This is a genomic window from bacterium (assembly GCA_028820935.1).
Lineage (GTDB): Bacteria > Actinomycetota > Acidimicrobiia > Spongiisociales > Spongiisociaceae > Spongiisocius.
The window spans coordinates 1-57671 of record JAPPHZ010000051.1 but is presented as its reverse complement, the minus strand read 5'-3'; the positions used below and the strand labels follow the sequence as shown (position 1 = coordinate 57671).

The window sequence follows — 57671 nt, the reverse complement described above, 5'->3', positions numbered from 1 at the left end:
AGTGACGTGCGAGGCTCGACCTTCTCGGGCATTTTCGACAGCCTGTCCACGATGGTGATCGGAGGCAACCTCCTCAAGACGATCGTCTGGTTCGACACGGGCTGGGGCTACTCGGCCCGCATCGTCGAGTTGCTCCGCCGGTACCACTCCGAGGGGGCGTGACATGACCACGAGGGTCGCCATAAACGGCTTCGGTCGGATCGGGCGAGCGGTCCTGAGGATCATCCTCGACCGCCCCTCCTCCCCCATCGAGGTGGTGGCCATCAACGATCTGGCCGACCATGAGGTCCTCGCCTACCTGCTCCGGCGCGACTCGGTGATGGGCACGCTGGAAAAGAGGGTGACGGTACGGGACGGCAGGATGACCGTGGGCGGTCACCACATCCTGATGGTTCGGGAGTCCTCGCCGTCAGCCCTGCCCTGGCGCGAGCTCGGCGTGGACCTGGTGATCGAATCCACCGGGGCCTTCCGTACCCGGGATCTGCTCGAACAGCACCTGGCAGCCGGCGCCGGAAGGGTCCTGCTCACGGTGCCCGCCAAGGACGGCATCGATTCCACCGTCGTGCTCGGGGTCAACGAGGGCGATGTCGAGGCCACGGACCGGATCATCTCGAACGCCTCCTGCACCACCAACTGCCTGGCCCCGGTGGCCAAGGTGCTCGATGACGCCTTCGGCATCGTGCGGGGCGTGATGACCACCGTCCACGCCTACACGAACGACCAGCGGCTGGCCGACGTGCCCCACAAGGATCTCCGCCGTTCGAGGGCCGCGACCGAGAACATCATCCCGACCTCCACCGGCGCCGCCCGGGCGGTCGGGACGGTGCTGCCGGCCCTCGCCGGAAGGCTGGACGGGATGGCCATGCGGGTACCGGTGCCCGACGGGTCCCTCGTGGAACTGGTAGCGGAGCTGTCCACCGACGTAACCGCCGAGGCCGTGAACGGAGCGCTGCGGAGCGCGGCGCGGGGGCCGATGAGAAACGTGCTGCAGTACTCGGAGGAGCCGCTGGTGTCATCCGACATCATCGGGAACGACCATTCCAGCATCTTCGACGCCGGCGGGACCGAGGTGCTGGGTGACCGGCTCGTCAAGGTGGTGGCGTGGTACGACAACGAGTGGGGATACTCCAGCCGGGTGGTGGACCTGATCGAACTCCTGGGCTCGATGCCCCCGCCGGCCTGGTAGGCCCGTGTCCACCGCCTCTGCAACGGAAACAAACGGGGCACGACGCTTTGCCAAGGACGGACCATTGGCGATAATGGGCTGAACGGTTCCTCCGGGCGCCGCCGCGGTTCAGGAGAAGAGCCCTATGACCCTGAAGGACCTCACCGGTCCATCGACACAGCCTCCTTCCCGACCTGCGGTCAGGGGACGGGAAGACCTCCGGCCCGCGGAGCCGATCGCGATCGTGGGTATGGCGTGCCGGTTCCCCGGCGCCGACAACCTGGAGTCCTTCTGGCAGGTCCTGGCCGAGGGCCGCAACACCGTGACCGAGGGCATCCCCGGCTCGGGTGGAGAACGCCTGGCCGACCTGTTCGACAACGCCGAGCAGCAGAACGAGGCATGCCGCTTCGGCGCCTTCGTCGAGGGGATCGACCGCTTCGACGCCGCCTTCTTCCGCATCTCTCCGGTCGAGGCGGAACTTCTGGACCCGCAGCAGCGCATGATGCTGGAGGTGAGCTGGCAGGCGCTCGAGGACGCCGGCATGGACCCGGGCCGCCTCAGCGGAACCCGCACCGGTGTCTACACCGGGATCAGCAACGACGAGTACCGGATGATGGTCGTGGACTCGCTCAAGCCAAGCGAGGCGGCCGGATGCCTCTACGCCCTCAGCGGCACCAACCTGAACGGCGCCAGCGGGCGGGTCTCCTACGTCCTGGGACTGATGGGGCCGGCCAAGGCGGTGGACGCGGCCTGCGCGTCGTCCCTGGTGGCGGCGCACGACGCCGTGGCGGACCTCCAGCAGGGCAAGGCGGATCTGGCCATCGTGGGCGGCGTCCAGGCCATCCTCAACACCCGGATCTACGAACTGAGGGCGGACGCGATGATGCTGTCCCCCGACGGGCAGTGCAAGACGTTCGACGCCTCCGCCAACGGGTACGTGCGGGGCGAGGGCTGCGGCGTCGTCGTCCTGAAGCGGCTGAGCGAGGCGGTGGCCGACGGCGACAGGGTTTGGGCGGTCATCCGGGGGGCCGCGGTCAACCATGGAGGCGCCAGCACCGGCCTCACGGTCCCCCACACGCCCGCACTGGAACAGGTGATGGAGACCGCCCTATCGGATGCGGGCGTCCGTTCGTCGGAGATCGACTACCTGGAGGCGCACGGCACCGGGACCGCGGTGGGCGATCCGATCGAGATCGATGCCGTGGCCAACGTCTTCGCAGCGGAACGCCGGCCCGGCCGGCCCCTGCTCATCGGTTCTGTCAAGACCAACATCGGCCATCTCGAGTCGGCCGCGGGCATCGCCGGATTGATCAAGGCGGCGCTGGTGGTGACCCGGGGCGTGATCCCCAAGCACCTGCACTTCCACGATCCCACCCCTAGCGTCGACTGGGATCGGCTACCCCTCAAGGTCACCTCCTCCCGGATGGACTGGCCGAGCGATTACCCGGGACCACGGCTTGCCGGGGTGAACTCCTTCGGGATATCCGGGACGAACGCCCACCTCGTGGTGGAGGAGCATGGCGACCCGGATGGCGAGCGCGGCCGGGAGCACCGGGCGGCGGGCGCCGCGCAGGTCGTGCCGGTGTCGCTGCCGCCGCCGGTGGCCGGTATCCCGTTGCCGGCGGAAAGCCTCGGTGATCGCCGGACCCGCCTCCTGCCGCTGTCGGCCAAGTCAGGGATTGCACTCGGCGAGCTGGCGGGGCGGTACCTGGCCTGGCTCGATGATCGCAGCACGGATTCGAGCCTGGCGGACATGGCCTGGACGGCGGGCATCGGCCGCAGCCACTTCGACCACCGGGCCGGCCTCGCCTTCAAGGACGCCGACTCGTTACGGGCCGGGCTGGCCGCCCTGGCGGAGGACGGCGAGGGCTCGGCTCCCCGGGCCGCCACCCGGGTGGCCTTCGTCTATACCGGGCAGGGGAGCCAGTGGACCGGCATGGGCCGGGACCTGTACGAGAGAGAGCCGGTGGCGAGGGCGGTGCTGGACCGCTGCGAGGACGTATTCCGCGAGGCGAGGGGAGCCTCGCTGCTCGACGTGATGTTCGGGCCGACCGTCAGCGGAGGGGGACCTGGGCGACACGGCGTGGGAGCAGCCCGCCCTCTACGCGCTGGAGTGCGCCCTGACCGCGCTCTGGGCCTGCGCCGGCGTCCGCCCGAGCGTGGTGATGGGGCATAGCGTGGGGGAGCTGGCCGCAGCACAGGCAGCCGGAGTGTTCACCCTGGAGGACGGGATGAGGTTCGCCGCGGCGCGAGGTGCCCTGCTGTCCGGGACCCGACCGGGCGCCATGGCCGCGGTCTTCGCCCCGGCCGAACGGGTCGAGTCGGTGGTCGGAAGCCTGGACGGGTCGCCGAACGGCGCCGGCGTGACCGTCTCGGCCTACAACGGCGCCCACCAGGTGATCAGCGGTCCTGTCTCTGGCATCGATGTCCTCCTGGGCCGTCTCGAAACGGAGGGAATCAGGGCCAGACGGCTGAACACCACCAGGGCATTCCACAGTGCGCTCGTGGAGCCGGCTCTTGACGATCTGGAAGCCGCGTTGGATGGCGTGGCGATACAGTCGCCGGCCGTCACGGTGATCAGCAACCTGACGGGGGCACCGGTCGAGACCGGAACAGCGCTTGACGGTTCCTACTGGAGGCGCCATGCGCGCGAGGCGGTGGCGTTCGCCGGGGGCGTCCGGGCCCTGGGGGATCTCGACGTGGACCTGGTGGTGGAGGTAGGACCGCACGCGGTGCTGGGTCCGATGGCGACGCTGGCATGGCCCGACCGGGCGGGTAAGCGGAACGCCCCGGGGGCCCCGGTGGTGCTGGCCAGCATGCGGCGGCCGCGCCGAAAGGGTTCATCGTCCGAGCCTGCCACCGGCTTCGTGGATGCGGTGGCGGACGCCTACGCAGCCGGGCTGGAGATCTCTTTCGAGGGGTTGTTCGCCGGCGAGACGCGGCGCCGGATCTCCCTACCGGGTTACCCCTTCCAGCGCGAACGCTACTGGCTGGATCCGGCCAAGCGGAGGCGCACGGAGGCCGGTCACCCCCTGCTTGGCGTCCGGTACGAGTCGGCGCGGGGCGAGGTCACCTTCGAGACGGAAGTGTTCCCGTCGGACCCGGCCTGGCTGGAGGACCACCGGGTGTTCGGCCGCCTCGTGGCGCCGGGCGCGCTGTACGGCGCCATGGCTGCGACCGCATCCCTCACCGGAGGTAGCGGCTCGGTGGTCATGGAGGACATGCAGCTGCACAACCCGCTGGTGTTTCCGGAGCCGGACTCCGGGAACGGCGCCGGCGAAGTAGGCCGCACGATGCAGGTCGTCCTCGACGATCCCGACCAGTCCGCGTCGCGCCGTGTCCAGATCTACAGCAGGGGAACCGAGCAGGAGTGGACGCTACATGTCGAGTGTCGGGTGTCGGCAGGCGCCCCCATGCCGGAGGCGGGCGAGAGGATCGATCTGGACGAGGTGGCAGCCCGCCTGGCGCCCGCTGACGTCCCTGCCTACTACCGCGCCAAGTCCGATACCGGGATCGATCTGGGTCCGTCGTTCCGGACGCTGGGGAGGGTCTGGTCGGGTCCGGGCGAGGCGGTCGGTGAGGTGCTCCTGCCGGAGGCACTGGGCCGCAACCGCCTGGACGTGCACCCGCTGGTGCTGGACGGCTGCTTCCAGGTGGTGGGCATAGCCCGCAACATGGTCGGCGGCCCGGAGGAGGCGACCTACCTGCCGTTCGGATGGGACGGGCTGTGGCTGGCCGGGGGACTTCCCGACCGGGTGTTCTGCCACGTACGCATGAACGAGGCCTCGCCGGGTACCGAGACGGAGTCGGGCAGGCAGCCGGAGGTCCTCAGCGGGGAGATGGGCATCTACGACCCGAGCGGCGTTCTCATCGGTAGGTTCGACGGTTACACCGTGAAGCGCGCCACCAAGGCCGCTTTGCTGTCGGCGTTCGAGGGCGTGGAGGACCTGCTCTACGAGGTCGTCTGGCGCGATCGCTCGCTCGAGTCGGGATTGCAGCCGGCCGACTTCTTCCCGACCCCTGCCGATGTGGCGGCCGGCACCGCGCTGTTCCCCGAGTACCTGTCGGCGGCCGGAGTGGATCCCGAGGGCAGGAACGGCCTGCTGGCGGACCTGGAACGGTGGTCGCGTGCCTACGCGCTCTTCAACCTGGAGAAGCTGGGTTGGCGCCGGACACCGGGTGAGGTGGTCGACCCCGACGAGCTGCGGCAGCGCCTGGAGGTGATCCCCGAACACCGGCGCCTCTTCCTCAGGATGCTCGAGATGCTGGCCAAGTCCGGGATCCTGGCCGAGACCGACGGCGGGTTCGAGGTGGTGCTGGGACCCGACGATCCGATGCCCGAGGAACTACCCCCCGATCCCGAGGGGTTCGCCGAACACATGGCGGGGCTGTACTCCCACGGCCAGACCGAGGTCGGGCTGTTCCGCCGGTCGGGTGGCGCTCTGGCAGATGCGCTGCGCGGTCAGGCAGATCCGCTGACCCTCCTCTTCAGCAGCGGGGAACCCACCGCGGCCGACCTCTACCTCAAGGCGCCGGTGGCCCGCGCCGCCAATGCCCTGCTGCGGGACGCGGTCCGGGCGCTCCTGGCCCGGCTCCCGGAGGAAAGGAGGCTGCGGGTGATCGAGGTCGGGGCGGGAACCGGATCGGCCACCGCGTCGGTGTTGCCGGAGCTTCCCGCCGGGCGGTTCGACTACGCGTACACGGACATCTCGGCCGGGTTCTTCGCCGAGGCGGAGGAGAGGTTCGGCGACGGAGACGGTTGCATCGAATACCGGCCTCTCGACATCGAGAGGGATCCGGTCGCCCAGGGTTTCGCCTCCCACGGCTACGACCTGATCATCGCCTCCAACGTGCTGCACGCCACCCGTTTCCTAGAGGAGACGCTGGGGCACTGCCGGACCCTTCTCGCCCCGTCGGGCCAGTTGGTGGCGCTCGAAAACCTGCGCGGCCTGGGCTGGATGGATCTCACGTTCGGCCAGCTGGACGGCTGGTGGCGGTTCGCCGACGAGCACTACCGCCCCCACCACGCCCTGGCCACCCCCGACGTGTGGCGCCGCGCCCTCGGCGATGCCGGCTTCGAGGGGGTCGAGGTCCTCGGGGTCGACGACTCCTTCTCGTTCGAGATGCTCGACAAGGGCGTGATCGTCGCGCAGGGCCCGGCGCAGGTGGAGGAGCCTCCGGGAGTCTGGGTACTGACGTCCGGCGGCAACGGCGCCGCAGCGAAGCTCGCGCAGGAGTTGGCGGCGCGGAACCAGACGGTCGTCCTGGCGGGCGGCCGGATTCAGGAGAGCGAGGAGTCGGCCGGTCAGGGCTCGGCCATCAGGAAGGACCTGGATGCCGAGTGCCGGGAGTCGTGGCGATCGCTGATCGAGGATTTGCCCGCGGATGTGCCCTTCGCCGGGGTGGTCCACCTGCAGGGCCTGGCAGGGCGCGGGCCGGAGGCGACCACCTCCGAGATGGCGGAGGACGTGCGGCAGGCCGGGGCGAGCGCGCTGGCACTGGTGCAGGGCCTGGCCGACTCCGATACGACCCCGGCCAACGGTGTGTGGTTCGTCACCCGCGGGGCGCAGGTGCTGGAGCGGGAGCGGCTCGGGGAGCTGTCCGGCTCGATCCTGTGGGGTCTGGGCAAGGTGGTGACCCTGGAAGCCGCCCATCTGCAACCGCGCATGATCGACCTGGATCCCGACCGCACGGATCCGATGTCAGAACTCGTCGACGAACTGCTGTATCCCGACCACGAGAACCACATCGCCCACCGCGCGGGAGGCCGCCTGGCGGCACGCCTGGTCCGACCCGACGCCGTGGCCGGGCGGCTGGCCCTGCCCGAGGAGCCGAACTGGGTGCTGGAGCCGGACCGGGACGGCGTGTTCGACAGACCGCAGATCAAAGTGTTGCCCGCCCGCTCCCTGGCGCCCAGGGAGGTCCGGGTGGCGGTCGAGGCCTCCGGCCTCAACTTCTGGGACGTGTTCCGTTCGCTCGGCTTCATCGAGGAGGGAGACCTGGGCCGGGAGCTGTGCGGCTACGTGGTCGACACCGGCTCCGACGTCTCCAATGTCAGTGTCGGCGACCACGTGGTGGGGCTCGGGTTCGGCGCCTTCGCCCCCGAGATGGTCACCCACGAGGAGCTGGTGGCGCCGGCGCCCGAAGGGGTGTCCCCCTCCGCCCTGGCCACCGTTCCCAGCGCCTTCGTGTCGGCCGCCCTCTCGTTCCATTACTCGGGATTGGAGCCCGGGGAACGGGTCCTGATCCACGCCGGGGCGGGCGGGGTAGGAACGGCCGCCATCCAGCTGGCACACGCCGCGGGTGCGGAGGTGTTCGCCACGGCCAGCCTTCCGAAGCATGACTTCGTCCGGTCGCTGGGCGTCGAACACGTATATGACAGCCGTCAGACCGCGTTCGGCGACCAGATCCTGGAGGCCACCGGAGGCGAGGGCGTTCACGTGCTGCTGAACAGCCTCACCAGCGAGGGCTTCATCGAGGCCGGGCTGGCGTGCCTGGCCGAGGGTGGTCGCTTCGTCGAGCTGGCCCGGCGGGACATCCTGACCCACGAAGAGATGGCGGCGGTCCGCCCGGACGTGGGCTACGACATCCTGGAGCTGGACGTGCTCAAGAAGACCGAGCCGGAGTGGGTCGGCGAGGTACTGCGAGAGGTGATGGACCAGCTCTCGGAGGGGGTGCTGGAGCCGCTCATCCACAGCAGGTGGCCGCTGGCCGAGGCCGGACCCGCCCTGGGGTTCATGCGGGCTGCCCGGCACCTCGGCAAGATCGTGGTGACGGCCAATCCCCTCGCCCGGGGTCGGCTGCGGCAGGACCGCACCTACCTGGTCACCGGCGGCCTGGGGGGCATCGGCTGTGCCGTGGCCGAATGGCTGGCGGACCGGGGCGCCGGGACCATCGTCCTCAACGGCCGCCGGGATCCCGATGCCGAGGCCCGGGAAACCATCGAGGCGTTGCGCCGGAAGGGGATCCGGGTCGAGGTCGAGCTGGCCGACGTGACGGACGTCGCGGCGCTCGACGCCATGCTGGCGCGCATGGATGCGGAGCTATGCCCGCTCGGCGGCGTCATCCACAGCGTGGGGGTGCTGTCGGACGCCGCGCTGACCAACCAGACGTGGGAGAGCTTCGAGCGGGTGCTGTGGCCGAAGATCGTCGGGGCCTGGCACCTGCACCGGGCCACGCGCCGGCGCGATCTCGACCTCTTCGTCCTGTTCTCGAGCCGGGTCGGCGTCATGGGCAATCCCGGGCAGGCCAACCATGCCGCGGCCAATGCCTTCCTCGACCAGCTCGCCGGTCACCGCCGTGCCCGCGGCCTCGCCGGACAGGCCATCGCCTGGGGAGCATGGTCGGACATCGGCGAGGCGGCCGAGCAGCGGGAGCGGATCGAGCAGCGGCGGGCGGCCCTCGGCGGTCGCTGGTTCACACCGCAGCAGGGCATCCGGGCGCTTGAGCGGCTGGTACGCCAGGACAGCACGAACTCGGTGGTCATGTCGATGGACTGGTCGGTGTTCGAGGAGGCTGTCGAGGAGCGGCCTTCCCTGCTGGAGGACCTGCTGTCCTCGGATGCCGCCGACGCGGCCGGCGCCTCCACCGCGGCGGAGGACATCATCTCCAGGCTGGGCACCACCCCTGCCGGGGACCGCGCAGACGTCCTGGGCTCCTTCCTGGCGGAGCAGGTCCAGGCGGTGCTCAGGCTGCCGAAGGCGCCGTCGCCCACGGTCGGCTTCTTCGATCTGGGTATGGACTCTCTCATGGCGGTCGAGCTACGCAACCGCCTGAACCGTGCTTTCGACGGTGAGTACGTCGCCTCCAACACCATCGTCTTCGACTATCCGGACATCGAGAGCATGTCGCGCCATCTCGCCGACGAGCTCGGCCAGCTCTCGACGGTCGGCGAGGCTCCCCCAGCGCCCGACATCCCGGAACCGGAACCCCCCGTTCCGGTCCGTAGCGGCGAGGACGGGATCGCGGTGGTCGGCATGGCTTGCCGATTCCCCGGCGCAAGCGACCTGGCGGCGTTCTGGGACCTTCTGGAGGACGGCGTCGATGCGGTAACCGACGGCCGCCAGGACGCCGGGTCATGGAGCGGCGCGGTCGGGGATCCCGATGCGGAGGACATCGCGTACCGGCGAGGCGCCTTCGTCCACGGAATCGACTGGTTCGACTCGCGGTTCTTCCGGATCTCCCCGATAGAGGCGCAACTGATGGATCCCCAGCAACGCATGCTGCTCGAGACCACCTGGCAGGCGCTGGAGGACGCCGGTATGGATCCGGACGGACTCAAGGGCAGCCGCACCGGCGTGTACGCGGGAATCGGCAGCAGCGAGTACCGCGACCTGATCGCGGCCGGCAACAGGGCCGACAGCTACCTCGGGACCACCGGAAGCGTGGCCGTAGGCCGGATCGCCTTCGCCCTGGGTCTCGAAGGGCCGGCGATGCCGGTCGACATGGCCTGCGCCTCGTCGCTGGCCGCGGTCCATCAGGCGGTCGTGGGCCTCCAGCGGGGTGAGGTGGACATGGCGCTGGCGGGTGGCGTGAACGTGGTCCTCTCCCCTCCGATCTCCAGGTTCATGATGGATGTGGGGATGCTGTCTCCCACCGGGCGGTGCAGTCCTTTCGACGCCTCCGCTGACGGCTACGTACGCGGCGAGGGCTGCGGGATGGTGGTCCTGAAGCGTTTGAGCGACGCGGAGGCGGACGGCGACCGGATTTGGGCTGTCATACGAGGGTCGGCGGTCAACCAGAACGGCGCCAGCGCGGGCCTGACGGTGCCGAACGGCCCGGCCCAGGAACGCATCATGAGGGAAGCTCTCACCCAGGCGGGCGTGGCGCCGGCCCGGGTCGACTACCTGGAATCGCACGCCACCGGATCGCAACTCGGCGACCCGATCGAGTTGAACGCGGCGGCGGCGGTCTACGGCGACGGACGCCGCGGCGACCGTCCATTGCTCGTCGGATCCGTGAAGTCCAACATCGGGCACGCCGAGTGGGCGGCCGGGATCGCGGCCTTCATCAAGACGGTTCTCTCGATGAGTCAGGGGGTCATTCCCCCTCTCCTGCATGTGCAGGACCCGAATCCTCACGTCGAATGGGACCGGATACCGGTGCGGGTCGCGACGGAAAAGACGGCGTGGCCGACCGACTCCGGTCACCCGCCTCTGGCAGGTGTCAACGCATTCGGGCTGTCAGGGACCAACGCACATGTCCTCGTCGAGGGCTACGAGTCAGGTCCGGATGCTCTCACGGCGAGCGAGACAACCGACCGGCCGGCCGGGAGCCCGCAAGCGGTACCGGTGAACCTTCCGGAAGCAGTCGCCGGTTTCTCCGTGTCAGAGGCTGGGCAGCGCGGCGCTCGCCTGCTTCCCCTCTCCGGCAGGTCTCCGGGTGCGGTCCGGGATCTGGCGAGGCGTTACGTGTCCTGGCTCGACGGTCGGGAAGGTCCGGCCTCCGATGCCCTGCTCTCCGACCTGGCCTGGACAGCAGGCACGGGCCGGAGTCACTTCGCGCACCGCGCCGGGCTGGTGTTCGCAGATGCCGACCAACTCCGCCAGGGTCTGCGGCGCCTGGCCGGAAGCTACGAGGCGCCGGGCGGTGGAGCACGCGACGGGACAACCAGGGTGGCGTTCGCGTACACGGGCCATGACCGCCGGTGGATGGCGGCGGGAGAGGCTCTCTACCAGACCGAGCCGGTGGCGCGTACGGTGCTGGAGCGTTGCGGCGAGGCGCTGGAGGGAACCCTGGACGTATCGCTGCTCGAAGTGATTGCCGGCCGGCCCGGAGCCAGCCAGCACCTGAACGATCCGGCCCTGGTCCAGCCGCTCTCCTATGCACTCGCCTGTGCGCTGACCGCGCAGTGGGCGAGCATCGGCGTCCGCCCCTCTGCGGTGGTGGGGAATGGTCCGCCAGGCCTGGCGGCGGCGCAGGCAGCCGGCGTGCTCAGCCTGGAGGAGGGTCTGCGGTTGGCGGCGGAGTTGGGCACCCGGCTGCGGCCTGGCCCCGGCTGGGACGCGCAGGCAGCTCTCGATGGTCTGGAGGCAGCGGTCGGCGGTCTCGCCCTCTCGCCGCCGTCCATCTCCCTGGTCGGCGGCGCGGCCGGCCGGGTATTGGGCTCGGTTGACGAACTCGACCTGGCCGGCTGGCTCCGGCAGGCCGGCGGACCGGCCGGCTTGTCCGGCTGCGCCGGCACCTTGGCCGGGATCGGTACGGACGTGGTGGTAGTGATCGGTCCCGACCCGACGCAGGGCCGGACCATCCGTGAGGCCTGGCCGGAGACCGGGGCGGCGCCGACCGTGCTCTCCACCCTGGTGGGTTCGGGGGGCGACGCAGCAGCGGCGGAGACCGACGGCGGGTTCCTGAGCGCGGTGTCGGACGCCTACGAGGCCGGGGTGGACATCTCCTTCGCCGGCCTGTTCGCCGGCGAGGTCCGGCGCCGGATTTCCCTCCCCGGCTACCCGTTCCAGCGCCGGCGGCACTGGATATAGGAGGTAGCGCGATAGGCGGCACGACGATGCGCCCCAACATCCTTCTGGTGATGGCCGACCAGCTGGCGCCGCACTTCACCGGCGCCTACGAGCATCCGCTGGTCCGTACCCCGGCCATGGACAGCCTGGTGGAGCGGGGGGCTCGCTTCGACGCCGCCTACTGCCCGTCGCCGCTGTGCGCCCCTTCCCGGTTCGCGATGATGACAGGACAACCCGTGTCGGCCATCGGCGCCTGGGACAACGGCGCCGAGCTGCCGGCGTCGGTACCGACCCTCGCCCACTACCTCCGGCTGTCCGGCTACCGCACCACGCTGTCGGGGAAGATGCACTTCGTCGGCCCGGACCAGCTGCACGGGTTCGAGCGCCGCCTGACCACCGACATCTACCCGGCGGACTTCGCCTGGACACCCGAATGGGAGTCGTCAGACGACCGGATCGACAAGTGGTTCCACGGGATGGACAGCCTGGCAGAGGCCGGCCGGGCATCGGCGACCTACCAGATCGACTACGACGAGGAGGTGGGCTTCGCCGCCGTCCGGCACCTCTACGACATGGCCCGCGACGCCGACGAGCGGCCCTTCTTCCTGGTCGCCTCCTTCATCCATCCCCACGATCCCTACGTGGCCCGTCCCGAGTGGTGGGACCTCTACGACCACGACCACATCGACCTGCCCGACGTTCCACCCCACGACTCTCTCGACTCGCACACCCGGCGCATCCGCCGGGGCGTCCAGGCCGAGAGCGTCGGCTACGACGAGGCCGGATGCCGCAACGCCCGCCATGCCTACTACGCCAACACGAGCTACTTCGACTCGTGGGTGGGCGCCCTCCTCCAAGCCCTCACCGAGACGGGACAGGTCGACGACACGGTGGTCATCGTGACCAGCGACCACGGCGACATGCTGGGCGACCGCGGCACATGGTTCAAGATGTCGTTCTTCGAGCGCTCGGCGCGGGTTCCGCTCATCGTGGCGGGCCCCGACATCGTCCAGGGCGCCGTCCCCAACGCCTGCTCGTTGCTGGATCTGTTACCCACGTTGCTGGATGTGTCCGGTGGCGGCCGACCGTGGCCTGAGCTGGCCGGAGCACCGGCCGGCCGCAGCCTCTGGGAGAGCGCCGCCGGAGGGCGGGATCTGGTCGACGAGACCACCTGCGAGTACATGGCCGAGATGACTACGCACCCGATGTTCATGATCCGCCGCGGACGCCACAAGTACATCCACTGCGACACCGACCCACCCCTGCTGTACGACATGGAGGCCGACCCGCTCGAGCGGAACAACCTGGCGGAGGATCCCGACCATGCCGACCTCGCCTCGGGCTTCGCCATCGAGGTGACCGAGCGATGGAACAGCGACTCCATCCGGGAGCGGGTGCTGGACTCCCAGCGCACCCGGCAGCTGGTGCACGCCGCCATGGCGACCGGCGACCCGGTCTCCTGGGACTACGCGCCGGCCAGAGACGCCGCCAACGAGTACGTCCGCAACCACATGGACTGGAACGTGGTGGGCCCCCGCTACCACCTCCCGGCGCTCGGCTGATGGCCGGCTCCTCGGCCAAGCCCAACATCCTGCTGGTGATGGCCGACCAGCTGGCGCCGCAGTTCACCGGCGCCTACGAGCATCCGGTGGTCCGCACCCCGGCGATGGACGCCCTGGTGGAGCGGGGGGTCCGCTTCGACACCGCCTACTGCCCCTACCCGCTGTGCGCCCCGTCCAGGTACTCGATGCTGACGGGCCAGCCGGCCACGGCGATCGGCGCGTGGGACAACGGCTCGGAATTGCCGGCGTCGATCCCGACCCTCGCCCACTACCTGAGGCTGGCGGGCTACCGCACCACTCTGTCGGGGAAGATGCACTTCGTGGGGCCCGACCAGCTCCACGGCTTCCACGAACGGCTCACCACCGACGTGTACCCGGCCGACTTCGCCTGGACCGCCAACTGGGACGAGGCCGCCGGCCGGATGGGCAAGTGGTGGCACAACATGACCAGCCTGTCGGAGGCAGGCCAGGCGCTGGCCACCTACCAGATCGACTACGACGAGGAGGTCGGCTCGGCAGCCGTCCGCCATCTCTACGACCTGGCGCGCGACACAGACGAGCGGCCCTTCTTCCTGGTCGCCTCGTTCATCCACCCCCACGATCCCTACGTGGCCCGACCCGAATGGTGGAACCTGTACGACCACGACGAGATCGACCTGCCCGATGTGCCACCGGTCGCGTCGCTGGACCCGCACACGGTCCGCATCCGCCACGGCATCGAGATCGATACGGTCGGCTACACGGAGGACCAGTGCCGGAACGCCCGCCGCGCCTACTACGCCAACACGAGCTACGTCGACTGGTGGCTGGGCACGCTCGTGCGCGTCCTGGAGGAGACGGGACAACTCGACAACACGGTCGTCATCTTCACCAGCGACCACGGCGACATGCTGGGGGACCGAGGGGTGTGGTTCAAGATGTCGTTCTTCGAGCGCTCGGCGCGAGTACCGCTCATCATGGCCGGACCCGACATCACCAACAGCACGGTCCCCAACGCCTGCTCCCTCCTGGACATGCTGCCCACCCTGTCTGACATGGTCACCGGCGCCGGGCCCTGGCCCGAGCCGGCCCGGCCTCCCGCCGGCCGCAGCCTCTGGGAGAGCGCCACCGGAGGCCGCGACCCCGTGGACGAGACCACCTCCGAGTACACGGGGGTCATGACCTCCCACCCGATGTTCATGATCCGCCGCGGGCGGTACAAGTACATCCACTGCGACACCGACCCGGCCCAGCTGTACGACGTGGAGGCGGACCCGCTGGAGCGGAACAACCTGGCGGAGGATCCCGACCATGCCGACCTCGCCTCGGGCTTCGCCGCCGAGGTGGCCGAGCGATGGGACAGCGACGCCATCCGGGAGCAGGTGCTCGCCTCGCAGCGAGCGCGCCGGGTCGTCCACGCCGCCATGGAGGTAGGCGATCTCCACTCGTGGGACTTCTCGCCTTCGACCGACGCCACCCACCAGTACATCCGCAACCACATGGACTGGGCCGGCGCCGGCCCCCGCACCCGCTACCCGCCGGTCGGCTGAACCGGGCAACCCGCCGCGAACCCGGAGCGGAAAATGGCAGAACTCCCTTCCTCCGCCGCCGTAGTGATCATCGGCGGCGGCATCATGGGTGCGTCCGCCGCCTACCACCTGGCCGCCGCAGGGGTGAAGGTGGCGGTGCTGGAGCGGGACACCATCGGCTCCGGCTCCACCGGCAGATCGGCCGGTGGCTTCCGGGCCCAGTTCTCGGACGAGCTGAACATCCGGATGGCCGTCGAGAACATCCGTCGGTTGGAGAGGTTCGAGACGGAGTTCGGGACCGGCATCGACCTCAAGCAGCACGGCTACCTGTTCCTACTGCGCCGATCCGAGGTGGACGCCTTCCAGCGTGCGGTAGCCCTGCAGAGGTCGCTCGGCGTGCCGTCCGAACTGATAACCGCCGAGGCTGCGCTCGACATGGTGCCGGGAATCCGCATCCACGACGTGGCGGCAGCCACCTTCTGCCCATGGGACGGCACGTGCACGCCCGAGTCGGTGGCGCTCGGCTACGCACAGGCCGCCTCCCGCCACGGCGCCGCCATCGTCCAGGGTTGTGAGGTGACGGAAATCAACGTGTCGAACGGACAGGTACGGGGCGTGACCACCACGAACGGGTTCGTCTCGACCCCCGAAGTAGTGCTGGCCGCAGGAGTGTGGAGCCCCCGGCTGGCGGCCCCTTTAGGCGTCCGCATGCCGGTGCGGGCGGTGAAGCGCCACATCTGGCTGACCAGGGGCTCGGACCCCTTCCCGCGCCGGTTGCCGCTGGTGATCGACTTCGCCACCGGCTTCTACTTCCACAGGGAGGCGGAGGGGCTGGCCATGGGCGGGCGGGCGCAGACGATCGAGGACCTGGCGCCGGTCGTCATCAACCGGGCGCCGGCCGTGGCCGAGATGGAGGTGACCCACACCTGGTGGGGCTATTACGCCGTGACCCCCGACAACAACGCCATCATCGGCACCGCTCCGCGACTAGATCGGCTGCATTACGCCACCGGGTTCAGCGGCCACGGATTCCAGCAGGGACCGGTGGTGGGAGAGCACCTTGCCGAGCTGGTCCTCGGTTCGGAACCGACCTTCGACCTGTCCCCCTTCGACATGGCCCGCTTCGAGACCGGGCGCATCCTTCCGGAGACCGCGGTCATCTGATACGACGCGCAGCTCCCAGGGTGTCAGCCGCCGGCGGCGGGGAGGAAGAGGCCGGCGCCTAGGGGATCTTCGCGGTCCAGGACCAGCTCGTTGAAGCCGGTCAGGTAGGCGGAACCGGTGATGGTGGGGACGATCGCCCGGCGTCCGGCGACCTCCGTCTCGGCCTGGATCGTCCCGGTGAACATAGTGTTGAGCACGCTCTCGTGGACGAAGGTGTCCCCGACCGCCATCTCTCCCCTCTCGAAGTGCCAGGCCATGCGGGCGCAGCACCCGGTCCCGCAGGGGGAGCGATCGAAGCCGAGGCCCGTCGAGGTGGCCAGGTTCTGCCCGTGCGCCCCGGCGCTCGTGGGCGGCCCGACGTAGAGCAGTTGATCGACCCTCCCGGGCATTCCGGGCGGCCGGCCGGATCGTTCGCGGAGCGTCCGGTTGAGTTCCAGCCGGATCCGATGGCTGAGCGCCACGAGACCGGGCACGGATTCCACCGCGATCGGCATGCCGGTCTGCTCCACCCGTACCAGGGCGAACCAGATCCCGCCGAACCCGATGTCCACTTCGAAGATCCGCCCGCCGACCTCCACCGCCAGCCCGGTGACCGCTACCCAGGACGGCACTCCCCGGAAGGTCACGGAGTGGACCTTGCCCCCGTCCACCCGCGCCTCGGCTCTGACCAGGCCGCTTAGGGTCTCCACCACCACCGCGGTCATCGGCTCTCGGGCCGGCATCCGATCCGTCTCAAGGAGGGTGGTGACCGTACCGATCAGGGCGTGCCCGCACATGGTGAGCGATCCGAGGGCGGAGACGATCAGGACGGAGAGATCCGCGCCGGCGTGGAGCGGCGCTAGAGGCAGGACGGCATGCCACGGCGCATGGCCCCGCGGCTCCCCGACCAGCAACCTCATCAGGTCGGCGTGGTTAGCGAGAAGGTCCGCCTCCTTCTCCGCCAGGGTGCCGCCGGCCAGTTCCGGGAAGCCTCCGACCACCACCCTGGTGGGCTCCCCGGCCGTGTGGGAGTCGACGACACGAACGCGGCGGGCGAACGTCATCCGGCGGGATCGGGATCGAGGCTTCGCATGCTAGATTTTCGGGGCTCCCCTTCCGGCTATTCGCTCAAAGGAAAATACACCATGGGAAAGATCACCTATGCCACGATGTCGGCGGACGATCCGGCGCTCCATCAAGCCTACGAGGAGGGTCTCGCCGCCGCCACCGCGCAGATCGGGCAGACGCACCCCCTCCTGATCAACGGTGAGAAGCGTTACACCGCCGAGACCTACACGGAAAGTTCCCCGATCGACTCCGATGTGGTGGTGGGTGTCTATTCCCAGGCTTCCGACGACGATGTCGACGAGGCCGTGGCGGCGGCCCGCGCCTTCCAACCCGAGTGGGAGGCAACGCCCTGGCAGGACCGGGTGGCCATCATCCGCCGGGCGGCCGACATCATGGACGAGGAGACCCCCCTCCTGGCCGGCTTCCTGAGCCTGGAGATCGGCAAGAACCGGCTCGAGGCGCTCGGGGACGTCTCGGAGGCGGTGGCCTTCGCCAACTACTACTGCGACCGCCTGGACGAAGCCGGCGGGATGGAAACGGCCATGGGCGCCTACGGGGTGGGCGACACCAACCATTCGGTCCTGCGCCCCTGGGGGGTGTGGGCGATCATCTCCCCCTTCAACTTTCCGATGGCCCTGGTGGCCAGCCCCACATCGGCGGCGTTGCTCACCGGCAACACCGTGGTCCTCAAGCCCTCCAACACCGGCGCCCTGGGATCGCTGCTGCTGGCCGACATATTCTCCCGGGCCGGACTGCCCGCCGGTGCTCTGCACGTCGTGACCGGCGGCGACGGGGCCGGCGACCGGCTCGCCCATCACGACGACGTGGACGGGGTCACCTTCACCGGCTCCTACGACGTCGGCATGTACCTGTACCGGACGGTGGCGGCCGGTCGCCCCAAGCCGGTGGTGTGCGAGATGGGTGGGAAAAACCCGGCGGTGGTCACGGCCAGCGCCGATCTCGATCTGGCCGCCGAAGGGGTGATGAGGGCCGCCTTCGGCCTGTCGGGTCAGAAGTGCTCTGCCAACTCCCGGGTCTACGTGGAAAGGCCCGCCTTCCAGGAGTTCGTCAACCTGCTCGCCGACAAGACCGGCGAGCTCCGGGTCGGCGACCCGCGCAACCGCGACACCTTCGTTGGACCCGTCATCGACCAGGAGGCGGTGGGCCGCTTCCGGTCGGCGGTGGAGGCCGTTCGTGAAGCCGGGGGCGAGATCATCTCCGGGGGCGAGGTGGTCACGGACGGTGACCTGGAGCGGGGCAACTTCGTCCAGCCCACCGTGGTGACCGCGCCGGAGGAGACCTGGATCTGGGAGAAGGAGCTGTTCGTGCCCTTCGTGGCCGTGACTCCGGTGGACTCCCTGGACGAGGGGATCGACAAGGCCAACGACACCATCTTCGGGCTCACCGCCGGGGTCTTCGCCGGCACCGACGGGGAGGTCGACCGGTTCTTCGAGCGCATCCAGGCCGGCGTGGTCTACGCCAACCGCCGGGCCGGGTCCACCACCGGGGCGTGGCCCGACATCCAGCCCTTCGGCGGCTGGAAGGGTTCCGGCACCTCGGGAGCGGGCAGCGGCGGCCCCTGGTACATGCGCTCCTACGTGCGGGAACAGGCCCGGACCATCATCCGGGAGTAGCGTTGCTAGTTGCTAGTTGCTAGTTGCTAGTTGCTAGTTGCTAGTTGCTAGTTGCTAGTTGCCGTTGAATATCGCCGACTACTAAGGCTTGGGTCGTAGCTCGAAGATCATCGAGACCCGGGACGTGACCACCTCGGCGCCCCCGAACACGGGCGTGGGCGCGGCCGCCGACTCCGCAACCACCGCATCGTCCCCTTGCATCCTCTCGACGGCTGCATAGGGATCGAATCCGGCCGGGGTGATCCTGACGATCCGCACGATCTCGTACCCCATGTGCCCTGCGATGGCCCGGGCGGTCGCCTGGGCGTCGTCGATGGCGTCCAGCAGGGCAAGGCGCTCGAACTCGGCACGGCGCGAGACGGTGAAGTCCAACCCGTCGAAGCGGACCTGGTCTCCCCCGCTGGTGATCACCATGTCGACCAGCCCGCCGGCGAACCCGGTGCCGCGGATGGCGATCGACAGCCGGTTCTCGTAGAGGAAGCCGAGCGAGACCCGGCCCTGGTCGGTCCAGTCGAACTCCTCCCGAATGCGGATGCTCACCGTCTGCAGGCCGTTCGGGGAGATACAGGTCGGAGGCGCCGTGTGATCCGCCGTCTCGGGCTCGGTCTTCGTGCAGTTCTCGGCGACCGCGTCGGCGATGGCTTGGACCGACTTGTTCCCGTCCGACACCGCGGTGATTAGCGAGTCGCGCAGCACGCTCACCGTGAACCGGCCGATGGCGCCGTCGTAGCTGACGCTACGGCTGCCGACGCCCTCCACCGCCAGCTCCGTCAGTTTCGGCTCCGCCATCTCGACCTCGCCGGGCATGGTCGATCCGTTCCCTTCCCCCTGTCCGGCTCGCGCCGACGGCAGGAGCACGGTGGCACCGACCACTGCCGCCACGATCAGCGCCACCAGCATCACCCTGAACATCCGGGGTAGGCCCGGAACCCGTATCGCTTCCCTCATCTCGATCCTCCAGATCGTTGCCGGCCGGCGCTCGACCATGTCGATGCCCGATTGCCACGTCCTCGAAACCTAGTGGTCATGGCGGGGTATCCTGGACCGGCACTCAACCCCCAGGTACCCGGAGCGGACTTGCGGCTGATCCGTTCGGTAATAGCTATGGCACTACTGGCCGGCGCGGTCATGTCCTGCGGTGGAGACGCCACCGGTCCTGCCACCACTCAAGCACCCCCCGATCCGGGCACCACCATCGACTCCAGCCCTGCTCCGGAAGAGGCGACCACCACCGTTGCGGACACGGCGGCGACCGTGGCCACTACATCCGAGGCACCCGATACAACCATCGGAACGACCGAGCCGGAACCGATATCCACCACCTCGGCGACGACAACGTCCACGACGACCGCCTCGACCTCCGAGGAAACAGTAAACACCACCGGCCCGTCCACCACCACGACCGCGCCATCCGAAACCACGACCACCGTCGCAGCCGAGACCACGACCACAACCGTCGCGGCCGAGACCACCACGACCACCACCACGGCGGCCGAGACCACGACCACAACCGTCGCGGCCGAGACCACGACCACCACCACGGCGGCCGAGACCACCACGACCACCACGGTGGTCGTCACGACTACGGCGACACCGGCCACTACCACGACGGCGCCGCCCGCCACCGCGATCTCCGATGACGTGCCCGACATCGAGATGTTCGACGCGGCCACCGGAGAGCTGATCAGCCTGCGATCGGTCGTCAAGGGTGAGAAGCCCCTGATGTTCTGGTTCTGGTCCCCCTTCTGAGAGACGTGCCGGGAGGAAGCCCCGGGCATCGAGCAGTTCGCTCGGCAGCACTCCAACCGACTCACCGTCATCGGAATCGGCGGTGTCGGCACTCTCGAGATCGCGCAGGAATTCGTGGTCGAGAAGGGGGTCACGTTCACGGCGCTCTGGAGCGAGGCACGCGACGCCTGGGAGTACTACGGGATGAACAGCACGTCCGACTTCATGCTCCTCGACAGGTTCGGCAACCGCCTGACCGAGCCCGAACCCTACGACGAGCAGCTCGTCATCCGGCTATTGGACGAACTCGCCTGAACCTGTCCGATCCCGACGGACCACTACCAACTAATGATCTAGATCTGGTCCAGGCTTCTCTTCACGAAGGTCCGGTCGAGGGCGAAGGGTGAATCCTCCAGTCGCCCGGTGATCAGGTCGGCCAGGATGCGACCCCCTGCCGGGGAGCACATGATGCCGTGGCCCGAGTAGCCGCTGTTGACCCACAGCCCGCCGATCGGCGCCTGCCCTATCAGGGGGCGGTGGTCGGGACTCATCACGTACTGCCCGGAGTGGACCATCCAGGAGAGCTCTCCCCTCCTCCAAGCCTCGCCCCAGAAGGGACTGATCCGGGCGGCGGCGTCCGGACTGGAGGGATCCAGCACCCGGAACGCCATGCCTGAGCTGGGAGGGATATCCTCCACAGGCGCCCTTCCCGGCCCCCGGGGCGCGGCGTCCAGCAGTGCGGCACCCGCCAGGGCGGGGCGCCAGTGCGTGCCGGTGTCGTCATCGATGGTCATGGGAGCATCGGGCGGGACCCGCGCCAACTCGGGCACCACCACCTTGTGGCGGCGCTTTACCTCCAGCGGTAATTCCACCCCGAGGAGGGCGGCCAGCTTGGCCGTGAAGGGCCCGGCGGCGATCACGACCTGTTCGGCCCGGATGTGACCGGTCTCCGTACCCACGTCAAGTCCTCCAGAGGGGAGTTCCCGGAGGGATACCACCCGGCACGAAAGGTGGAGAGGGGCTTCCGACGCTTGTAGCAGCCCGAGGGTCAGAGCCCTGGGGTCGGCGAAGCCGTCATCCGCCCGGTAGCGGGCGCTGACCACTTCAGGGCTCAGGTAGGGGAACCTGCGCCGGGCCTCGTCTCCGGCCAGCACCTCGATGTCGGCCTGGCCCCAGGAGTGCTGGCGAGCCACCAGCCGGCGCTGCTTCTCAGCCCTGTCCTCGGACGTGGTCGCCCAGAGGTAGCCCGGCTGCTTGACCGCGAGGGGCGCCGCGTCCTGGCCGGTGATCTCGGCGAAGTTCAGGATCAGGTCGACCGTCTCCCGCACCAGCTCGGTCTCCTCCCGGTTGTCGAACTGCAGCCGGAAGGCTCCGGTGGAGGCCGGGGTGGTGAGCGAGGCGGCAACCGGCCGGGCTTCCAGCACCACCGGCGACAGCCCGGCCCGGGCAGCCCAGAACGCCGTGGAGGCACCCACTATCCCGGCGCCGATGATCACCAACTCCGCGCCGGCCGGCAGGCCTAGTTCATCCTTGCACACCATGCCACAAAGCTAGTTGGGCAGAAGGCGAAAGGCACAGGGGTACACCCCATCATGCACCGGTTCCGGCCGCTCGGTCCTACTCCGGTTTGCGGGCGTGGATGAAGTACGCCGGGGTGAAGATGCCGAGCCGGCCCGCCTCGACCAGGGCCACCGCGCAGAGGTTGAGGGTCTCCGACACCCGAACCGATCCCTTGGGCGCGATGCGGAGGGCCTCGAGCAGCCTGAGCGTGGCCTGGGTGACCGAGCGCCCGATCCTCGAACTCCTGAAGGTCGCCAGCGAGATCCCCGAACCGGCCAGAGGCTGGTACCAGGGAACCGACGGACCGGTCGGCACCATTACATCCCTGGTCTCCAGCACCTCGAACCCCACCGCCACCAGCGCTTCGTCGACGGTTCTACGCTCGTCGAGCTCGAGTATGCCGCCGCCCAGCTCGATGTCAGCCTTGATCCTGCGGTGGAGGGGATCCTCGGGGTCGTAGCGGTCGGTCATGCACCACTCGTAGGAAGCGAAGCAGGCCCCCGGTTTCAGCAGGCGGAACGCCTCGCCGTAGATGCTCACCTTGTCCGGGGCGTGGCAGGTCGCCTCTATTGAGAAGACCGCGTCGAACGAGCCGTCGGGAGCGTCCACCTCGAGGAAGTCGCAGTGCATGAACTCGGCCAGATGGGTCAGCTCCGCCTCCTCCGCGTACTTGCGGGCGTGCTCGAGTTGGTAGGCGTTGCTGTTCACACCCACGATCCGGGCTCCGGTGAACTGGGCGATCTCCAGGAGCGGCCCGCCGACGCCGCAGCCGAGGTCGGCCACGACCATCCCGGGCCCCAGCCGGAGCTTGTGGGCCAGGTAGTGCTGGTGCCGTGCCAGCGAGGCGTTGAAGCTCTCCCCCGGGCCGCGAGGAGCGAAGTGAAAGGACCTGCCCCACCCGAACTCGAAGAAGTCCGTGACCACGTCGTAGTAGAGATCGTTGACCTCCTTGTGGTCGAGCGCCGTCCTCGCCCGGTTGCCGCGCCGAGTCGTCCGAAAGCGCTTCTCGTACTCACTGACGGTCCGGGCAATGCCGGTGGTGCTGCGCTTCAGGGCGTTAGAGAGCTTGAACGACAACGGTTCTCTCCAGGGTGGCTTACGACGGACGCCACCCCCGGCACCGTAACGAGGGGTCTGCGCCGCTGTCAACCATCGGCGCAGACCCGTTTACTAGGACGCGCGGCGAGGTCGGCGAACCAGCTCACCGCCGCAGTTCGGACAGACGTGGCTCATCTCGCCGGCACCCACGGGACATAACCTGCCCTCGTACGAGCACATGAACGCCGCTCCATCTCCTGCGAGCGGCGCTTCGCAGCGCTCGCAACGGGCGCGCATCTCGAGCGCCATCCCGGACTCCTCCGATGCCCGGCCTCAGCAGCCGCAGACGATTTCGCGGCCCGACTGGGCGTGGTCGCCCTCGGTGGGGTAGCCGTCGCGCTTCCACCAGTCGAGGCCACCTATCAACTCCTTGACCTCGAAGCCCAGCATCAGCAGCTTCAGGGCGGTCTTGGTGGAGGCGTTGCAGCCGATCCCGTCGCAGTAACAGACGTAGGTCCGGGACCGGTCCAGCGAGGCCGTCGAGTCGGCGTCGATACCCCGGTGCGGCAGGTTCAACGCGCCCGGTATGTGCTCCCGGGCGTAGGCCTCGGCGGACCGGCCGTCGACCACGACCAGGGGCTCTCCGTTGCCCAGCGCCTCGTGGACGTCCCACGAGTCCATCTCGAAGTCGAGCTTGCTCTTGTAATGGTTCAACTGGTCGGTGCTCATCGGTTCCTCGTGCTCACTGAACCAGGCACCATAAACCCCCGCTCGCACCATGCGCAACGCCATGGCCGGACGGCCGGGCCGGCGATCAGCACGGTTAGGGTTACCCGGTCCTTTCGCCCCAGCCACCAACACTCGAGGAGTCCAGCCGTGACCGACGTACCCTGCCCCGCGGCCGACGGGTCCAGTCCCGCCCGCCGCCAGTTCCCCCAGCCGCCCCCGATGTGCATCGACCCCGCCAAGAGCTACACCGCGGTGATGGACACCACGATGGGATCGATCACCATCGCTCTCGACGCCGCCGCCGCTCCGCTCACCGTCAACAACTTCGTGGTGCTGGCCCGCTACCACTACTACGAAGGCGTCATCTTCCACCGCATCATCAAGGGTTTCGTCTGCCAGGGCGGTGATCCCACCGGCTCGGGTCGGGGCGGCCCCGGCTACCGCTTCGCCGACGAACTCCCCCAGCCCGGCAGCTACGAGCTGGGTTCGCTGGCCATGGCCAACGCAGGGCCAAACACCAACGGCAGCCAGTTCTTCATCATCAGCGGCTCAGACGGCACCCGCCTGCCGGCCCACTACTCGCTGTTCGGCAAGGTGACCGACGGCCTGGACGTTGTGGACGCCATGCAGAAGGTCCCGACCGCCCGCAACGACCGCCCGCTCACCCCGGTCACCATCAACTCGGTAACCATCACAGAGTCCGACTGACCTGGGAGACCTGCCCCCCGCCTCGGCTAGAGCCGCGGCGCGGTGAGGCGGCTGGGTACTCAGGCGCCTCAGACCGGATCGTATAGGCGGTCGAGAGCCCGCACCAGCAGCGTGGCCATCTGGCCCCGGGTCACGGGGTCTTCGGGGCAGAACCGCAGCGGATCGGTGGCGCACCCCGCGGTGATGCCGGCCGCGGCCAGGGCATCGATATTGGCCTCGTGGCCGCCCCCGGTATCGGTGAAACCGGCCGACTCGGCGGGATCCAGATCGAATGCCGTCACCAGGAAGGTGGCCATCTGGGCACGGGACACAGCCTGGTCCGGGCAGAACCGCGGCGGATCGGCGCTGCATCCCTTGGTCACCTCGAGCTCGGCGAGACGCTCCACGTAGCTCGCCCACCATTCAGCGGCGTCCACATCTTCGAACCTCGTCCCGGCACCGGAAGGCTCGAAACCCGGGTCGAGGACCCGGACCATCCAGACCGCCATGGTCGAGCGCTGGAGGGGCAGCCCGGGGCAGAAGAGCCGCGCGCCGCACTCGGTGCCGTCCAGGACGCCCGCCGCCGCCAACCGGTCGATCGAAGCCTCGAAGACGCTGCCGTCATCGTCGTCGAAGCTGCCCGGCCCGGCCGGTAGCCCGGGTTCCACCGGGTCGTCGGCCGGTGGAGGGGCTACGCCGTCGATGGCCGTGATGTTGGAGGACTTCAGGCCCAGGGCGGTCCGGAACGCAGCCCCGGCTACGGTGACCGAAACAGTCTGGCCGCCGCGGACCCCGCTGAACTTGACCCGCGCCGGGGAGGACAGGGACTCCCTGTCTACCAGGACCGCCTCGGTGACGTCGTCCCAGCCCAGCCAACTCGACAGCGTGGCCACGCTCACCCGTTCCTCCCAGGAGGCGTTCGGGTTGCCTACGGCCGGGTCCACGTCCCACGGGTCCGCGACCGGTCTCAGGTAGGGCCACTCCGTTCCCGGCGTCCTGCCGTCCCATTCGGTGAAGAACCCGTACACGTTGGTGCGGGTGATCCCGCCGGATGAGGCGGAGAAGAACGTCTGCACGATCCCCGCCTTCGTGTACTTCTCCCAACCGGCGCCGAAGTAGGTGAGCACCCGGTCCCTGGTCGACTCCACGCCGTCGAGCCAGGGCTGCCCGTTCGAACGGGTCTCCTTGGCCCAGCCGATGTAGTTGATGTCCCTCCAGCTGTCGTAGAGATGGCACCAGCAGCTGTCCTTGCGGGCGGCATTGATTCCCGGATCCTCGTCGGGGTTGGCGGGGCGCGGCCCGGTCTCCCACAGGAAGAACTTGTAGGCCGCGTAGGAGCGGGAAGTGACGGCCTGGGCCTCGTTCACCCCCGGCGCCGCCCAGTGGTCCAGCACCTCGGCAACGCCGCGGAGGTAGTCCTCGAGCCCGATCGCCAGGACCACGTGGAACCCGACCTCCACCGGGTCGTCCCGTATCTTCAGCTCCCCGTGCCGGTACTCGCAGATCTCGTTGGTTCGGGAGGCGCACAGCTTGCTCCTGCTCTCACCGTGACGGAGCCGGACCCCGGCCGCGTCGGGCCACGAGATGGACGCCCGGCAGCTACCGGCCGTTCCCTGTAGCGCTCCACCGTGGAAGAAGCCGCATTGGCCGCGGGCGATGCGGCGGAACTCCCACCGCTCCCCCGCCTGGGGATGCTGTGGCTTCGGACACGGACCCGCGCCGTCGTCCGCGAGGCACAGATCCAGGGGACCTCCCACGGCGGTGAACTCCAGGAGGGTGATCTGGGATCCCAGGTTGATCCACAGCGGGTTGTCCAGCGTGTACAGCAGGTCGTTGGGCAGGGCGAGATCCCGCATCGTCGCCGGTGAGGAGCCGTGGAAGTAGTAGGCGGCGATGTCCTCACCCGGCTTGGCCGGATCGGCGAGGGCCTGCCCCAGAGCGCCCCACTGGCCCATGCCCACACCGTGGCCCCATCCCGCACCCTCGAAGTCGAACCCCGGAGTGTGGTGGGCATCGGCGGCGATAGCCGGGGTCAATCCCACCAGAACCGCTGCGAGTATCAGCCTCCGGAACACCCGCCGAGTGTAGGAGTGCTCTGTTAGCAAGAAGTTAAAGGCCCGACCCGGCAATTCGTGTCCAGGCTGGTTCCACCGGCTGGTCCCGGGCGCTCGAGGCGCGGGGCTACCCGGGCTGTGTCACCCTGTCCGGCGGCGGTTCGTTCATCGTTTCGGGTGCCACCAGAGGGTGCTGTGCCGGCCCATGCGCTTACCGACGTAGAGGCGGCCGTCCTCCTCGGTGACCTGCGGTTCCAGGAGGGGCCGCAGTTCATGGCGGCGGGAGACCGGCAGGGTCACCCTCTTCCCGTAGAAGGCGAGTATCTCGTCCCAGCTCTCGAACCACAGCGACGCCGGTCGCTCCCAGCGCTCCACCTCGGGACGGACTCCGACCTCCTCACCGATCACCTCCACCAGGTCGTCGACCGATGGGCCGCCCGGACGGTCGACGCCGTGGACGGCCCGGAACAGCGGCGCGATGGTCACCCGGGGATGCCGTTCGGTCATCTCGATCACCACTCCCCGGCGGGCAGCGCCGTCGAGAGCCGCCACGAACGGACCGATGTCGGCCACGTCGTAGACGACATTGGCCGACACCACGACGTCGGCCTGCGGCACCCGTCCCGCCATTTCCGGCCAGCGTCCCCGCACCAGCCGGGCGGGAACACCGAGCCGGGCCGCCTCCTCCTCGAAACCGTCTGCCATCCCGGCGTCGGGCTCCACCGCGGTGAGGTCATGACCTAGGACCGCCAGGGGCAGCGAGGCCCGCCCCCTGCCGGCACCCACATCGAGCACCGAACCGTGCTCCCCGGCAAGGCGTCTCGTCACCTCGAACGTGACCGGAGGGGGCGCAGAGCGCGCCTCCGCCGACATGCGCTCCCAAACCCACGGCACCCAGCCATAGGGTGACTCGTCAGCCGCATCGAGCAGCCTCTGTGGAATCACCCAGGCCTCCAGCTCGGCCCGCCACCGATCCGCCGCCCTCAACTCACCACCACCTGTCCGGACCGCGCTGGGCACCGGACGTCTCAACCATCGCAGGCCGCCAGACCGGCCGGCTCGATGAAGATGCCGTTGGCGTACTGCAGCTCCCGCACGTAGCAGATGACCTTGTTCAGGTCCTCCGGTGACAGGCCCGGCACCGGCTCCATGTCCCCGAAGTTCCAGTGGTGCTGGGGCGATCCCGTTTCGACGGCACGGACGAAGCTGAAGTCGGCGTGGTGGCCCGGCTCGTAGATCTTGTGGACCAGCGGCGGGCCCTGCGACGATCCACCGGCGGTGGGGCCGTGACACTCCGAACAGTTGGCGGTGAACAGTTCGGCGCCCTCTCGAGCCACGTGCGAGAGGTCGGGCACCTCGACCGACACCGTCTGGGCGCCGGAGGCATCATCAGCCGAGTATTCGTCTTCCTCGCCCCCTGAACAAGCCGCCAGAGACACCACGACCAGGACGGCCACCGGGACCGAGCGGTGTCCCGGGCGCAGCCTGCCACCGACCATCCTTCGGATGCCCGCGCCTCGCCCGACCGACCGGGTGTTCAGGGTCATCGCGTTCCCACTTTCGTTCACACGGCTCCCAGTTCCTTCCTGACGATACATAGAGGATCCGGGCCAGGCGTCCATGGTTGGGAAAGGGGGGAGCGTCGGGAATCCGCAGCAATCCGGCCGGGCCGGGAACCTTGGAGCCGGCCGGCGTCGTCACAAGGAACATGAAGACCACACCTGCCCCCACCCGAACCCTGATAGCGCTGCTGGCGGTCGTCACCCTCCTGGCGGGCGCCTGCAGCTCCGAAAGCTCCGAGAGCGTAGACACGTCCGTCGCAACCACCGTCGTCCCGGTGGAGACAAAGGCGGCGCCGGCCGTCGATCCCGGGCCCGAGCCCTCCGGCGAGGGCACAACCCCATCCGATAACGGAGGGACCGCTCCGACTACCGACGACGGATGGATCGAGGGGGAGCCCGACTGGGACGGAGACGCCGCCGCCGCATCCGTCGAGCTCGAGGCGATGGCGGAAGCCGCGATGGAGGAAGTCGCCATGGCGGCCGACGCCGCCGAGAGGGCCGTCGAGGAAGCTGCCTCCCCCGAACCCACTGCCGCCCCCGCTACCACGGCAGCCGGTGCCACCACGATCGCGACCGAGGGCGACGTCGTCGTCCCCGAGACGGAAGCCGTCGCCCACGAGTCGGAGCTGCGGCAGGCCAGGCTCACGGGCGGGTCGATCGACGACAACAAACGCTTCGAGGACTACCTGGCCTACCGCGCCGACTTCTTCGGCCTCGGCATCCGGGTGCGGGACATCGACCCCAGCGGACGCATCGTGGTGACGGTGACACGCGAGGGCGGCCTCCCGGCGGCCGGCGCCGAGGTCCTGGTGACCGCAGGCCAGCGAGGGGTGGGCCTGAGGACCACCGCCGACGGCACGGTCCGCTTCCACCCGCAGGCCTACGAGTTGGGCGACGGACCGTTCACGGTGTCCGCCGGCGGCGCCAGCGCCCAGGCCGCCCGAGGCGAGAGCGTCGCCCTCGAGACTTCGCTGCCGACCATGGCCGGCGAGACCGTCGCCCTCGACGTCCTGTTCCTGCTCGACTCCACCGGCTCGATGGACGATGAGATCCACCAGCTCAAGATCACCATCGACGAGGTGGCAATGCGCATCCACCGGCTCCCCGGCGACGTGGACGTGCACCTGGGCATGACCCTGTACCGCGACGAGGGCGACGTGTTCCTGACGCGGACGTTCGACCTCACGCCGGACGCAGAGGCCTTCGCCCAGGCCCTCTCGGAGGTGGTGGCGAACGACGGCGGCGACTATCCGGAAGCCCTCGATGAGGCGCTCGCCGACGCTCTGTCCAAGCCGTCGTGGCGGTCTCCCTCCGAGACGGTGCAGCTGATCTTCCTGGTGGCCGACGCTCCCCCTCAGGTGCTGCGGCAGGTCCCGGTGCCCTACACCGACTCGATGCGCGACGCCGCCCGGCGGGGTATCAAGATCTTCCCGGTGTCCTCGTCCGGCACCGACGACCAGGCCGAGTTCGTGTTCCGCCAGCTCGCCCAGTTCACCGGCGCCCGCTACGTGTTCCTCACCTACGGCGCCGAGGGCCGCGCCACCGGCGGCGCCAGCGACATCGACCAGCGCGACTACGAGGAACTGTCCCTGGACGACCTGATAGTGCGCCTAGTCGCCGAGGAGCTGGCAGACCTGCACGGCCCCACGGACGCCGAGCCGTCAGAGACTCCCGAAAACGACCAGTAAGGCAACTGAAGCCACCCGCCGGGCAACCCGGCGGTCCTGCGGCCCTTCCGAGAGGTCGGGCGGCCGTAGAGGGTGACGAGCACCGTATTCTGGTGCAAGGCATCCGCAGACGTCGAGGGCAAGAACCATGGTATCGGAGTATCCCACCCATCCCGGGGTCAGCATCCGGGAGGGATGTCTGGAGGGGGAAATGACCGTGACGGAAGCGGCAAAGATGCTCGGTGTAGCCCGACACACCCTGTCGCGTATCCTCAACGGCCACGCCGGGATCTCCCCGGAAATGGCAATACGGCTCGAGAAGATCGGCTGGTCCAACGCCGAGTTCTGGATGCGCCGCCAGGCTGCGTACGACCTTGCGCAAGCCCGGCTACGCGATGCCGAGATCGTCGTAGGACCTGTCGAACCTCCGGTACCCGCACTCACCAACCCATAGGCCTCGGCCGGGCAGATGGCGGCATCCGGGCCGCCCCGTAGCTGGTTCAGAGTCCGATCAGGTCGGCGACGAGTTCTCGAATCTGTTGCAGCGCGACGGGTCCGATGTTCGTGCCCGTGGCGTCGACAATCCGGTCAACGCTGATGGTGGTCGGTAGGTTGCGCTTGGGCGACACCGAAACCGGCGATGTCAACCTCGCTCAGCCATCCTCGCCTCTTGGTCGTGCAGGGTACGACCACGATCGCGTGTCGCCGGAACTCGAGCACGTCATCGGAAGTGACCACAACGGCCGGGCGGACGAAGCCCGGCTCGCCTCGTGACGGCGTCCCAAGAATCGCAGCGGGACTACGTCACCCTCTCGCATCGGCGACATCGCTCGCAGACGCATCGAGCACGGCCTCATCGTCAGCATCGAGTGGGGCGCTGGCGAGTTGAGCACCGATGATGCGGCGACGCTCTCGTCGCACCAGCTTCGCGATCTGGGCATCGAAGGTGAGCCCCTCACGACGAGCGAGTTCACGGAGAGCATCCCGAGTCCGGACCGAGACCTTGATGGTCGTTTCAGGCATACCTAAACGTATACCATCCGATGGCCGGGACAAGGACAGCCCGATTCTCGGGTCAAAGCCCTACGACACCGAGGGGATCGATCGCTCAGCCAACAACGCGGCTATTACTCTTGAAGGCCGTGGTCTACCAGCGGATCCCGGAGCACCGCCACCATACGCCGGTCGCAGCCGGCCGTTGATGCGCGTCAACGAATACATCCGGTACGAGCCCGACGAACGCTGCTCTGCCCGCCTGACGCTGGGCGTGGCGGTGCAGGGGACCATGATCAGCCTGTCGATCACCGTCATCGTGGTGACGATCTTCGTCCTCGGGGCAGGCGAGGACAGGGCCTATCTCTCCTGGGCGGTGTTCGCTGCCCTGATGATCACCGGACTCGGCACCCTGTTGGTGGCCAGCCGCCTGGGAAAGCTCGGAGCGGGGCACATTCTGATGATGGCATCGGGCGGCCAGTTCATAGGTGTCTGCGTGGTGGCGATGACCGAAGCCGGTCCGGCCACGCTGGCGATGCTGCTGGTCGTCTCGTCCGTGCTCCAGTTCCTGGTGGCCACATGGCTCCCGAAGATGCGCCGGATCATCACACCCGTCGTAGCCGGGACCGCGCACATGCTGATAGCGACGACAGTGATACCGGTAGCCATCGCCAGGTTGGTGGACACACCTGCCGGAACGTCGCCATCCCAGGGCTTGGCGGCCTCCGGGGCGGCGGCCCTCGCCTTCCTGTTCCTCGTTTTGCGAGGCACGAGCATCTGGCGCCTGTGGGCGATACCCATAGGGATCGGCGCCGGCTCGCTGGTCGCCGCGGCGGTGGGGCTGTACGACCTGGGGCCGGTCATGGACACGCCCTGGTTCGATCTGCCGGAAGCGGCCGCATGGCCGGGATTGGACCTGACGCCGGGTCCGGAGTTCTGGGGACTGCTGCCGATGTTCTTGATCGTGAGCCTGGTCGTGGCCGTCAAGTCGAGCAGCGACGGCGCCGTGATCCAGCAGGTCTCACGCCGCCGTCCGCGCGCCACGGACTTCCGCACGGTGCAGGGCACTCTCAATGTCAGCGGAGTGACGATGCTGCTGTCGGGGATGGCCGGGACGGTTCCTCCCATCATGGTCTCGGCAAGCTCCATCTCGTTGATCAACCTCACCGGGGTCGCCTCCCGCCGGGTCGGGCAGGTAATCGGGGGTCTGCTGATCCTGCTGGCGCTGTTCCCCAAGGGCCTCGCCATCCTGCTCGCCACACCGACTTCGGTGATGGGGGCGGTCCTGTTGATGATCATGGGAGTGCTCCTGGTGGAGGGTATGCGGACCATCGTCAAGGACGGTCTCGACCATCGGAAGGGAATGGTGGCGGGAGCATCCCTCGCATTAGGCATCGGCCTGGAGAGCAACAACGTCCTGGAAGATCTCCTGGTCGGAACGTGGGGTGTGGTGTTCGGCAGCGGCTTGGTCGTCGGCGTCCTGGCTGTGGTGGTGCTGACATCCCTGATGGAACTGTCCAGCCCGCGCCGCAAGCGGCTGGAGGTGGGACTCGACATGTCCGACCTTCCCAGGATCAACACGTTCCTCACCAAGCTTGCCGCCCGTGCCGGCTGGAGTGCAGCTTCGACAGAACGCCTGACCGCCGCCGGAGAGGAGACCCTCTCGACCATGTTGCAGCTACGTGAGGACTACGCGGATCAGGCCACGCCGCGCCTGATACTCACGGCCCAGGGCAGTGCTCGGGCAATCGATCTGGAGTTCATGGCTATCTTCGGTGAGGGAAACATCGAGGACCACCTGGCGTACCTGGTTGAACACACCGACACTCCGGACGAGCGTGACATGTCGTTCCGCCTGCTGCGCCACTACGCATCCTCGGTCCGGCACAGCAAGTACTACGGCATAGACATCGTCTCGGTACAGGTGGAGTCCCTACCCGAGTCCTGACAACACCCGACACGAAAGGAGAGGACGAACGATGCGAGGATACGCGATCGTCAACACTGAAATAACCGACCCGGAGGGGTACGCCGAGTTCATAGAGCGCATACCGGACGTCATAGCGACATACGGCGGGAGGTACGTGGTCCGGGGTGGAAGGACCGAGTACCGGTACGGTGACTGGCAGCCGGGCCGCGTGGTGGTGATCGAGTTCGGCAGCTTCGAGCAGGCGCGCACTTTCGCGGACTCCCCCGAGTTCACGGAACTCCGGGAGATCATCGATCGAACCTCGACGGGGCGCATGATCCTGGCAGAAGGCGTCTAACCTCTCTCGCCCTGCCGGAGAAACTGCGCACCGGTCCGGCGAGGCCGCTCGGCGGGATCGGCGGTGACATGTCCCCGAGAGGCCATCTCCCCTGGACGGTTCCGGTGGCACTGATCGAACAGACGAAGGGATTGACCATGAAGAACACGTGCGGTAGGTCCCCCACGGTCTGCGGGCCTGGCTGCCCGGCCGTCCCGGCTGGTCCCTCGCCTCTCTCCGGCTCCGGAGTGCTCTCGTGGTAGAGGTTGATGTAGCCCTCCGGGCGGGCGCGCAGCTCGGTGAGTGCCCGCTCTGGAGTCCCGAGGAGGGAGTGCTCTACTGGGAGGACATCGACGCTCGGTTGGTGCACCGTTACGACCCCGCAACCGGTGAGGACCTGACCCGTGAGCTGCCGGGACGGCCCGGCTCGATGGTTCTCACGTCGGAGCCCGGACGCCTCCTGATAGCGGCGGAGACCGAGCTGGTCTGGTTCGACTGGGCGACCGGGGACACCACTCCCTGGGTGACGCTGGAACCCCCGGGAACCGGAAACCGGATGAACGACGGCCGTACCGACCCGGTGGGCCGCTACTGGGTGGGTTCGATGTACGAGTTCGCTGCCGCCGAGCGCTATACCGGCCGCCTGTACCGCGTCGAGGGCGACGGGTCGTTCACCGTCACCCGAGCCGGGGTGGGAGTACCCAACGCGCTGGCTTTCGACACCGTACGGGACCGGATGTACTGGGCCGACTCCCTGAGCCGTACCGTGCTGTGCTACGACTACGACCTCGAGACGGGAGAGGCCAGGAACGGGAGGGTCTTCGTCGAGTTCGGCGACATCCCGGGACGGCCGGACGGGGCATGCATCGACGTCGAGGGCTGCTACTGGGTCGCGGCGGTCCGCGGATCGGCCGTGCTGCGGTTCACGCCGGACGGCGCTCTCGACCTCAGTATCGACCTGCCCGTGGCCAAACCCTCCATGGTTGCATTCGGCGGATCCGATCTGGGCACGCTGTTCGTGACCTCGATCGGCGGCGGGGGCAGCCATCGGCGGAAAGCCGCCGAACCGCGAGCCGGTGACCTGTTCGCCATCGAACCCGGCGTCGCCGGCCTACCCGACGCCCCGTTCGCCGGCACCTGAGGTCCTGGTACCCGCAGGGCGTCTCGATGCTCCAGTGCTAGCATCCTCCGACCCGCCCAGGAGAGATCCCGCATAGCGCGTATCTGGTTCGAACGTCGGATCATGCCCCTCCTGCGGCCCTACGTTCCGTCGTCCGTCGAGGTGCTGGGGCCCGGCCGCCCGGAGGACACCCACGCCGGCATAGAAACGGCCCAGGGGGCCATCGTCGCCAGGTCCCGGTTCGACGAACGCGTCTTCGACCGGGCGCCGGATCTGGTGGCCATCTGCCGGACCGGGATCGGCTGTGACAGCATCGACCTGGAGGTCGCCACCCGCCGCGGAGTCGCCGTCTGCAACGCTCCGGACGGACCGACAATATCCACCGCCGAGCACACGGTCGCCCTGATGCTGGCAGTCTCCAAGAGCCTGTTGCGAGCCGGGAACCAACTCCGCAACGCGTGCGGCGACGGTGACCACTACGCGTCCCACCTAGGGATCGAGCTGCGCGACAAGACGCTCGGCCTGGTCGGATTCGGAAGGATCGCCCGCCAGGTCGCCGCCATCGGAACCGGCCTGAGCATGCACGTACAGGCGTACGACCCCTACATCGCCGAAGGCGCCTTCCCCTCGACGGTGGTCCGGGCAGGGACCCTGGAGGAGCTGCTGATAGCAAGCGACGTGGTGTCGGTCCACGTGCCCATGACCCCCACCAATGCGCGGATGTTCGACGCCCAGGCGTTCGCCACGATGAAGCCGGGCGCGGTGTTCGTCAACGCGGCGCGCGGCGGCCTCGTCGACCACGATGCCCTGCTGGAGGCGCTGGACAGCGGCCACCTCTTCGGGGCAGGCCTCGACGTGACCGATCCCGAGCCGCTCGACACCTCCCACCCGCTACTGCACCGACCCAACGTGACCGTGACCCCCCATGTCGCCGCCGGCACCGACGAAGCCCGAGTGCGAATGTTCCAGCCCGCCGTCGAGCAGGCGATCATGGTCATCGAGGGACGCAGACCTCCCCACATCGTCAACCCCGAAGCCTGGAAGGGCGTGATCGCCCGCCTGTAGACAACTCCAGCACCCGGCGCACGATCGACGGACGCGCATGGTACGGACCAGGTCAGAAGAGCGCGGCCTGTTTCGCAGGCGAGGTCTGTTCAAGGTCGGATCGGGCGTCACTCAGGATCTGGTCGAGATCCGATGTATCGGTCAGGGGTAAGGCGCCTCTCCGCTCGAGCGGCTCATTGCCGGGGCCCTCTCCGCCACCCCTCCACACGGCCACCCGGCAGTAGTCGCCTCTGATGGCCTCCGTAGCGCCCGACCAGGTTCCGCCCGAGCCGTTGTCAGCGGCGACCGCCACCGTCACGTCCGACAACGCGTATATGAGCTTGTTGCGGCCCATCGCCTTGCCCACCGTGAAGGGGGAGTCCGGAGCGTATGGAGAGCACATCGCCGTCCGCCCCTCGTGGACCGCCCGCCGCACATCGGGAGACCTCAGCGTCCGGACGAGCGAGTGGGCCGGGACTCCGACCACGGTTCCTCCGGCCTGGAATGCCGCGCTCATCGCCAGTTGGTCGACTCCCCGTGCCGCGCCCGAGATGAGAGGAAGCCCAAGCGAGGCGGCCTGCCGTCCCAGCGCCTTGGCGACTTCGGCGCCCTCCCTGCTCACGTTGCGGCTTCCGACGACACCGACACCCGGCTGATCGAGGAGCTCGAGGGCGCCGGCGGCATGGAGGATCGCTGGCCTCTTCGATCCGAGCCTCGCATGCAAGCGCTCCGGATAGCCCTCGTCGAACGGCGTCAAAGTGGACATTCCGGACTGGTCGAGCCGGTCCAACTCGAACGCCATCGCGACACCCCGCGAAAGGAGTCTCACCACCCGGGCCGCCACTTCCGCCCCCAACCCGGAGCCGATCAGATCGTCCTCGGACCTTCCGGGTAGACCACCCGGATCCCCAACCTGATCGACCAGGCGCCAGAACTGCGAAGCATTGAGAGGCGCCACGCCGTCACGCGCCATCCTGCTCACCAGGAGGATGGTCGCCAGCGAGTCGTCGTTCCGCATCAAACCGACCTCCCGCGGCCCCGTCTTCCTCAGTGCTGTTGAGGGTCGCAGCCCGAGTCGGACACCCGCGGTCCCCTCAATCTGCCCACGCACACCTCGCGCATCTCCTCAGGAAACGTAACTACGTGTTGTGACACGAGCAACGCCATATCGCTCAAGCGGCTCGATGTCGGCCCGCGGCACCATCTGACCAGGCCGGGCGTGGGACTTGGTGAGCGGCCGTATGGACAGAGGTCGGGTGGCCGGTCTGCTGTACCGGTACCATACGTGCGGTGATGAGTTCCTCTAGTTCAGCCCGTCCAACTGCCTGGTACCGGCCCGTAGCCGTACCCGACGATGTTGACGCCCCTTGGGTGGTCAAGGCGAGCGGGCGGATCGAGTTGCCGCGCCATGTTCGCTGGAGCGGAGATCGGGTGTACGACCTCGACGATGTAGCGGACCGCATTTCCGTGTACAAGCAGGTGCTGTCCCATGGCGTCGCCGAGGATGTCCGCCGGTTCATCCGGGTTGAGGAACTCGCTCGTTTGTGGCGCCAGATGATCTTGCCCTCGTATGTGAGAGACGTGTGGGGGCCATGGTTACACCAGCGCGGTCTCCTATAGAGCAACGGCATGCTGTCCCCCTTGCAGCGTCGCCTGCGGCAGATCATCGACACCATCCCCGAAGCGGCCGATGTGGCATTGGCCGGAGGGGGTGCTCTGATCGTCCGCGGTGTTGTAGCGCGCGCGACCGCGGACCTGGACTACTTCGCGACATCCTTGAGAGATGTCGATCGGCTTCTCCCAGCCCTCGAAGCCCGCCTCGAACAAGAAGGCCTCCGCACGGGACGGGTCCAGGACCACCCGGGCTTCGCCAGGCTCAGCGTTTCCGATGGGCAAGACACCGCACGCATTGATCTGGCTTGGGACGTCCGGCTGTGGCCGCCGGACATGATCGAAGGGAGTGTTCTCCTCTCCGAGCGGGAGTTGGGAGCTGACAAGCTCCTAGCACTCGCCGATCGAGGCGAGGCCCGCGACTACATCGACGTCGCAGCGCTAGCGGATCGGGTCGGGTTTGCTCGCCTGTACGAATTGGCTCAACGGAAACACCCGAAGCTGCATCCCGGACAGTTGCTACGCTCGCTGGCTGTATTCGAGGCACTGCCGAGGGGAGACTTCGATCTGAGCGATCGCGAGTGGCAGCAGCTACGAACACAGATCAACAGCTGGCGTAACGAGCTGGAGCATCTCAGCGCTAGAGACAGTCGGCCCGACCCGACAAGGTTTCCCGAACTCGGCTGGTGAATACGGCCGTGCGGGGACGATCGCACGATTCCGGCCCCCCGGAAGTTGTTGATCTTCGATTCCTGTGTTGGACTACGCCTCCATCGATACCTAAGCCATATAAGCCGGCGGCTCCAGTAGGGCTCAGCGAAACCGATGCTCCGACGCCGGAGCCCGGCCTCGCCGGGATTGCCTATATGTATAGTTCTAGTTATAATAGAACTATGCTCTGGAAGATCGATGCGCAGTCACCGCAGCCCCTTCACGAACAGTTGGCCGGTCAGATACGGCGTGGCATCGCCGCTCGTGAGCTCGCGGAGGGCGAGAAGCTGCCCCCGGCTCGTGACCTGGCGAAGGGCCTGGGGGTGAACATGCACACGGTCCTCCGGGCGTTCCAGACGCTGCGCGACGAGGGCTTGCTGGAGGTCCGCAGAGGCCGCGGAACATCGGTGGCGCGGGACGCCAAGTCGGCGGCCCGCCACGTCGAGCTCGCCCGCAGCCTGGTCAGCGAAGCGCGCCGCGCTGGGCTGGGCAACCGTGAGATCCTCCGACTGGTAGAGGTGCAACTATGAACGAACGGACACGGAGAGCGGTCCTGGGCGCCGGCATCCCCGCCGCCGTGGTGGGTGCGGGCCTCGGCCCGTACCTTGCCTACCGGTCCGACCTCCCGGATCGGGTGGCAAGTCACTTCGGCATCTCCGGCCGGGCGGACGATTCCATGTCACCGGAGCTGTTCCTCTTCGTTGTCGGAGCGCTGATGGTGATCGGCCTGGGGATGTGCGTGGCCGTCGCCCTGATCCGGGAGAGGCTCCAGCCGATGGTCGGCCTGGGCGCGTCGTTCATCGGAGCGTTCATCGGAGCGCTGGCGGCAGGGATACTCGCCACCACCGCCATCGGCCAGAGAGGGCTGGAACGGTGGCAGGAGGCGACGCTGTCCCCCTGGGTACTGATCCTGTGGATCGGCGGCAGCCTCATCTTCGGCAGCGCGGCAGCCTGGATCGCCTCGGCCCTTCCGACCGCCGACGACCCCGGCATCGACACAGCGCCGCCGGCGATGGACCTCGCTCCGGGCGAGCGGGCCTTCTGGACCGCCACCCTGTCTGCTAGGTGGCCGCTGCTGCTGGGCCTGGTCACCGTTCTCGTAGTCCTGGTCCTCACGCAGTTGGTGGAACCGTGGTTCGCGCTGGTCCTGCTGGCGCCGGCGCTCATCACCACCACCTTCAGCCGCATACGCGTGACCGCCGACCGATCGGGGCTAACCGTCCGTTACGGGTTCCTCGGGTGGCCCGGTACGTTCGTGCCCCTGAGTCGCATCGCCACCGCCCAGGCCATAGACGTCCGCCCCTCCGAATGGGGAGGATGGGGATACCGGGGCAACCTGACCCTCATGAACCGCGCCGCCGTGGTCCTGCGCGCCGGCCCCGGCATCCGCCTCGACCTTCACGACGGGAAGGTGTTCGTGGTGACTGTCGACGATCCCGACATCCCGGCCCGACTGCTGAACGCCGAGGCCTCGCGCCTTACAAGTACCTGAACACGACATACAAGCGAGGGAGACGTGGCCGGCTTGCGGAGTACGGGACTCCCCAAAGGCGAGAATGGTCCGATCTCCCCCGGCAGTCCAACAGGCACCCGCGAGTCCATGCGTCCTGATCGACGCGACGGAAGCCCTGGGCTGAGGATGTAGGCGAGTCCGGCAGCACGGGTAGTAGGTACTTCATGGACGGGTCTCGGCCAGGGGTCAACCGCATCGCCGACCTCGAGCGGCCGGGCCGTGGATCCAGCAGGTCTCCGACGGTGCCGCTCCCGCGGCTCCGGCTACCGTTCCGGTCATGCCAGGTCGACCCCGCCTCCTTTAGACAGCGCGGTCACGGGTATCGACGCCATGGCGCCGGCTGACTCGGAGGACCTCTCCGGCGATGCCGCGGCCCGCTACCGGCGTGCCGGGTGGTGCACCGGCCAGCGACTGGTGGATCGCTTCGAGTCCCACGTGTCCGAGTCCCCTGACGAGCCGGCACTGGTAAGCGCCCGCGAGACCCTGTCACGGGGCGACCTCTGGAACGCGGCGGGCGAAGCAGCCGAACAGATCCGGGCGGCTGTCGGCGACGCAGGGCGGGTCGTGGTGGTACACCTGCCCAACACCACTCCCTGGATGGTGATGTTCCTGGCCGTGCTGCGGGCCGGCCACGTTCCGGCGACCCCTCCCGTGACCACCGAGGCGGGCCACCTGCTTCACATCTTCGAGTTGGTCAAACCCGCTCTCGCCATTTCCGTGAGCCGCCACCGGCGGTCGGCGCCCGCCGAGGCCATCCGGGAGGCCGCCGCCCGGACCGGCGGCGTGGCCGTGGGCCTGGCCGATCACACTGCCCTTGACCTGCATAGCACCGGTAGCGGCCGGGCGGGATCCGGCCGTGTTCCCGGGACCACTGCCCACCTCATGTTCACCTCCAGCACCACCGGACCGCCGAAGGCCGTGAGCCACAGCGAGGACTCCCTGGCGACCCTGAACCGCCAGTTTGCACAGCGTTTCGACCTCAACGCCCGCACGCCCGTCTTCATGCCGTCCCCCCTCGGCCACAGCGTCGGCGCCATCCACGGCGCCCGGCTGTCGATGTTCCTGGGCGCTCCGCTCATCCTCCAGGACCGCTGGGACGCCGCCACCGCCCTTGAGCTCGTGTCACGCCACCGGGCGGCGTTCACCGCCGCGGCGACGCCGTTCCTGCTCGACCTGGCCAACGCCCCGTGGCGAAGCGCCGAACCCAAGCTGGCCCCGCTCCGGAGCTTCCTGTGCGGCGGCGCCCAGGTGCCGCCGGCGCTGATCCGGCGCTGCCGTAGCGAGTTCCCGAACACGTTCGTGACGCCACTCTGGGGCATGACCGAGGGTGGTCTGACCACCTGCGTCGATAGCTCCACCGACCACCAGGTCGAGACGACCGTCGGCATCGGGCTTCCCGGCCTGGATCTTCGAGTTCTCGACTCCGAGACCGGGATGCAGGACTCCGGTGCAGGCGAACTGGTCATGCGCGGGCCCGGAGTGTTCAACGGCTACTTCGGCCAGCCCGAGCTGTACGCCGAGCACCTGGTCGGCAACGGGTTCTTCCGCACCGGCGACCTGGCACGCATCGACGCCGACGGCTACGTCTCGATCACCGGACGGGTCAAGGACCTGATCATCCGCGGAGCGGTCAACATCTCGCCCGTCGCTACCGAGAACACCATTGCCGCCCACCCCGACGTGACCGGCGTGGCCGTGATCGGCTGGCCGGACGAGCGCCTCGGTGAGCGCATCTGCGCCGTCGTCCAGACCACCGCCCCTCTCGACCTCGAACAGGTCGTGGCCTTCTGCGCAGACCGGGGCCTGTCCCGCCGCTTCTGGCCCGAGCGTCTCGAACTGGTCGACCGGTTCCCCCGCACGGCCGCGGGCAAGATCCGCAAGCCCGAACTCCGCAGCGCGCTGGTCGACCGGGCCCGCGGCGCCGCAAGCCGGACCTCCGGGAACGCGGGTCCAGACCATGGGGAGGCACATCGATGACCGAGGTCGAGCTGGGAGACATCGTTGTCAACTACTGCCGGCGCGGTTCGGGCCCGGCCGTCGTGCTGCTCCACGGCCTCGCCGAGGACCACCGCTCGTGGGACTCCGTCGCTCCGTACCTGGGTTCATTCACCACCTACGCAGTAGATCTCCGGGGCCACGGCCGGACGACCGCCGGCCGGGGTGCCGGCACGCTGTCGCAGCTGGGTGACGACCTGATCATGTTCCTGCAGGCCGTCACCGGCCCGGCCGCGGTCGTCGGGTACTCGCTCGGCGGCACCATCGGGCTTCAGGCCGCGACCGCCGCACCGGACCTGATCGGCCACCTCGTCGTGGTCGCCACCTCGTCGGTCGTCGGGAGGGCCGCAGCCGGGTTCTTCGCCGGCCGCATCGCCCAGCTCGAATCCGGAGACAGCACCGGCTTCGCCGCGGGCCTGCGCGACGACACGGCGCTCCAGATCGTCACCGAGGCGGATCTCGACTCCCTTGCCGCTGACCGGGTGGCCGCGGTGGGGGACGGCCACGGCTACATCAACGCCGCCAGAGCCATGATCGGGATCCGGGCCGAACCGCTCAACCCGCTCCTGTCGCGGATCACGGCGCCTCTCGACATCGTCGGAGCGGACCGCGATGTCTTCTGTCCCCGCCGGGCGTCGGATATCATCGCCGACGCCGTGCCCCACAGCCGCTTCCACGAGATCGCCGGCGCAGGTCACCTGCTTTCGGTCGACCGGCCCGAAGCCTACGGCCGGCTGCTCGCCCGGCTCCTGCGCGGATCGGCCACCCGATGACGCACAGTTACGGCATCTCGCTGGGGGTGAGCCCTCGGGAGCCCCTGAGCCGCACGTCCGAGCTTGCCCGGGCCATCGACGAGAGCGGCTTCGACGCCCTCTGGTACATCGATTTCCAGCTCGGGATGAAGGACGTGTACGCGGCCATGAACCTGGCCGCGCTGTCCACCAGCAGAGTGCTCATCGGAGCGGGCGTCACCAACCTGGTGACCCGGCACCCCACCGTCACCGCCAACGCGACGGCCGCGCTCGACGAGCTCTCCGAGGGTCGGGCCGTTCTCGGCCTCGGCGCGGGCTGGTCAGCGGTGCTGGGCGCCGGTGGCAGGCCGTCGAAGCTCGGCGACCTCCGGGCCGGGATCGACGGATTCCGCCGGCTGTTCACCGGCGAGGCATGCGACCTCTACGGCACCCGGGTCCGCCTGGCGGCCGCCACCCGCCAGATCCCCATCTACCTGGCCGCCTCGCAGCCCGCCATGTTGCGCCTCGCCGGCGAGGTCTGCGACGGCGTCGTGCTGATGGGCGCCGCCGACCCCGAGTTCTGCTCGTGGCAGATCGACTTCATCCATGAGGGCCTGGCGGCAGTCGGGCGCGACCGCGAGGAACTGACGATCGACCTGTTCGTCACCATGTCGGTGGGTGACGACGAGGCAGCCGCCATCGCGGACATCCGGGCCTGGGCCACCAGCCAGGCAGCCACGTTCCACCCGTGGAAGCGCATGCCCCCGGCGTGGGAGAGGTTCCGCCCCGAGTTCGCACGGGCTGCCGACGCCTACCATCTCGTCGATCACCTCTCGCTGCAGGCCCGGCACAAGAAGATCGTGTCGGACGACTTCGCCCGGTCGGTGGCGCTGGCGGGCGACCTGGACACCTGCGTCGACCGGCTCCGCCGCCTGTGGCGACTCGACATCGACCGCATCACGTTCGCCCTCCTGTCGGGCGGGCGGCAGCAGCGTCTCGCCCACCTGGCAGGCACCGTGATCCCCGCCGTCGAGACAGCAGGAGAGAGCTGATGGACGACAACCTTCCGGTGGCGCTGGTAACCGCGGCCGCGGGAGCCGGCATCGGAGCGGCGGTGGCGCGCCGGCTCGCCTCGGACGGCTTCGACGTGGTGGTGACCGACGCCCACGAGCGCCGGTGCCGCCAGTTCGCCCGAACCCTGTCCGACCAGCTCGGGCGGGAGGTCCTCTCGTACCCGCTCGACGTGACCGACCACGCGCAGGTGCGCGCCGTCATCGACGACGTGGTGGCCCGCAGGGACCGCCTCGATGTGCTGGTCAACAACGCGGGATGGTCCAAGATCGAGCCGGTGGCCGAGATGTCCCTGGAGACCTGGCAGCGCTGCCTCGACGTGGATCTCACCGGCACGTTCGCATGCATGCGCTACGCGCTCCCCACCATGATCGCCAATGGCGGCGGCTCGATCATCAACATCTCGTCGATCGCGGCCTGGGAGATGTCGGCCGACCACGGCGCGGCCTACTCGGCCGCCAAGGCCGGCGTCCTGGCCCTCACCCGGGTCGCGGCGGCCGAGAACGGGGTCCACGGGGTGCGCGTCAACGCCGTCGCCCCGGGCCTCATCCACAACGACTTCCTCCGCAGGATCTACCCCGAAGAGTTCTTCGACCGCTACCTGTCCGAGAAGGCCTTCCTCGACCGGGTGGGACGGCCCGACGACGTGGCGAGCATGGTCGCCTTCCTGGCCTCGGACGAAGCGAGCTACGTGACGGGCGAGGTGTTCACCGTCTCGGGAGGCGTGTCCGCCCGTGGATGACGGCCCCCTCTGGTGGCCCGTGCCGCGGCTGGTCAAGGCCTACCGCGACGGCTCGCTCTCGCCCGTCGAGGTAGCGGAGTTGGCCCAGGCCCGCATCGCCGAGACCGATCCGATCCTCCATGCGTTCGTCCTGGCCACCCCCGAGCTGGCCAAGCGCCAGGCTACGGCGGCCGAGGCGGCATACAGGAACGGCCGCCAAGGCCCCCTCGCCGGCGTCCCGGTCTCGATCAAGGACGCCTTCCACGTCGAGGGCCAGGTCACCACGCTCGGTTCGCTGGCCCACACGGGCGACGTGGCCCGCCACGACTCAGGCGCCGTGCGCCGCCTGCGTAGGGCCGGAGCCGTGTTCGTCGGCAAGACCAACGTCCCGGAGTTCTGCCAGTCGGCCACCACCGACAACCTGCTCGGTCCCGACACCGCCAACCCCTTCGACCCCGGCCGCACCACGGGAGGGTCCAGCGGCGGCGCCGCGGCCTCGGTCGCCTCGGGGGCTTGCACTCTGGGGCTCGGTTCCGACGGCGGGGGATCGATCCGCATCCCGGCGGCGTTCTGCGGCCTGGTGGGCCTGAAACCCACCTACGGCGCCGTGGACGACGCCGGCGGCTTCCAGGCCTTCAGCCCGTTCGTCTCCGCCGGCCCGCTGGCCCGATCCGTAGACGACGCTCGATACATGCATTCCGTCCTCGCTGCAGCCGGCACCGCAGCCCCGGGCACCGCCGCAGGGACGGGCCGGCGCCGTGTCGCATGGTGCTCCAACCCGGAGGACCGCCCGGTCGACCCCGGTCTCGCTGCCGTCGTCACCTCGGCGGTGGAGAAGCTCGCCGCCTGCGGTCACCACGTCAGTCAGGTCGAACTGGACCTCGGAGGATGGGAGGATTTGTTCGGGACGCTCGTGCTCGCCGAGGAGGGCGAGCGCCGCGGCCACCTGCTCCGCGGTCCCCACCGGCTGACGACGTACCAGGAGCGATCCCTCAGAGCGGCCGAGCAACTGGACCCGGAGACCCTCCACGACGCCCGCTCGGCCCTCGCGCAGTACCGGGCACGGGTGGACCGGTACTTCCGTGACCACGACGTGATCGCCACCCCCGCCACCGCCACCACCGCCTTCGAGCTCGGACGCCGGCCGGGGACCATCGCCGGCCGGCGGGTGGGACGGCTGTGGGGGGCATTCCCGTTCGCGGTGCCCTTCAACGTCTCCGGACATCCCGCCATAGTGCTCCCGGTGGGTTTCGTGGACGGCCTACCGGTCGCTATCCAACTCGTCGGGCGGCACGATGCCGACCTCGACCTGCTCTCCCTCGCCGAGCAACTCGAATCCGGATTGAACCTCCGGCCCTTCGCCCGGCTGCCGTCCCGAATCCCGGCCTCATGAGCGACGTAACCCGAAGGCTCGAGGGCTCCGCTCTCCTTCTGGAGATCAGCCGTCCGGATCGCGCCAACGCTCTGCTGTGCCGCACGATCCGCGAACTCGAAACCGGACTCGATGCAGCCGAAGCGCCCGGATCCGACCCGACCCGGCTCCCCGGCACAGATGTCAGCGGCGTGGTCATCACCGGAGGATCGAGACACTTCAGCGCCGGAGCGGACCTGGCCGCCTTCACCGGATCGCTCGAGGACATCGAGTTCGACAACGAGCTCGAACGGCTCTGCCACCGGATCACCCACAGCCCGTTGCCAGTAGTGGCCGCGGTGGAGGGTGCCTGCTACGGCGGAGCCGTCGACCTGGCTTGGGCCTGCGATGCGGTCGTGGTCTCCGAAGAGGCGCGCCTCGCCGTGCCGTCGACCAGGTTGGGAATCCTTTACAACCCGGCGTCGGTCGCCCGCCTGCATTCCCGGCTCGGCTCGTCGGTCGTGCGCCGTCTCATGGTCCTCCAGCAGGAGTTGGAAGGCCGGGACCTTCCACCCGGGTCGGCGCTAGGCGTGCAGCCGGGGGCGGCGGTCGAGACCGCCGTGCGCCTCGTCCAGGCGGTCTCCGCTGACCGCGACGCCACCCGGGCCACCAAGGCCCTGCTCGCCTCCCTCGACAGCCATGCCGGGTTCGACCCCGCCCGCTGGCGGGCAGAGCGAGAAGCCCTGCTGGCCTCACCGGCCCGCCGGGAAGCCCTCGAGACCCACCGGGCCTTTATCCGAAGGGAGCAGAAGGAATGAACCTGAGGGACCTGGCGGGCCACGACCTCGGCACCCGTACCGTCGACTTCTCAGCCGACGACGCCATCCTCTACGCCCTCGCCGTGGGTGCCTCGGCCTCGCAACTCGACCTGGTCTACGAGCGCGACCTGCGAGTCCTTCCGACGTATGCCTGCGCGCTCGGCGTGTGGGCAGTGGAGGCAGCAGGCCGCCTCGGCGCCTACGATCCCACCCGGTCCCTCCATGTCGGCCAGAGCCTGGTGGTCCACGAGCCGTTGCAGCCCCGGCCAACCCCCATGAGCGGCCGTGTCCACTCCGTGTACGACAAGGGCAGGCTCACCATCGTCCGAGTCGAGGTGACCGCCTCCAGCTTCGAAGCCGGTTACACGATCCTGCTACCCGGGGTCGGAGGCTGGGGCGGCGACCCGCCTCCGCCGACCGACAAGACCACCGGGCTGGCGCCGACCTGGACCGCAACGGCCCAAGTAGCACCGGAGGCAGCGGTGCTCTACCGGCTCACCGGCGACAAGCACCCTGTCCACGTCGATCCATCCGCGGCCGCCGCCATGGGACTGGACCGGCCGATCCTGCACGGGCTGGCCACCATGGGCATCACAGCCAGGGTCGCGGCGGAAGCCGTGAGCGCCCATCCGGCGGACCTGTCCGCAGCCACGGTGCGCTTCTCCAGACCGGTCTACCCCGGGTGCCGGATGCAGGTCGACGCCGAGACCCACCAGACCACCGCACATGTCGAGGCCTCGGTCGACGGCATGACGACCATGTCCGGCGCATTCACCTTCCAATAAGGGCCATCATCACCCGACACGTAGCCGAACGGACACGAACGAGCGGCGTCAAAGGAACCTGACCACACAGCGGCCGAGACTGCGGTGTCGACGCCTCCCGGCGCCATCGATTCCCGGACCGGCTCGTTTGCCCCAGCCGGCCGGGTTGAGAAGATGCCGGCTGCCGGACAGGCGAGCGCCACCAGGGCGATCATCGCCACAGCTGCCAGGAAAGGATTCTCGGTCAGCCGGTCACGCTGAAGAAAACAAAAGACGACGTCGGTTTCAGGCATTACGATCGTCGCAACAGGTTCCATCGAGCGTGCTCTGCCAATGCAAGGGCTTCGCACCAGGCCTGTGGACGGGAAGGCAAGTTGACCAAAGTCGAACTCGCCAATGTCACGAAGATCTTTGGCGCCGAGCCCAGGGGTGAGGCGCTCGATTTGCTGAGGGCCGGCTGCTCGAAAGAGGCGATCCGGGAGCGAACGGGCCATGTCGTGGGCGTGAACAACGCCAGCATCGATGTGGCGGAAGGGGAGATCTTCGTGGTGATGGGCCTGTCCGGCTCGGGCAAGTCCACCCTCCTGCGCTGTGTGAACCGGCTCCATGAACCGACCGCGAGCAGGATCGTCGTCGACGGGACAGACATCACAGGCCTCGGTCCCAAGGAGCTTCAGGCGTTTCGCCGCGAGAGCACCGGCATGGTGTTCCAGCACTTTGCGCTGTTTCCCCACCAGGACATACGGTCCAACGTCTCGTTCGGACTCAGGGTGAAGGGCGTCGATCAGGAGGCGCGCAACGAGGCGGCGGAGCGGGCGCTCGCGCTCGTCGGACTTAGCGGTTACGAGGCCAGCTTCCCCCGGCAACTCAGCGGAGGCATGCAGCAGAGGGTGGGGCTTGCCCGGGCGCTTGCCACCGACCCCGACATCCTGCTCATGGACGAGGCCTTCAGCGCCCTCGATCCGCTGATCCGCCGCCAGATGCAGGACGAGCTGATGGAGATCCAGGACAAGCTCCACAAGACGATCCTGTTCATCACCCACGATCTCAACGAGGCGCTCCGGGTCGGTACCCGGGTGTGCATCATGAAGGACGGAGCCATCCATCAGATCGGCACGCCCGAGGACATCCTCATGCGCCCCGAGACCGAGTACGTGGCGGAGTTCGTCCAGGATGTCGACCAGGGCCGGGTACTGGCCGTCGAGACCGTGCGCGAGGATGCCGCGGCGGTCGCTCCGAGCGCGACTGCCGGCGAGGTGCTGCACGCCATCGACAGCCTCGGGACGGAAGCGGCCCACGTGGTCGATGCCGCAGGGCGGCCCGTCGGGGTGATCACCCGCGAGTCGGCCGAGCGGGCGCGAGCCCGCGGGCACCAGCCGCTGGGGCCTCTGATCGAAGCGGTACCGACCGTCACCGATGACACGGTGCTGGCCAAGGTGTACCAGCTCTTCGAGTCGGGCCTGCCTGTCGCGGTGATCGACGGGGAGGGCAGGCTCATCGGATCGGTCCGCCCCCTCCAAGTCCTGGCCGAGCTGGGGCGGGTCGAGGGCGTCTCTGAACAGTTGAAGCTCACCAATGCCAGGGACGCTCGAGAATGAACCCCGGAACGCTCGCCTCCGGATTCTGGGACAACCGCAACCTCGACGAGTGGGAGATCCCCTTCGGTCTGTGGATCGAGGAGATCGTCTTCTGGCTGACCACCCACATAAAGGGGTTCCTCGAGGCCGTCAAGTGGCCCGTCGACCAGCTGCTGGAGCTCATCATCGACAACCTGCTCCAGGACTGGCTCCCGTGGCCGGTCGTGCTGCTGCTGTTCTTCCTGCTGGGGGTCACAACTAGGAACTTCCTGGTTGGGCTGGGCAGCGCGGCCGGCCTCCTCGTGTGCGGGCTGCTCGGCAACGAGTACTGGGATCTCACCATGGAGACGATCGGGATGATCATCGTTGCTGTGATCATCTGCACGGTGGTCGGCATCCCGCTGGGGATCCTGGCGGCCCGGATCGATGCGTTCTGGAGCAGGCTGCGGCCCGTCCTCGACGGCATGCAGGTGATCCATCCCTTCGTCTACCTGCTGCCCATCATCTTCCTGTTCGGCGTCCGCCGGACCCCCGGCGTGCTCGCCACGCTGGTCTTCGCCCTTCCCCCGATCGTTCGGCTCACCAACCTGGGGATCCGCCAGGTCCCCGCAGACGTGGTGGAGGCGGCCCGTGCGTTCGGAGCGACCGAGACCCGGATCCTGCGCGAGGTCCAGATACCATTGGCCCGGCCCGCGATCATGGCCGGACTCAACCAGACCCTGCTGCTGTCGCTGTCAATGGTGGGAATCGTGGCGATCATCGCCGGCGGAGGTCTCGGCAAACCGATCCTCACCGCCCTCAACACCGCCGACATCCCCATCGGCGCGTCGGCCGGAGCCGGTCTCTACTTCGTGGGGGTGCTCCTCGACCGGATCTCCCAGCCCGAGGGCAGCCGCGACAGGCGCAGCCTCTTCGCGCGCATACGCGTCGCCTGGTCCACACGGGCCGACCCCGCGGTCCCCGCCATGCCCGGTCTGCAAGCCGAGCCGGAGACTCCCGTTGTGGCTGCAGTCCCGGCCGCACCCGAGTTGACCGCCTCCCACCGGCTCGGGGCCGCGGCGGCCCTCACCGGCGGTCTGCTCGCTGCGTTTGCGTCGCTGCTGACCTGGGGCAACGACGCCGGTCTGTTGTCGGGTTACGCCCGATTCGGCGACACCGACCTTCCCGGCGCCCATAGCGGCGTGGGGGCCACCGGTGGCTCGTGGTTCGGGATCGTGCTGGCCCTCGTCGGCCTGACGGTCGCGTTCGGGGGCGCATCGGCGCTCTGGCGTCCCCGTAGCCGAGAGAAGTTCATCGCGAGTGGAGGCGTCTACCTCGCGGCCGGCCTGGTGCTGGCTTCGCTGACCGTCGCCTACTTGACCGTTTCGCCCCGGGGCGAGAACTACAGCCACGGCACAGGTGTGTGGCTGGCGCTCGTCGGCGCTCTGATCGTTCTTGTAGGGGGTGGCTGGACCACTCTCCGCGGGAAGCACGACGACGCTCCAACCCCCGCGGGCGCACGAGAGGTGGCGAGCATGGTCGTGCTGGCACTGTTCCTCGGATTCGCCGGAGCGTCGGGATCCTGGATCCTGGACCAGCGCAGCGACGCCGCCCAGATCGCCGCCGAGCTGGCGGCCGAGGCAGAGGGCGCCGACCAGGGCGGCCTGGCCGCCGAGGTGCTGGCCGAGGCCCTGTCCGAGACCCGCCGCGTCGCCGTCCGTGGCCTGGATACCAACGGGCCGCGGATCGGCTACATCATCCTCGCTCTCACGGTGGCGGCCATGGCGGCTGTGCTCGGCCGGCTCGTACGCCGACATACCGTGCAGCGCTTCCTCGCCCTCATGACATTCGGGCTGGGATGCGCCATCGCTGCGGTCGGCGCGGCCTGGATCGCCACCTTCGTCCGGTTAGCCACCCCGGCCCTCACACCCGGTGCCAGCTCGTTCCTGGTAGTCATCGGCGGCTTGATCATTGCCGCCATGGGCTGGCGTGCCGTTAACCCGCGCTGACCAGGCCATAAGACTGAAAAAAAGAGACGTCGCTATTGCATCCCCTGTATGATCACCGTTGGGAAGAGCGAGACACAAAGGCGCTCCGAGGTTCGAAGCACCGGAGCCCTAGACACTGGAGGGGACCGCATGAACACCGGCCGCAGGCGAGCGTTTCTCGCCGTGCTTACTGCGTTGATGCTGATGGCCGCCGCATGCGGCGACGACAGCTCTACGACCGACACAGCCCCCGCAACCACGGAAGCCCAACCAGCCGAACCCGAGGCGGCACTGCCTGGTGAGGGTGTGACCGTCACGATGGCGCGGGGCAACTGGATCGAGACCAACTTCCAGAACTATGTGGTCCAGCAGCTACTGCAAGAGCTCGGATATGAGGTAACCGACCCCGAAGAGATCGCGCCGGCGACGTTCTTCCCGGCGGTGGCTCAGGGCGACTACGACCTCTGGGCGTCATCGTGGCCGCTCAACCACACTCCCCTCCTCGAAGGAGAGAGCCCCGATGGCGGCACCTTCGGCGACAAGGCGCGCTACATCGGCAAGATGATGGCGTCAGGCGCGCTTCAGGGCCTTCTGGTGGACATTCCCAGCGTCGAACGGTTCGGCTTCACCACGCTCGGAGAGCTGCTCGATAACCCCGAGGCGGTGGCCCACTTCGACAGCGACGGTGACGGCAAGGCCGACATCAACGGCTGCGACGACGGTTGGGGCTGCCAGAAGGTCATAAACGACACCCTCGCCAAGAATGGCTGGGACGACCGGGCGGCGCAGGTGTCGGCTACTCACTCCGCACTGTTCGCGGAGTCGCAGGCAAGCTTCACGGCGGGCGGCCCGGTGCTTCAGTACGTCTGGACGCCTACCGCGTTCGTCGGCAAGCTCGTCCCGGGTAGGGACGTGCTGTGGCTCGCCATCGAGCCCGAACAGGCCCTCGAAGGCCAGGATGGGGTCTCGGCGGTAGGCGATGCCTGCACCAACGATCCCTGCACGACGATGTTCACGCCCTCCGACATCGTGGTGACCGCCAACAAGGACTTCCTGGCCGCCAACCCGGCTGCGGCGTCGTTGCTCGAGAACTTCGAGCTGGATCCGCTCGCGGTGGCCGTCCAGGCCGTCGCCATCGACGCCGGCGCCAACTCCGACGCCGAGATCGCAGCCGCGGCTGCCGAGTGGATCGCAGCCAACCGCGACAAGATCGATCCGTGGATCGAGGCCGCGCTCGCTGCGGCCTGATCGTCAGACGAGCCGCCAGAAGCCGACCGGCGACGCGCTTCGTCGCCAAAGTCACGGCGTCCGCCGGCGCTAATCCCGTGGTCGGGTGCTGTCAGCCTGCGGGGGCATTCCCGTAGAAGCTGCGGTACCAGGCCCTGGTCACGATGCGCGCAACTGTCTCCACATCCACCGGCGCCTCGTTGAGTGCGGCGTGGGCGAACGTCGTGTACGCGGTCTGCTCGACCAGCGAGGCCATAGCCCGGGCCACCGTGGCCGGATCGAGTCCGTCGAGCTCTACGCGTTCGTCGTTCCTGATCGCATGCACGAACCGGGCGACATGGCGCTCGCGCATGGTCCACCAGATCGTGGTGAATCGCTCTTCCACCGTCGTCGCCTCTATGAATGCCCGCAGCACGCCCCTGTTGTCGTGATAGTGCTGGAGGTATCCGAGGTTGGCGTCGAACAGAGCGGCTTCAGGGTCCTCGGCGATGGGCGTCGAAGACCGGCTCCTCCGGAAGAGTTCCTCGTGGAGGTCCCGGATGACGGTCCCGAAGAGGTCCTCCTTGTTGTCGAAGTACCTGTACAGGCCTCCGAGGGAGAGCCCGGCCTGTACCGCGACATCGCTCATGCGGGCATCGACGTAGCCGTCCCTGGTGAAGACCTTCGACGCTGCGTCGAGAATCGTCTGACGCGTCCGTCGGCCTTTAGGGGTGGTCGGCTTGGTGGCCATGGGCGCTGCCATCGTTCGAAAGCGTCTGTGCGGTGCGAGGCACGCGAGTGATCCCCGTGTAGCTGGTCCCTGTGCGGATCGTTCCGGGTCTGGAAGCCCGCGGCGCGCGATCTTACCGCGCTCAGCGAAACCAACCGGTGGGTCGGCCGGGATGGAGTCGGTCTCAGGCCTCGCAGCCGACCAAGTTCAATCACCGGTCCGCGTAGCTGGGCCAGATCCACGGGAAGGCCGGGCGCGGTATCGACGTCGCCAGAACACCAACAGGCCCACCAGGATGAGGAAGCCCCCCACCGAGGTCCCCCACGGCATCGACGCATCCGCCAGCCCGTCTTCGGAGGCTCCGGTTCCGGCCCCCGATGCCGGCGACCAGGCCGGACGGGAGGCACCTTCGGCCAGCAGCCATGATTCCGAACTCGCCATATCTACCACCCAGACCTCGGAGCGGCCGTCACATGTGGTGGAGTAGGCCAGGTGGCTCCCGTCGGGTGACCATGCCAGGGCCCAGCCGAAGTCGTCGCTCACCGGACGGCCACCGGCCCCGTCGGCATCCATCACCATGACACTGTTCCCTACGTAGGCGATGTAGTCCCCATCCGGAGACCACACCGGGCTCGAACCGTCGGCCAGCCGCTGTGGACTGTCGCCGGAGGGATCCGTCACCCAGACCTCGTTGGTGAAGTCGAGAGCCTTCTCGTAGGCGATGCGCCGTCCGTCCGGGGACCACGTAGGCTCCGAACCGTCGATCAGCCGCCGGGGATCGCCGCCGTCGGCGGCCACGATCCAGACCTCGCGACCGGATTCGGCAACCCATCTGTGGTAGATGATGTGGGCGCCGTCCGGGGACCAGCTCAGGTTCAGACCGCCGTAGCTGGAGTTCGGCCGCCAGTCGTCGGTGAGCCGCCGCCCGGTACCGGCATCCATCTCCGCCACCCAGACCGCTCCGCCCTCCCCCGCGTAGGCGACAAGGCGCCCGTCCGGGGACTACGCAGGTTCGGAACCTCTGCGAGCCAGCCGCCGGGTGTCGCTGCCGTCGGCGCCCATCACCCATACTCCGACACCCTCCCCATCCGACCTGGTGTAGGCGATATGGCCGCCGCCCGGAGACCACACCGGCCCCGAACCGTCGGTGATCATCCGGTGCCCGGCGGCATCCGCCACCCATATCTCGGGAACCTGCTCGACCGGTATCGAGTAGGCCAGTTGCCGTCCGTCCGGCGACCACTGCGGGCCCGAGCCGCCGCTGGTCAACTGCCGCTGGTTGCCGCCGTCCGCGTCCACCACCCAGATCCCGGAGAGCTCGCCCCCGTCGGCGAAGGCGATGTGCTTCCCGTTCGGCGACCAGGCCGGGTCGTAACCGCCTACCAGCCACCGCCGATCACCGCCGTCCGCGTCCGCCACCCACACTCCGGAATCCACGCCCGACAGGTAGTAGACGATGCGGCGCCCGTCCGGCGACCATGCGGCATCCGATCCCGCGTCGGCCAGCAACCGGGGGTTGGCGCCGTCCGCGTCCGCCACCCAGATCCCGGCCCGGCTGGCATCCGGTCGCTGCCTGTTGTAGGCGATGGTCCCCGAACCGAAAGCAGTCGTATCCGGCACGGTCGAGAATGTGACCTCGGCGCGTTCCGGCGAGCACGCATCCTTGGCGACCGCGCTACCGGACAGCGCCACCGACCATCCCACCATCACCGCGGTGGCCAGGAACCCTGCGAGCCGTTTGCGGCCGGGCCACGGACCGCATCCCGTCATTCGAGTTCCATTCGTTGCCACCGGGGAGCGCCCCGGTACGTTTCGATACCGACCCTAACGCCGGCCGGGCTGTATTCGACCGGGCCAGCGGTCATGGCTGGCGGATGGGGCGGCGGACGAGGCTGGCCATGCGGCGATCGAAAGCGCCCGCGCCGAGGCTGCAGAGCAGGGTGGGGTCGAGTTCGAGACATTCTTCGACAGCCTCCCGGGGAACCCCGACTGATCCCCGCCTCGCATCGTGACGAACCGGCTCCGGGGGACCTGTCCCCGAACTCGCGCCCATGACAACGTCGAGTGACTGTTAGCAACGCAGATGGAATCGACCCCGACCTGTCCGAGACCACGAGACAGCGTCGAACTTTCCGTAGAACAGATTCCAGCCTGATAGATTGAAATGGCCTTCCGGTGATACTCCGGGAGGAAGTCGCAAACCCCGGAGTGCCGGTCCGAGGATCCGTCAGGGTCGACTAGGACTGGAGCCGGGGTTTACGCACTTCCGGGGGCTTCACTCCGGAGTCACGTATCCGGCCAGGTGGCGTCCGGTCAGGGTCGACCGCTCGGCGACCAGGTCGGCCGGTGTGCCCTCGAAGACCACCCGGCCCCCGTCCTGGCCGGCGCCCGGACCCAGGTCGATGATCCAGTCGGCGTGGGCTATCACCGCCTGGTGGTGCTCGATCACGATCACCGACTTACCCGAGCCCACCAGCCCGTCGAGAAGCGCCAGCAGATGGTCGATGTCGGCCAGGTGGAGCCCGCTGGTCGGCTCGTCGAGCACGTAGATGCCACCCTTCTCGGCCATGTGGATCGCCAGCTTGAGGCGCTGGCGCTCGCCACCGGAGAGAGTGGTCAGCTGCTGGCCGATGGACAGGTAGCCGAGACCGACCCGGGCGAGCCGGTCGAGGATGCGATATGCGGCCGGGACCCTGGAGTCGCCCTCGGCGAAGAAGTCCCTGGCCTCGGTGACCGGCATGGCCAGGACCTCGCTGATGTCCTTCCCGGCCAGCTTGTAGTCGAGGACGGCGCGCTGGAACCGCTTGCCCCCGCACTCCTCGCACATGACGGGGACGGTGGCCATGATCGCCATCTCGAAGTCGATGACGCCCACCCCCTTGCAGTTCGGGCAGGCGCCTTGGGAGTTGGAGCTGAACAGGGCGGGTTTGACGCCGTTGGCCTTGGCGAACGCCTTGCGGATCGGGCCCAGCAGGCCGGTGTAGGTGGCCGGATTGCTCCGCCGTGACCCCCGGATCCGGCTCTGGTCGACGGTCACCACCCCTTCCCGGCCGGAGACCGAGCCGCCGATCAGCGAGCTCTTGCCCGCCCCGGCCACGCCGGTCACCGCCACCAGCACCCCGAGCGGGATGTCCACGTCGACGTCCCTGAGGTTGTGGGTATCGGCCCCGCGCACCTCCAGCACCCCCGAAGGCGCCCGCACCGAGGGCTTCAACGAGGCCCGATGGCCGAAGTATCGCCCGGTGGTGGTGTCGCTGGCCCGCAGGCCCTCCACGGAGCCCTCGAAGGTGACCTCCCCGCCGGCCTTCCCCGCGCCCGGACCGAGATCCACCACATGGTCGGCGACCTCGATCACCTCCGGCTTGTGCTCGATGACCAGCACCGTGTTGGACTTGTCACGCAGGCGCAGCAGCAGGTCGCACAAGCGCTGGACGTCGTGGGGATGCAATCCGGCCGTCGGCTCGTCGAACACGTAGGTCACGTCGGTGAGCAACGACCCGAGGTGGCGGATCATCTTGGTGCGCTGCGCCTCGCCGCCCGACAGCGTCCCGGACGGCCGGTCGAGTGACAGGTAGCCCAGCCCGATCTCCACGAACGAGTCCAGCGTGCGTCCCAATGCCTCCAGCAACGGCGCCACCGAGGGCTCTTCGAGGCCGCGCACCCACCCCGCCAGGTCGCTGATCTGCATCTCGCAGGCGTCGGCGATGCTGATCCCCCCGATCCTCGACGAGCGGGCCGCCTCGGCGAGCCGGGTGCCGCCGCAGTCGAGACAGGCGATGTAGGTGGCGGCCCGGTCCACGAACGCCCGGATGTGGGGCTGCATCGACTCCCGGTCCTTGGAGAAGAACGACTTCTTCACCTTGAGGATCAGCCCCTCGTAGGTGACGTTCATGTCCAGCATCCTGACCTTGGTCGGCTCCTTGTACAGGAAGTCCGCCAGCTCCGTCTCCGAATAGTCACGGATCGGCTTGTCCGGGTCCACGAACCCCGACTCGGTGAACGCCTTGACCGCCCAGCCGCCCTTCTTGTACCCCGGGATGGTGATGGCCCCCTCGGCCAGCGACTTGGAGTCGTCGTAGAGCTGGGTCAGGTCGATGTCCGACACCGTGCCCCGGCCCTCGCAGTGCGGGCACATTCCGCCGGCCCGGCTGTAGGTCTTCCTGACGGTTTTGCCGGAACCCTTCCCGATCGTGATCGAACCGGCCGCCCGCAGCGAGGGCACGTTGAACGAGAACGCATTGGGAGGCCCGATGTGCGGCTCCCCCAACCTGGAGAACAGGATCCGCAGCATGGCGTTGACGTCGGTGGCGGTACCCACCGTGGAGCGGGTGTCGGACCCCATGCGCTCCTGGTCCACGATGATGGCCGTGGTCAGCCCCTCGAGCACATCGACATCGGGCCTCGCCAGAGCCGGCATGAACCCCTGCACGAAGGCGCTGTAGGTCTCGTTGATCAACCGCTGCGACTCGGCGGCGATCGTGTTGACGACCAAAGAACTCTTCCCCGACCCCGACACCCCCGTGAACACCGTCAACCGCCGCTTGGGGATCTCGACGCTCACATCCCTGAGGTTGTTCTCCCGCGCCCCCGAAACCCGGATCAGATCATGGCTACCGACTACACACATAGCGACCACGCTACCGACTCGCGGCGGCTCCACGGCAGCCCGGCCTCTACGAGCATGTGTCCCTCACTTCGAGGTCTGTCGGCTGTGGCTCCGGCGCATGGCCGGTAAGGATCCCTGCTCGCTCGAATCGCCTGTATGCGTCAGAGATGCGGGTAGTCGCCCTGCTCAATAGACGTACGCGTAACCCATCCTCCGTTCCATACCCGTAACAGGATCTCCATCCGCAACTCTCCTAGGTCAGGAGCATCGCTGCGACGATGGTGGCAACATGGAATAGTCTCGCCACCACTCCTGCCTACCACTCGTAGTGTGGCGAGAAGTCAGCGTGCGAGTCCTCGACTGTTTCGAGTTCCGCCAACCATGCACCGACTCCGTCCAGGTAATTGAACATCGCCTCCAATGTGTAGCTGAGGTCACGCGTGTTGATCAATGCGGGGACCTTTCCGTTGCGATCACCGACGACGAAGGACGGGCGCCCTTCCGTGTCGACCGGATAACGGAAAGTCATAGAATTGGGATCCGCGGCGCTGAGCTGCATGAGCAGACCCTCAAAGGCCGTGGTGGACTCGTCATCTGAAACCTCAGGATCGTAGAGAGCTTCAGGATCGGTGAGCAAGGCCTTGGCCGTCTTCCACAGGTAGCGTAGATCGTGGCTGATCAGATCCGGGGCATCTTGGTCCAGAAGTCGCTTTCCGCACAGGATGATCTCCTTAAGACCCAACTCGATCGCCTGACGCGCCGTGAACAGAATCGGGTAGATCAAGAAGTCCTGGTCCTTGCCCGAAGCGGTGCGTCGCATCAGTAGCTTTGCCGCCATTGCGTAGCCGTATTGGTAGAGCGTCCAGTCAGGTCCCCAGGACATATTTGCGTTCGGGCGCCAGTCTCTCTCGTTGGTCGTGTCGAAGAGACTCATGCCCTTCCGGGGCCATACACCCTCGTCATCCATTCTTGAGCCTTCCGATTGCTTACCAGAAGCTATGGCCCGCAGAATCGACGCGGGCCGCTCCGTCTTGCCGTATCTAAGCGATCCATGCTCGGGGCTCAGGCCTCAGCTAGTCGAATCGGACGATCGACAGCATGTCGGTTCTGCGCAGCCGACCGAGCCGGTTAGTCGCGCCATACAGAAGGACATCTGAACGCCATGATTCGATGTGAGGTCCACCGCCTGTTCCATTGGGTCGGCCCCTCGAACTCAAGGGCGAAACCTAACACCTGAGCGCTACCTCCGCTCGTGGGTTGCGGTCTGAGTCCCTGGTCGTAGTGATGGCGATCAGTGAGATTCCCCGGAGTTGATCGTCGAAGTTCCCCACCCC

Annotated in this window: 47 protein-coding genes (1 of these 47 running past the window's edge); 29 read left to right on the top strand and 18 right to left on the bottom strand. The window is 68.4% G+C overall.

From position 1 onward, the window contains the following. From OXM57_15130 to OXM57_15100, 7 genes are all read left to right on the top strand, one after another. Positions 1–162, top strand: the 3' portion of a protein-coding gene (locus OXM57_15130; GenBank protein ID MDE0354012.1) for a type I glyceraldehyde-3-phosphate dehydrogenase. It extends 840 nt beyond the left edge of the window; only the last 162 of its 1002 coding nucleotides appear in the window; its start codon lies beyond the left edge, outside the window; the stop codon is at positions 160–162. Between the two features lies 1 nt (position 163). Beyond that, a complete protein-coding gene (gap, locus tag OXM57_15125; protein MDE0354011.1) occupies positions 164–1186 on the top strand; it encodes a type I glyceraldehyde-3-phosphate dehydrogenase in 1023 nt (340 codons plus the stop codon). 124 nt (positions 1187–1310) lie between these two features. After that, positions 1311–3341 (top strand): type I polyketide synthase, encoded by a 2031-nt coding sequence (locus OXM57_15120; GenBank protein ID MDE0354010.1) that lies wholly within the window; start codon positions 1311–1313, stop codon positions 3339–3341. Continuing rightward, on the top strand, positions 3286–11643 hold the full coding sequence (locus tag OXM57_15115; GenBank protein ID MDE0354009.1) for an SDR family NAD(P)-dependent oxidoreductase: 8358 nt from the start codon (positions 3286–3288) through the stop codon (positions 11641–11643). The genes OXM57_15120 and OXM57_15115 overlap by 56 nt, the downstream gene beginning before the upstream one ends. A 26-nt stretch (positions 11644–11669) precedes the next feature. Further along, positions 11670–13184 carry a choline-sulfatase gene (gene betC, locus OXM57_15110; protein MDE0354008.1) on the top strand — a complete coding sequence of 505 codons (1515 nt, stop codon included), beginning with the start codon at positions 11670–11672 and terminating at the stop codon, positions 13182–13184. Next, positions 13184–14713, top strand: coding sequence for a choline-sulfatase (betC, locus tag OXM57_15105; protein MDE0354007.1), 1530 nt, complete (start codon positions 13184–13186; stop codon positions 14711–14713). The genes betC (OXM57_15110) and betC (OXM57_15105) overlap by 1 nt, the downstream gene beginning before the upstream one ends. Positions 14714–14746: 33 nt before the next feature. Next, positions 14747–15856: an FAD-binding oxidoreductase gene (locus OXM57_15100; GenBank protein ID MDE0354006.1), complete on the top strand. Its 1110-nt coding sequence runs from the start codon at positions 14747–14749 to the stop codon at positions 15854–15856. Positions 15857–15879: 23 nt separating this feature from the next. Here the strand turns inward: OXM57_15100 and OXM57_15095 are convergent, their stop codons facing one another. Next, on the bottom strand, positions 15880–16899 hold the full coding sequence (locus OXM57_15095; protein ID MDE0354005.1) for a proline racemase family protein: 1020 nt from the start codon (positions 16897–16899) through the stop codon (positions 15880–15882). 81 nt (positions 16900–16980) lie between these two features. Here OXM57_15095 and OXM57_15090 point away from each other — a divergent pair, with 81 nt between their 5' ends. Then, entirely contained in the window at positions 16981–18537 is a 1557-nt protein-coding gene (locus OXM57_15090) for an aldehyde dehydrogenase family protein (protein MDE0354004.1), read from the top strand. A gap of 81 nt (positions 18538–18618) precedes the next feature. On the opposite strand, the gene OXM57_15085 is transcribed toward OXM57_15090, so the two are convergent. Continuing rightward, complete coding sequence (locus OXM57_15085; GenBank protein MDE0354003.1) at positions 18619–19485, bottom strand: SIMPL domain-containing protein; 867 nt, start codon at positions 19483–19485, stop codon at positions 18619–18621. Between the two features lie 218 nt (positions 19486–19703). After that, complete coding sequence (locus OXM57_15080; protein ID MDE0354002.1) at positions 19704–20315, bottom strand: hypothetical protein; 612 nt, start codon at positions 20313–20315, stop codon at positions 19704–19706. An 85-nt stretch (positions 20316–20400) separates the two neighbouring features. Here OXM57_15080 and OXM57_15075 point away from each other — a divergent pair, with 85 nt between their 5' ends. Further along, complete coding sequence (locus tag OXM57_15075) at positions 20401–20580, top strand: hypothetical protein (protein MDE0354001.1); 180 nt, start codon at positions 20401–20403, stop codon at positions 20578–20580. A gap of 38 nt (positions 20581–20618) precedes the next feature. On the opposite strand, the gene OXM57_15070 is transcribed toward OXM57_15075, so the two are convergent. The 4 genes from OXM57_15070 to OXM57_15055 form a co-directional block, all read right to left on the bottom strand. Further along, positions 20619–21806, bottom strand: a complete 1188-nt coding sequence (locus tag OXM57_15070; GenBank protein ID MDE0354000.1) for an FAD-dependent oxidoreductase — start codon at positions 21804–21806, stop codon at positions 20619–20621. A gap of 76 nt (positions 21807–21882) precedes the next feature. Next, positions 21883–22902: a methyltransferase domain-containing protein gene (locus tag OXM57_15065; GenBank protein ID MDE0353999.1), complete on the bottom strand. Its 1020-nt coding sequence runs from the start codon at positions 22900–22902 to the stop codon at positions 21883–21885. Between the two features lie 93 nt (positions 22903–22995). Next, positions 22996–23172: a DUF1272 domain-containing protein gene (locus tag OXM57_15060; protein ID MDE0353998.1), complete on the bottom strand. Its 177-nt coding sequence runs from the start codon at positions 23170–23172 to the stop codon at positions 22996–22998. A 24-nt stretch (positions 23173–23196) separates the two neighbouring features. Further along, the gene (locus OXM57_15055) at positions 23197–23592 is read right to left on the bottom strand and encodes a rhodanese-like domain-containing protein (GenBank protein MDE0353997.1); all 396 of its coding nucleotides are present in this window, start codon (positions 23590–23592) and stop codon (positions 23197–23199) included. 147 nt (positions 23593–23739) lie between these two features. Between OXM57_15055 and OXM57_15050 the strand changes: the two genes are divergently transcribed. Next, positions 23740–24300, top strand: coding sequence for a peptidylprolyl isomerase (locus tag OXM57_15050; protein MDE0353996.1), 561 nt, complete (start codon positions 23740–23742; stop codon positions 24298–24300). A 68-nt stretch (positions 24301–24368) separates the two neighbouring features. Here OXM57_15050 and OXM57_15045 read toward each other — a convergent pair whose 3' ends face one another. The 3 genes from OXM57_15045 to OXM57_15035 all read right to left on the bottom strand — a co-directional run bounded on the left by OXM57_15045 (position 24369) and on the right by OXM57_15035 (position 27880). Next, complete coding sequence (locus tag OXM57_15045) at positions 24369–26354, bottom strand: S-layer homology domain-containing protein (GenBank protein MDE0353995.1); 1986 nt, start codon at positions 26352–26354, stop codon at positions 24369–24371. A gap of 144 nt (positions 26355–26498) precedes the next feature. Then, a complete protein-coding gene (locus OXM57_15040) occupies positions 26499–27353 on the bottom strand; it encodes a class I SAM-dependent methyltransferase (protein MDE0353994.1) in 855 nt (284 codons plus the stop codon). Between the two features lie 8 nt (positions 27354–27361). Continuing rightward, positions 27362–27880 carry a cytochrome c gene (locus tag OXM57_15035; protein ID MDE0353993.1) on the bottom strand — a complete coding sequence of 173 codons (519 nt, stop codon included), beginning with the start codon at positions 27878–27880 and terminating at the stop codon, positions 27362–27364. Positions 27881–28041: 161 nt separating this feature from the next. On the opposite strand from OXM57_15035, the gene OXM57_15030 reads away from it, so the two are divergent. Both OXM57_15030 and OXM57_15025 read left to right on the top strand, forming a co-directional pair. Beyond that, positions 28042–29583, top strand: coding sequence for a VWA domain-containing protein (locus OXM57_15030; protein MDE0353992.1), 1542 nt, complete (start codon positions 28042–28044; stop codon positions 29581–29583). 127 nt (positions 29584–29710) lie between these two features. Then, the gene (locus OXM57_15025; protein MDE0353991.1) at positions 29711–30016 is read left to right on the top strand and encodes a HigA family addiction module antitoxin; all 306 of its coding nucleotides are present in this window, start codon (positions 29711–29713) and stop codon (positions 30014–30016) included. A 46-nt stretch (positions 30017–30062) separates the two neighbouring features. Here OXM57_15025 and OXM57_15020 read toward each other — a convergent pair whose 3' ends face one another. After that, positions 30063–30209 (bottom strand): hypothetical protein, encoded by a 147-nt coding sequence (locus tag OXM57_15020; GenBank protein ID MDE0353990.1) that lies wholly within the window; start codon positions 30207–30209, stop codon positions 30063–30065. Between the two features lie 157 nt (positions 30210–30366). Then, positions 30367–30585, bottom strand: coding sequence for a hypothetical protein (locus tag OXM57_15015; GenBank protein ID MDE0353989.1), 219 nt, complete (start codon positions 30583–30585; stop codon positions 30367–30369). Positions 30586–30763: 178 nt separating this feature from the next. On the opposite strand from OXM57_15015, the gene OXM57_15010 reads away from it, so the two are divergent. The 4 genes from OXM57_15010 (at position 30764) to OXM57_14995 (ending at position 34986) form a co-directional block, all read left to right on the top strand. Next, on the top strand, positions 30764–32503 hold the full coding sequence (locus OXM57_15010; protein MDE0353988.1) for a hypothetical protein: 1740 nt from the start codon (positions 30764–30766) through the stop codon (positions 32501–32503). 31 nt (positions 32504–32534) lie between these two features. Beyond that, positions 32535–32822 (top strand): DUF1330 domain-containing protein, encoded by a 288-nt coding sequence (locus tag OXM57_15005; GenBank protein MDE0353987.1) that lies wholly within the window; start codon positions 32535–32537, stop codon positions 32820–32822. A gap of 235 nt (positions 32823–33057) precedes the next feature. Continuing rightward, on the top strand, positions 33058–33942 hold the full coding sequence (locus tag OXM57_15000) for an SMP-30/gluconolactonase/LRE family protein (protein ID MDE0353986.1): 885 nt from the start codon (positions 33058–33060) through the stop codon (positions 33940–33942). 102 nt (positions 33943–34044) lie between these two features. Beyond that, positions 34045–34986, top strand: a complete 942-nt coding sequence (locus tag OXM57_14995) for a hydroxyacid dehydrogenase (protein ID MDE0353985.1) — start codon at positions 34045–34047, stop codon at positions 34984–34986. A 52-nt stretch (positions 34987–35038) separates the two neighbouring features. On the opposite strand, the gene OXM57_14990 is transcribed toward OXM57_14995, so the two are convergent. Continuing rightward, on the bottom strand, positions 35039–35983 hold the full coding sequence (locus OXM57_14990) for a DNA-processing protein DprA (protein ID MDE0353984.1): 945 nt from the start codon (positions 35981–35983) through the stop codon (positions 35039–35041). A gap of 611 nt (positions 35984–36594) precedes the next feature. Here OXM57_14990 and OXM57_14985 point away from each other — a divergent pair. The 13 genes from OXM57_14985 to proX all read left to right on the top strand — a co-directional run bounded on the left by OXM57_14985 (position 36595) and on the right by proX (position 51043). Next, entirely contained in the window at positions 36595–37266 is a 672-nt protein-coding gene (locus tag OXM57_14985) for a nucleotidyl transferase AbiEii/AbiGii toxin family protein (protein MDE0353983.1), read from the top strand. 203 nt (positions 37267–37469) lie between these two features. Next, positions 37470–37817 carry a GntR family transcriptional regulator gene (locus OXM57_14980; protein MDE0353982.1) on the top strand — a complete coding sequence of 116 codons (348 nt, stop codon included), beginning with the start codon at positions 37470–37472 and terminating at the stop codon, positions 37815–37817. After that, positions 37814–38779, top strand: a complete 966-nt coding sequence (locus tag OXM57_14975; GenBank protein ID MDE0353981.1) for a DUF1648 domain-containing protein — start codon at positions 37814–37816, stop codon at positions 38777–38779. Before OXM57_14980 ends, OXM57_14975 begins: the two co-directional genes overlap by 4 nt. A gap of 351 nt (positions 38780–39130) precedes the next feature. Beyond that, the gene (locus OXM57_14970) at positions 39131–40777 is read left to right on the top strand and encodes an AMP-binding protein (protein ID MDE0353980.1); all 1647 of its coding nucleotides are present in this window, start codon (positions 39131–39133) and stop codon (positions 40775–40777) included. Beyond that, on the top strand, positions 40774–41568 hold the full coding sequence (locus tag OXM57_14965; protein MDE0353979.1) for an alpha/beta hydrolase: 795 nt from the start codon (positions 40774–40776) through the stop codon (positions 41566–41568). The genes OXM57_14970 and OXM57_14965 overlap by 4 nt, the downstream gene beginning before the upstream one ends. Then, on the top strand, positions 41565–42578 hold the full coding sequence (locus tag OXM57_14960) for an LLM class flavin-dependent oxidoreductase (GenBank protein MDE0353978.1): 1014 nt from the start codon (positions 41565–41567) through the stop codon (positions 42576–42578). The genes OXM57_14965 and OXM57_14960 overlap by 4 nt, the downstream gene beginning before the upstream one ends. Continuing rightward, a complete protein-coding gene (locus OXM57_14955) occupies positions 42578–43339 on the top strand; it encodes an SDR family oxidoreductase (protein ID MDE0353977.1) in 762 nt (253 codons plus the stop codon). The genes OXM57_14960 and OXM57_14955 overlap by 1 nt, the downstream gene beginning before the upstream one ends. Beyond that, positions 43332–44711 carry an amidase gene (locus tag OXM57_14950; GenBank protein ID MDE0353976.1) on the top strand — a complete coding sequence of 460 codons (1380 nt, stop codon included), beginning with the start codon at positions 43332–43334 and terminating at the stop codon, positions 44709–44711. Before OXM57_14955 ends, OXM57_14950 begins: the two co-directional genes overlap by 8 nt. Further along, a complete protein-coding gene (locus OXM57_14945) occupies positions 44708–45487 on the top strand; it encodes an enoyl-CoA hydratase/isomerase family protein (GenBank protein ID MDE0353975.1) in 780 nt (259 codons plus the stop codon). Before OXM57_14950 ends, OXM57_14945 begins: the two co-directional genes overlap by 4 nt. Further along, complete coding sequence (locus tag OXM57_14940) at positions 45484–46272, top strand: MaoC/PaaZ C-terminal domain-containing protein (GenBank protein ID MDE0353974.1); 789 nt, start codon at positions 45484–45486, stop codon at positions 46270–46272. The genes OXM57_14945 and OXM57_14940 overlap by 4 nt, the downstream gene beginning before the upstream one ends. Positions 46273–46625: 353 nt before the next feature. Continuing rightward, entirely contained in the window at positions 46626–47849 is a 1224-nt protein-coding gene (locus tag OXM57_14935) for a glycine betaine/L-proline ABC transporter ATP-binding protein (GenBank protein ID MDE0353973.1), read from the top strand. Further along, positions 47846–49816 (top strand): ABC transporter permease subunit, encoded by a 1971-nt coding sequence (locus OXM57_14930; GenBank protein MDE0353972.1) that lies wholly within the window; start codon positions 47846–47848, stop codon positions 49814–49816. Before OXM57_14935 ends, OXM57_14930 begins: the two co-directional genes overlap by 4 nt. A gap of 129 nt (positions 49817–49945) precedes the next feature. Continuing rightward, complete coding sequence (gene proX / locus OXM57_14925; protein MDE0353971.1) at positions 49946–51043, top strand: glycine betaine/L-proline ABC transporter substrate-binding protein ProX; 1098 nt, start codon at positions 49946–49948, stop codon at positions 51041–51043. Between the two features lie 91 nt (positions 51044–51134). On the opposite strand, the gene OXM57_14920 is transcribed toward proX, so the two are convergent. The 5 genes from OXM57_14920 to OXM57_14900 form a co-directional block, all read right to left on the bottom strand. Beyond that, entirely contained in the window at positions 51135–51752 is a 618-nt protein-coding gene (locus OXM57_14920; GenBank protein ID MDE0353970.1) for a TetR/AcrR family transcriptional regulator, read from the bottom strand. Between the two features lie 186 nt (positions 51753–51938). After that, positions 51939–52682, bottom strand: coding sequence for a hypothetical protein (locus tag OXM57_14915; protein MDE0353969.1), 744 nt, complete (start codon positions 52680–52682; stop codon positions 51939–51941). A gap of 51 nt (positions 52683–52733) precedes the next feature. Further along, a complete protein-coding gene (locus OXM57_14910) occupies positions 52734–53501 on the bottom strand; it encodes a hypothetical protein (protein ID MDE0353968.1) in 768 nt (255 codons plus the stop codon). A 505-nt stretch (positions 53502–54006) separates the two neighbouring features. Continuing rightward, positions 54007–56358: an excinuclease ABC subunit UvrA gene (locus tag OXM57_14905; protein MDE0353967.1), complete on the bottom strand. Its 2352-nt coding sequence runs from the start codon at positions 56356–56358 to the stop codon at positions 54007–54009. A gap of 295 nt (positions 56359–56653) precedes the next feature. After that, positions 56654–57304 (bottom strand): hypothetical protein, encoded by a 651-nt coding sequence (locus OXM57_14900; GenBank protein ID MDE0353966.1) that lies wholly within the window; start codon positions 57302–57304, stop codon positions 56654–56656. Positions 57305–57671: the final 367 nt, after the last annotated feature.

Coding starts and splice junctions, on each gene's coding strand:
- gap (MDE0354011.1), top strand. CDS start 164: ATGACCACGAGGGTCGCCATAAACGGCTTCGGTCGGATCGGGCGAGCG.
- OXM57_15120 (MDE0354010.1), top strand. CDS start 1,311: ATGACCCTGAAGGACCTCACCGGTCCATCGACACAGCCTCCTTCCCGA.
- betC (MDE0354008.1), top strand. CDS start 11,670: ATGCGCCCCAACATCCTTCTGGTGATGGCCGACCAGCTGGCGCCGCAC.
- betC (MDE0354007.1), top strand. CDS start 13,184: ATGGCCGGCTCCTCGGCCAAGCCCAACATCCTGCTGGTGATGGCCGAC.
- OXM57_15100 (MDE0354006.1), top strand. CDS start 14,747: ATGGCAGAACTCCCTTCCTCCGCCGCCGTAGTGATCATCGGCGGCGGC.
- OXM57_15095 (MDE0354005.1), bottom strand. CDS start 16,899: ATGACGTTCGCCCGCCGCGTTCGTGTCGTCGACTCCCACACGGCCGGG.
- OXM57_15090 (MDE0354004.1), top strand. CDS start 16,981: ATGGGAAAGATCACCTATGCCACGATGTCGGCGGACGATCCGGCGCTC.
- OXM57_15085 (MDE0354003.1), bottom strand. CDS start 19,485: ATGAGGGAAGCGATACGGGTTCCGGGCCTACCCCGGATGTTCAGGGTG.
- OXM57_15080 (MDE0354002.1), bottom strand. CDS start 20,315: ATGCCCGGGGCTTCCTCCCGGCACGTCTCTCAGAAGGGGGACCAGAAC.
- OXM57_15070 (MDE0354000.1), bottom strand. CDS start 21,806: ATGGTGTGCAAGGATGAACTAGGCCTGCCGGCCGGCGCGGAGTTGGTG.
- OXM57_15060 (MDE0353998.1), bottom strand. CDS start 23,172: ATGGCGCTCGAGATGCGCGCCCGTTGCGAGCGCTGCGAAGCGCCGCTC.
- OXM57_15055 (MDE0353997.1), bottom strand. CDS start 23,592: ATGAGCACCGACCAGTTGAACCATTACAAGAGCAAGCTCGACTTCGAG.
- OXM57_15035 (MDE0353993.1), bottom strand. CDS start 27,880: ATGACCCTGAACACCCGGTCGGTCGGGCGAGGCGCGGGCATCCGAAGG.
- OXM57_15030 (MDE0353992.1), top strand. CDS start 28,042: ATGAAGACCACACCTGCCCCCACCCGAACCCTGATAGCGCTGCTGGCG.
- OXM57_15025 (MDE0353991.1), top strand. CDS start 29,711: ATGGTATCGGAGTATCCCACCCATCCCGGGGTCAGCATCCGGGAGGGA.
- OXM57_15015 (MDE0353989.1), bottom strand. CDS start 30,585: ATGCCTGAAACGACCATCAAGGTCTCGGTCCGGACTCGGGATGCTCTC.
- OXM57_15010 (MDE0353988.1), top strand. CDS start 30,764: ATGCGCGTCAACGAATACATCCGGTACGAGCCCGACGAACGCTGCTCT.
- OXM57_15005 (MDE0353987.1), top strand. CDS start 32,535: ATGCGAGGATACGCGATCGTCAACACTGAAATAACCGACCCGGAGGGG.
- OXM57_14995 (MDE0353985.1), top strand. CDS start 34,045: ATGCCCCTCCTGCGGCCCTACGTTCCGTCGTCCGTCGAGGTGCTGGGG.
- OXM57_14990 (MDE0353984.1), bottom strand. CDS start 35,983: ATGCGGAACGACGACTCGCTGGCGACCATCCTCCTGGTGAGCAGGATG.
- OXM57_14985 (MDE0353983.1), top strand. CDS start 36,595: ATGCTGTCCCCCTTGCAGCGTCGCCTGCGGCAGATCATCGACACCATC.
- OXM57_14980 (MDE0353982.1), top strand. CDS start 37,470: ATGCTCTGGAAGATCGATGCGCAGTCACCGCAGCCCCTTCACGAACAG.
- OXM57_14975 (MDE0353981.1), top strand. CDS start 37,814: ATGAACGAACGGACACGGAGAGCGGTCCTGGGCGCCGGCATCCCCGCC.
- OXM57_14970 (MDE0353980.1), top strand. CDS start 39,131: ATGGCGCCGGCTGACTCGGAGGACCTCTCCGGCGATGCCGCGGCCCGC.
- OXM57_14965 (MDE0353979.1), top strand. CDS start 40,774: ATGACCGAGGTCGAGCTGGGAGACATCGTTGTCAACTACTGCCGGCGC.
- OXM57_14960 (MDE0353978.1), top strand. CDS start 41,565: ATGACGCACAGTTACGGCATCTCGCTGGGGGTGAGCCCTCGGGAGCCC.
- OXM57_14955 (MDE0353977.1), top strand. CDS start 42,578: ATGGACGACAACCTTCCGGTGGCGCTGGTAACCGCGGCCGCGGGAGCC.
- OXM57_14945 (MDE0353975.1), top strand. CDS start 44,708: ATGAGCGACGTAACCCGAAGGCTCGAGGGCTCCGCTCTCCTTCTGGAG.
- OXM57_14940 (MDE0353974.1), top strand. CDS start 45,484: ATGAACCTGAGGGACCTGGCGGGCCACGACCTCGGCACCCGTACCGTC.
- OXM57_14930 (MDE0353972.1), top strand. CDS start 47,846: ATGAACCCCGGAACGCTCGCCTCCGGATTCTGGGACAACCGCAACCTC.
- proX (MDE0353971.1), top strand. CDS start 49,946: ATGAACACCGGCCGCAGGCGAGCGTTTCTCGCCGTGCTTACTGCGTTG.
- OXM57_14920 (MDE0353970.1), bottom strand. CDS start 51,752: ATGGCCACCAAGCCGACCACCCCTAAAGGCCGACGGACGCGTCAGACG.
- OXM57_14910 (MDE0353968.1), bottom strand. CDS start 53,501: ATGACGGGATGCGGTCCGTGGCCCGGCCGCAAACGGCTCGCAGGGTTC.
- OXM57_14905 (MDE0353967.1), bottom strand. CDS start 56,358: ATGTGTGTAGTCGGTAGCCATGATCTGATCCGGGTTTCGGGGGCGCGG.
- OXM57_14900 (MDE0353966.1), bottom strand. CDS start 57,304: ATGGATGACGAGGGTGTATGGCCCCGGAAGGGCATGAGTCTCTTCGAC.